Consider the following 57,671-nt stretch of genomic DNA (forward strand, 5'->3'; position numbering starts at 1 on the left):
GCGCAGATCAGCGACGCTGCCCAAATCGTTTGAGACTGTGGGAAGGTCGGTTTCACTGGGTGACTTTTCGCTGATGAGTTCCACTATGTAATGCGTCGTTGAATGATCGTCGAGGCTCCGTACGCGATGAGGAACGAGCGGCCCGGAGGAGCCCACCGTCTTGAATGCGACATACCCCGGCTGAGCAATCTGCTCCAGGGACCAGTCATCGTCTCCAAGTTCCTGGCCCTGGACGTGTCCGGCTTCCGGCCAAAGAATCACGTGGTCATGAAAATGCTGGTGGTAGTCAAACATCCCGTTGGCGGGGATGGTCATGGACCACACACGTACGCGGTCGTTCTCGAAAATAAGCCTGTCACCGGGGGTAGGAGGAAAAGTAGCCTGGGTCATGATTCTCCATGGATTTATCCGCTCCTTGACGACGGATCCCAGACCGATGTGCCTTAGCGTCAAAGATTGGATATAAATGTGTAAAATTGGATCCGATCTGATGTGATGAATATCGCACGTTCAACCGTCGTTCGTCAAGATGATCCCGAAATTCCCCCTGCACAGGGGGCAGCGACGCGCGGACTCATCAGACAGGTACATGTCACCCTATTCACTACTCCCATTGGATGGTCCTCCATGAACTCGTTCTCGATCCCAGCCCCTCCTACGCCCGCCGAAACTGCACCTTCGATGCAACTGTGGGGAATGGTTGCTACACCCTTTCTTCCCGGGGGTGCCGTGGATGAATCGTCCCTTCGCGCACTGGCTCGCACACTGTTGGATCGCGGGTGCACATCGCTGGTTTGCCTCGGTGTAATTGCCGAACCGGCAAGCCTGTCAGCCTCGGAGAAGATCGAGGTTCTTGCGGCCCTCTCCGAGGAAGCCGGTTCCGCGCCTGTAGTGGCCACGGTAATGAGTCTGGACCGGACGGCAGCAGTGCAGGAGGCCCGGGAATTTGCCGATACTCTCGACGGCAGGATTTCTGCGATCATGGTCCCGGTTTCCCATAGCGACGGCCACACCTTTAAAGAGAACCTCCGGGCCGTGCATGATGCAAGCGGCCTGCCCCTCATCATCCAGGACCTGCCAAGGGCGACGGGTGTACGAATTGAGACGGCCGCACTCATCACGGCGGTTGACGGTCTGGAATTTGTGCAGGCCATTAAATGCGAAGCGGAACCGACCTTCGAGCGTATCCGGCACTTGGCGTCAAAGGTCCCTTGTCGCCTTGTCGGCGGGTTCGGCGGGAACAGTCTCGTTGATGATCTACGAGCCGGCGCCACCGGCATGGCGGCGGGCATTACCCGTCCGGAAGTGCTGGCGCAGGCCATCGACCGATGGCAATCAGGCGATGAGCGCGGGGCGTCAAGCCTTATTGCCGGAATATCCGGGCTCATCAAGCTGGAAACGCAGCAGGGGCCGAGCATTGCGATCAGAAAGGAGCACTGGCGCCGGCAGGGAGTGATCGAGCATGCAGTCGTAAGGCCGCCTACCACGCCATGGTCGACGGCCTTCGATGCCCCCAGCCGATTCCATGGATTCAACAATGCATGATTGTACGAAGCTCCAGCTAGACGCGTGCGGCCTGGGCATCTCGCTCAGTCGCTCGCGCTGGCCGTCCCAGCAGGTGCCCCGTGATGGCGACCGCGAGCGTAATCACGGCCGAGAGGCCGACGCCGGCCGACAGATGAAGATTGAGGAGAAGCGCTCCGACTGTCGCTCCCAGGCTGATAAGGACCACAGCGAAAAGACGGCGAGCCCACGGTTGAGACACCCGGGCGCCAAGCCACGAGTCAGCTGAGAGGCCTGTGATAGTAGATGTCACCACGACGGTCGTGACATCTTTGACCGCCAGATGGCGTGCCGCCGCCGCTTGGGCGCCCATCGTTGCTGCAAGTACTCCGGCAACAGCGACATGGTTCAGTTCAAAGCCCGCATTCGACTCCATACCCAGATACACCGCTGCTGCGGCAAGGACGAGGCCGACGACCAGGAGAATAGCTGTGGTCACGGAGCTCCACGACGACTGCAGACCGCGGAGTGCTCTACCGGCAATTGCAGCTCCCGCCATGAAGCCGGCGAGGGCAATGCTGGGCCCCAGGACAGGCAGCCCATCAGCGCCCGCCAATGCCATTCCGAGAATGACGACGTTGCCGGTCATGTTTCCGGTGAAGACTTTGTCCAAACCTAAATAGCCCACGGCGTCGGCCACACCCGTGGAAAACGTAAGGGCGAGCATCAACCACAAGTGGACTATTTCCTTTTTGATCGAGGTACGCGTCACGGCTGAACACCACCGACCATAGGGGAGCAGACTAGGGTTGGGGGTGTTTGAGAAGAAAGGATCATGATTTATTGTATCCACAAAAAGCGTTATTGGATCCAATCTCTCAATCTTTGTTACTAGCTACGAGGCCTCGACATTACGTGGATCTCAACGAGTTCCCGGGCATGTGCACTATGCTCAACAGTCAGCTGACGGGCTACTTCGGCATTCCTCGTCTCGATCGCCTCTGCAATGCGCATATGTTCCTGCGCATTGTCAGCAAGGAGGCGCGGATCTCCGCCCAAGGCTGCCCACGTCAGGTTCCGTGGCATTCGATGGTGGAGGGCGCTGATGCTGGCACTCAGCTGACTGTTTCCCGCGGCTTGGATCACCGTGGCGTGAAATAGTTCATTGGCCTTGTACCAAAGGTCCTTGGCGGCCGTCTTGGATCCGCTGCGGGCCTTGCCTACCGCATCATTGAACCATTTAACAGCCTGATGGAGGTTGTCGATGTCTGCCTGAGTGCTGGAGCGGGCGGCCCTGTACGCGGCATGCCCCTCAAGGACGCCCCTGACTTCGTACGCCTCAGCAATGTCCCGCATCGACGGCATCTGAACCCGCGCCCCACGGTTGGCGATGATTTCCACGACGCCCAATGCCTGGAGGCGGTGGAGCGCCTCTCGGATGGGCATTCGGCTGACCCCGTACTCTTCTGCCAAGCGCTCTTGGCGAATCCAAGACCCGACGCCGAACTCACCGTCGCTGATTCTTTCCTGAAGTGCGTCAACCAGCGACTCCACGGTTTTGGCCCGACCTTCAAGCTGCTGTCGGCGCGAACCGATATCAATAGGTTGTGTCACGAAGGCCTCCACTGTCTCGCTGTTGGGTCGTCAATTGGATCCTATCCGATTGCTCCTGCAGACTCTGCTGCGGCGGGTACAGAATGTCGGGGCCTATCGCCCGGCAGCGTATCCCTGGTTGCCGCGTGGGTTCGCCGCCGCTCCAAGCTCGTCCGTCTCCGGGTCCCGTGTGACCGTGGATAGCCGTCCCAGTGACCACCCGTTCACGACGGTCACATCATGGCCGCGTTCGCGTAGTTCTGCGATCACGTGTTGCGGGAGGCGATCCTCCACGACTACCCCGGCGGCGTTCCAGGTCCGGGGCCAGAATGAGCTTGCCAAAGCACTGGTGTGGAAAGTGGGAGCATCAATTGCCTCCTGCGGGGTGTAGCCGCCGACGAGTGTTCTGAGTAGATACAGCAACTGCCATTGATCCTGCTGGTCGCCTCCCGGGGAACCCAAGGCTGCGACAGTTTGGCCCTCCCGCATAAGGAGGGTAGGGCTTAAGGTGGTGCGTGGCCTGGCCCCGGGCTTCAAGGCCGACGGGGAGCCGGCATCGAGCCATGACATCTGCAGGCGGGTACCGAGGGGGAAACCCAGCTCTGGTATGGCCGGCGATGACTGTAGCCAGCCCCCTGAAGGGGTAGCGCTGATCATGTTTCCGAACTGGTCTGCAACGTCCAGATGACAGGTGTCTCCGCGGGTTTCGCCTGAGATTCGGACCGTTGGTTCCCCGGCACCCAAGACGGAGGGGTGGTCGGCTGCGGTGACAAGCGCCGGCGGGTGGGGGCTCGTACCAGGAAGTGATCCGGGCCTGAACTGTGTGGACGCGGACGCTGCAATCTGTACTGCCCTTTCCCTGCCGTATTCATCAGAGAACAGCGCGGTGAGGTCAACTTCTACTTTGCGGGCGTCACCGTAGTAGGAATCCCGGTCAGCCATGGCCAGCTTCAGGGCTTCGATGATCGTGTGGGCGCCCAGTGCAGTTGAAGGGTCCAAGCGATCATCGTCAAAATGCTTCAGAATCGCCAACGCTTGGAGCAGCACGGGGCCCTGGGACCAGAAACCGGCTTTGACGACGGTGACGCCACGGAACTCCAAGGAGATTGGGGACTCATCAGAGACAACGAAGCGGGAAAAGTCTTCGAGTTCGATCACGCCGCTGTGATCTGAACCGGAAGAGTGCCTGTGAGGCTTTCGCGCAAATTCCACAATGGCCCGTGCAACGAATCCTTCCTTCCATTCCTCCCGCGCCGCGCGGATCCGGGCTTCCCGTGTTTCTGCAGCATGACCCGCTGAAATGAGCTTTCGAAGAACATTTGCATAAGTAGCATTTTGGACTAACTCCCCGGCCTCAGGAATCCTACCTCGCGGGATCCACTGTGCCGCCGAAGTTGGCCAGTGCGCTTGGAAGTGGTCAGCCATTGTTTCAATGACGGCCGCGGCTTGGTGTCCAATCGGGTGTCCGAACACGGCGTAGTGGATTGCATACTCAAGCACATCCGAAAGCTCCCACGTGCCGTGATCCGCCAACAGGGTTAACCACGCCTCCACGGCACCCGGCACGGCTGCGGCCAGCGCACCGGCGCCGGGGACGGACTCAAGCCCCTCGTTGGCAAAGTGGGAAATAGTCGCCCTGGCGGGAGCCGGACCCTGACCCATTAGAACCCGCGGGTTGCGGCCCTTTGGGGCATAAAGGGCAACCATGTCGCCAGCCGGCCCGTTCAAGTGGGGCTCCACGACGTGTAACACAAAGCCTGCTGCGACCGCCGCATCAAAGGCGTTGCCCCCTCGCTCAAGCACGGATTGCGCAGTAGCGGTCGCAAGCCAGTGGGTTGAGGCACTCATGCCAAAGGATCCCTTGAGCGTGGGCCGCGTGGGCGAAACCAGCGGAGGGGTGAATGTCGTGGCGGCAACTGTTTGAGTCATACAAGCAGTGTATTCAATTTTTGCAATTTTGGATCCAATCATCCGGTTAAGTTTCCGAACCCGGCAAGGGCGTCGACCTGCCCCAGCCCGAGCTTTTCGTCAGATGGTCCAAAAGTGGCTGCACGCGGTAGGGGAGTGGCGTGGAAACGGTCAGTGTCGTATTTGTGTGCCGCACGCCGGGGATATCGACCATCTTGGCCGCGGCGGACTGCACTCCCTGCAGGGTGGTGGAAGCCACCCTGACCATAAGGTCTTCCCGCCCGGCTTGCGTGGTGACCTCTAAAACCTCAGGGATTTTGCTCAGGGCATCCACGACGCTGGTCAGTTGGCGCTGGTCCAACTCCAAGCCGATGAACGCCTGGACCGGAATGCCAGCGGCCTCAAGGTTCATCACGGGACTGAACCCCTTCAGAATGCCGGCAGTCTCCAGCCGCTGGAGCCTTCCCAGGACGGTGTTTCGAGAGATACCTAATTGGGCGGCGAGTTCAGCCACCCCCGCCCGTGCGTTGCCATGAAGGCGTTTGAGTAGTTCGGCGTCGAGCTTGTCAATGCTGATCATTTTGTCCAGATGGCTCCATCCTCGGTCCGCATAACTGAACGTTTCGATTAGTTCAGGATAAATGAATTGACCATATCACCCCGTTTAATCCACAGTTGGGGGACACATTGGTATTGGATCCAATGTCTGAACAAAGCAGGAGGCACCAGATGTGTGCGGCATTGTTGGACGGTGCGAGGGTTGCTGAAGGCAGTCACTTCGAGATTATTGACGAGCACACCAGCGGTCACGAACGCGTACGGATGGTTCGTGACAAGGAAACCGGGCTCAAGGCCATTGTTGCGATCCACAATTCGTCCTTGGGGCCGGCCTTGGGAGGGACACGCTTCTTTCCCTACCCAAAAGAAACGGAAGCGCTCACAGACGTCCTTCGGCTGTCAGAGGGCATGACCCTTAAAGCGGCCGCCGCTGGATTGCCGCTGGGTGGCGGCAAAGCCGTCATCATTGGCGACCCGAACACAGACAAGTCCCCCGAGCTCCTGCGAGCATACGGGCAGTTCGTCCACGCATTTGGCGGCGAGTACATCACGGCTGGTGACGTGGGGACGACGGCTGCCGACATGGACGTCATCGGTTCGCAGACGCCGTGGGTCGTTGGCCGCAACGCAGGCGGCTCGGGTGACAGTGGATACTCCACAGCGTTCGGTGTCTTCGTGGCAATGCAGGCAGCTGCAGTCCACGTCTGGGGAAGCCAAGGACTGGCTGGGCGCCGCGTCGGTGTTGAAGGTGCCGGAAAGGTTGGAAGCCAACTTGTTCGGTTGCTTGTCGACTCTGGAGCGGACGTCGTCCTGGCAGACAGTGACCCCATGGCCCTGCAACGTGTGTCCAGGACACACCCCGGGACCGAGGTTACTGACCGGGTTCTGGACCAGGACATCGACGTCTACGCTCCGTGCGCCATGGGTGCGACGCTGAACCCCAAGACCATTCCCGCCGTCCGTGCCCGCATTGTCTGCGGTGCCGCAAACAATCAGCTACTCGACTCAGACTGCGAAGAACAGCTGCAGTCCGCTGGCATTCTGTGGATCCCGGACTACGTCGCAAATGCCGGAGGGCTGATCCAGGTTTCCTCCGAGGTCACCGACCTCGGAGCCGAAGAAGTAACCGACCGAATAGCAAAGATCGGACCAGCTGTTACCGGCATGCTCGAAGCAGCCGGGGACGGATCACGAACCCCGGCCAAGGCAGCCCGGGAGCTCGTCCAGCGCCGACTTTCCGAAGCCAAAGGACACAATTCATGACCAGCCCACCGCTGTCTCTTCTCACTCAAGACGGGACCTACCAATCGCAAACGGCGCTCCCGCTGGACCCGGAGTCGATTGACTGCGCCCAGCTTCTGCGGGACATGATCATGATCCGCAGGGTTGACTCTGAAGCAATCGCGCTTCAACGACAAGGCGAGCTCGGTTTGTGGCCGTCTCTCCTGGGCCAGGAAGCTGCGCAGGTAGGCGCTGCGGCCGCGCTTTTTCCACGGGACGTTGTTTTCCCAACCTATCGCGAACATGGAGTCGCGTGGAGCAGGGGAGTGGATCCCGTGAACTTACTGGGTTTGTTCCGAGGGACGACATTAGGAGGTTGGGATCCTACTGAAAACAATTTCAACCTCTACACCCTGGTGATCGGGGCCCAAACGCTGCACGCCGTGGGATACGCCATGGGCATCGTCCGGGACGGTGATGTCGGCACCGGAGATCCGGAACGGGACAGGGCTGTCCTCGTCTTCCTCGGTGATGGCGCACTGAGCGAGGGAGAAACCAACGAAGCCTTTGTCTGGGCGGCCGCCCAAAACTTGCCGGTTGTATTTTTCTGCCAAAACAATCAATGGGCCATCTCGGCGCCGTATTCGGTCCAAAGCCGCGTCGCTGTGGCTCAGCGCGCCCAAGGATTCGGCTTCAATGGCATCAGGGTAGACGGAAACGATGTCCTTGCATGCCTTTCCGCTACACGTGAGGCCATGGCCGCCGCCAGGGCAGGCAACGGACCTACGCTCGTCGAGGCCTTCACCTACCGCCGCAACCCGCACACCACATCCGACGACGACGGACGCTACCGCTCCGGGGCAGAAAACGATGTCTGGGAATCCCTGGACCCCATCGACCGACTCAAGAACTACTTGGTGGTCTCAGACAAGATCGACCAGGACTTCCTGAGCAAAGTCGGGGCGGAGGAACAGGAGCTCGCTGAGAAGCTCAGGGCAGGGTGCCGCGCCCTTCCCAATCCGGCACCAGATCATCCTTTCCGGAATACCTACGCCGAGATGCCGAAAGAACTTGAGGATCAAATGATCGAACACCTGAATTTTGTGGAGGCCGGGGCATGACCGCCCAGCCAAGCACCATGCCCATCGCCCACGCACTGAATGCAGGCCTCCGCGACGCGATGGAAGCCGACGACAAAGTCATGCTCATGGGTGAAGATATCGGTCAGTTGGGCGGTGTATTCAGGGTGACCGATGGACTACAGAAGGGTTTCGGCAACCTCCGGGTGGTGGACGCGCCCCTTGGCGAGGCCGGAATTGTCGGAAGCGCCATAGGACTTGCCATGGCCGGATACCGACCCGTCTGCGAAATACAGTTCGACGGTTTTGTTTTCCCGGCCATGAACCAGATCACCACCCAGCTCGCCAAATACAGGCATCGCTCCGACGGCAAGATCTCCTTGCCCGTAGTAATCAGGATTCCTGCCGGCGGCGGCATCGGTGCCATCGAGCACCACTCCGAATCTCCCGAAGCCTATTTCGCGCATACCGCTGGACTGAAGGTCGTGACACCCTCGTCACCCCAGGAAGCCTACGACATGATCCGCGCGGCAGTCCGAAGCGACGATCCCGTGATCTTCCTGGAACCCAAACGCAATTACTGGCTCAAAGGCGAGGTTGACCTGAGCCGCGCACCAGGCCCACTTGAGAAGGCCAGCATCGTTCGCCCTGGCGAGGACCTGACACTCGTTACATATGGCGCCCTGGTACCTGTTGCCCGGAAAGTTGCGGACGTCTGCGCCGAGGAAGGCCGGAAGGTTGAAGTCATCGACTTGAGGTCGCTGTCTCCCATTGACGACGAAACCATTCTCCGTTCGGTGGAACGCACTGGCCGGCTCGTGGTGGCCCATGAAGCCTCACGCAGCGTTGGCTTAGGCAGCGAGATCGCCTCACGTGTCCAAGACGCCGTTTTCCATTCCCTCGAAGCTCCAATCATCAGAGTGACCGGCTACGACACCCCCTACCCCGCAAGCCGCCTGGAAGAAGAATGGCTGCCAGGGCTTGACCGGATCCTCGACGCCATTGACCGCAGCTTCACCTACTAGCGGAAGGTAAAAATGACAATCAAGGAATTCGCCCTCCCGGACGTAGGCGAAGGGCTTACCGAGGCCGAGATCGTCAATTGGCTGGTAAAGCGCGGCGATAAAGTAGCCGTCAATCAGGCAATCGTGGAAATCGAAACAGCCAAATCACTTGTGGAACTCCCTTGCCCCTTTGACGGGGAAGTCAGCGAACTCTTGGTTCAGCAAGGTGAGACCGTCGACGTAGGCCGCGCAATTATCAGCATCGCTACCGCTGCAGAGAACATCAAGGCGACAGAAACCTCCGAAGCAGCCACCGACGACGACCCCAAACTTTTGGTCGGCTACGGGGCAAGGGAAGTGGCAAGTCGTCGACGACGGGGTCGAGGCGTTAGACCGACCGCAACCACGCCGGCACCCGCCGTTGGCAGCCCCGCCGGCAACGCTGGGCGCGTAGCTGGTCGCCCCACGGCAACCCCTCCGGTTCGGAAGCTGGCTAAGGACCTTGGCGTCGACCTCAGGATGGTTAGGGCAACCGGACTTGATGGAATCTGTACCCGCGCAGACGTGCTGAAGGCCCATTCAGACAGAGAAAACCTTTCGGCGACGACAGGCGAAACTCCCCGAAGCAACACTGGCGATCTCCGGATACCTGTCCGGGGCGTCCGAAAGCAAACCGCCGCAGCTATGGTGCAGTCAGCATTCACAGCTCCCCACGTCACCGAATTCGTGGCGGTCGACATTACCCGCACCCTGGAGCTGAGGGAGCAGATAGCTCGTCGCCGGGATTTTGCGGACGTGAAGCTGACCCCGCTCACGTTTGTCGCCAAGGCCTTCCTCCACGCCCTGAAGAACACGCCGGAAGCAAACGCTACATGGGATGAGTCCGCGCAAGAAATCGTGCAGTTTGAGAAAGTGAATCTAGGCATTGCTGCAGCAACGCCGCGCGGCTTGATCGTGCCCAACATCAAGGACGCACAGCCCTTGCCGCTTGCCGGGCTTGCAACGGCCATTTCGGATCTGGCTTCAACCGCCAGGCTTGGGAAAACCGAGCCCCAAGCGATGGCCAACGGAACAATCACCATCACGAATATCGGGGTTTTCGGGATCGACACGGGAACCCCGATTCTCAACCCCGGAGAGGCAGCAATTCTTGCTGTCGGAACTGCCCAGCGTACGCCGTGGGTCGTTCACGACAAACAGGGCGAACGAATCGAGCCCCGCACGGTCCTCCAACTGGCGCTCTCCTTTGACCACAGGATCATGGACGGCCAGCAGGGGTCACAGCTCTTGGCCGACACAGCCGCTCTGCTCCGTGAACCTGGCTTTGCATTGATCTAGATCTGTACGGCACCCACCAAAGGACATGGGCCAAATGCAGTACTACATCGTCAATGACTGGAACATCCTCGCTGGGGCCATGGTGGAAATCCGAATGGGCCGGGATTTCCTTCGAGAAGGAGTCGTTGAATCTTACACACCCGACGGCTGCATCGTCTGGCTCGAACAAGGACAGGGATTCGGCCGGCAGCTGGTGGACAAAGGTTCAGGCTTCAACATCTGCATTTCCGAGGACCGGCTCAGGGCTATAGGCCGGATCCCATGACCCCAAGCATCGCAGCACCGCTACCCAATCATCAGAAAGAGAAACCATGACCGCACTCAAGGAGAGGGAACCGTCTGCATTCGCAGCATGCGATGAACCCGTTGCGACGCCGCCTTACGCAGAAGCGGACTTGCTGTTCCTTTCAGACCTCTTGACTGACGACGAATATGGGCAGTACAGGGAGGCACGCGACTTCCTTCAACGTCAGGTGCGGCCGGTCGCCGTCGACTTTTGGAATCGTGCTGAATTTCCATTCGAGCTCATTCCACGCCTGGCCAGGCAACAACTGACAGGCATGAACCGTCGCGGTCCCCTCCTCGCGGGACTGATCCAGATGGAGTTCGCCCGCGCAGACACCTCCGTATCCACGTTCTTCGGCGTTCATGACGAACTCTTCACCACCGCCATCCAGGAACTCGGGTCAGAGGAGCAGCGTCGCACAATCCTGCCGGACCTCCTTTCGCTCCGTAAGATCGGTGCCTTCGCCCTGACAGAACCCCGCCACGGATCCGATATCTCCCGTGAAATGGAAACCACGGCTACATGTTCGGGCGACGAGTGGATCCTCAACGGGCACAAGAGGTGGATCGGAAACGGAACTTTTGCCGACTTCGTCCTGGTTTGGGCCCGGGACACCGCGGACGGACAAATCAAGGGTTTCATCGTCGAGAAAGGAACACCTGGCTTCCGCACCGAAGCCATCAACAACAAGACCTCTGTCCGAATCATTCAAAACGCCAACATCACGCTGGATAACGTACGGATCCCCTTCACCAATTGGTTGCCCGGCACCTCAACGTTCCAGGACGCCAACTCCTTACTGCTTCATTCCAGGGTTTGGGTGAGCTGGCAGGCAGTGGGACAGCAGTTCGCGGCTTTTGATGTGGCAAGGGCTTACGCCATGCAACGGAAGCAGTTCGGCAAGCCAATCGCTTCCTTCCAACTAATCCAAGAGCAGCTCGCCAGAATGGTCAGCAATGCGACGATGTCGTTGTCGTTGATGATTCAGCTCGCCCGCCTCCGTGGAACCGGCCGCCTGACAATGGATCATGCCGCCTTGGCCAAGTCCAGCTGCACCGCCAACATGCGCAAGACCGTCGCGCTTGGGCGCTCGATCGTTGGCGGCAACGGCATAAGCACCGACTTCGAGATGGCGAAAATTTTTGCCGACGCTGAGGCGATCTATTCATACGAAGGTAGCTACGAGATCAATTCCCTACTCGTAGGTCGCGCAGTAACTGGAATCTCCGCTTTCGTCTGAACCTGCCCTCCTGTCCCCAACTCCACCACACATCACATAAGAGGACTCGGATATGGATCTCAAGAACACGTCAGCCATCGTCACAGGCGGCGCCTCAGGGCTGGGCGCGGCCGTAGTCCGTGCATTGGCAGGTCATGGCGCAGAAGTATTCGCCCTTGATCTACCCGGTGCCATTCAGGAAAGTGTCCTGGCACGTGGCGTCCACTACGTCCCGGCGGACGTAACCGACGCCGACGATGTCCGGCAGGCCGTGGCCAGAGCCGCAGCCGGGGCACCGCTCCGGACCGTCATCAACTGCGCCGGGGTCCTTCCCACCATGCGCATTCTAGGCCGCAGGGGAGTGCACGATCCGGCTGTTTTCGCCAAGGTTATCCAAGTCAACCTGATCGGATCGTTCAATATCCTGGCCATGGCTGCAGAGGCCATTTCGCTCACGCAGGCCGATGAACACGGTCAGCGCGGAGTGGTCATCAACACCGCCTCCATAGCGGCCTTCGAAGGACAGATCGGCCAGGTTGCCTATGCTGCCTCCAAAGCCGGCATCGTCGGACTTACCCTTCCAGCCGCACGGGACCTCGGGCAATACGGGATCCGCGTCAATGCAATTGCACCAGGTGTTGTGGAAACACCCATGATGGCCAGGGTCAGCGACGAAGTGCGTCAAGCGTTGGCAGCCAGTGTCACATTCCCCAAGAGGTTGGCATCACCCAATGAGTTCGCCCAACTGGCCTTATCCATCATCGAAAACGACTACATCAACGGGGAAACAATCCGAATGGACGGTGCCCTCCGGATGGCACCTCAGTAGTGGGGCCGGATCACCGCGTAGACAAAGGAAAGCAAGCATGTCCCAGAAATCACGGCCCCCCTACCCTCCAGTCCGTCCCGACGACGTCGTCATAGTTGGCGGGGCCCGTACCCCCCCAAGGGAAACTGAACGGCCAGCTGGCCCATCCCACGGCTGTCGAACTCGGCGCTGCTGCCGTCAGCGGAGCCCTTGAAAAGGCTGGCGTCGACCCAGCGGAAGTTGACGTCGTCATCATCGGGCAGGTGGTGCAGGCCGGAACCGGCCAGAACCCTGCCAAGCAAACATCTATTATGGCCGGCATCTGCCCTGAAGTACCCGCCGTGACAATCAACAAAGTCTGTCTGTCAGGCCTCACAGCGGTGATAGACGCCGCCCGCCTCATCAGGGCAGGCGAAGCTGGGCTGGTAGTTGCCGGTGGTCAGGAATCCATGTCACGAAGCCCCTGTCTGCTGCCAGGGGTCCGTCAAGGATGGCCGTATGGCGGCGGACAGACTACGGATTCTTTGGTTCGCGACGCTCTCAGCGACGCCCAGCAAGAGGTGTCGATGGGAATCCTGGCCGAGCGCGGAAACCAAGTTCACAGGATAGAACGGAGAGCACAGGATGGTATCGCAGTTGCTTCGCATCGCAGAGCCGCCGAGGCCTCCTCGAATGGGATATTCAAGGATGAGATCGTCCCCATCCCTGTGCGGAAGGGACTAGGCAAGCTCATCGTAAACGATGAACAAGTCCGACCCGACGCCAACATTGAGGCACTATCGCAATTGCGCCCGGCGTTTACCGACGGTGGCAGCATCACGGCAGGCGACGCATCACCGTTGTCGGACGGTGCAGCTGCACTCATTCTGACTACACGTGCCAATGCCGAGCGGTTGAAGTGCAAAATTCTTGCCGTTGTAGGACCGTCCGGACAGGTGGCGGGACCGGACAATCTGTTGCACTCCCAACCATCCAACGCGACCAAAGCGGCACTGGCCCGTGCCGGATGGACCACAGAGGACCTCGATTTCGTTGAGATCAACGAGGCATTCGCTGCCGTGGCAGTCCAATCATTGCGGGAACTCGGCATCCCTGCAGACCGCTGCAATCTTCACGACGGTGCCATTGCGTCGGACACCCGGTTGGCGCTTCGGGTGCACGCATAGCCCTGCATGCAGCCATGGAATTGTTCCGTCGCGGCACTGGAAAAGCCGCAGTGTCACTCTGCGGCGGGGGAGGCCAAGGGGACGCGCTGTTGCTCTTCCGCAGCTGATCCCGTGCTGGGAATTCTCTCGCCGGCCGGCCGGGGCACTGGCGGACACGCATGGATGGCTCACCCGTTTGATCTGATATCTGCCTTCCCGGGTCCTACCCGCACGTGGCGCAGCGGCTCACGGCATGCATTTGCCTGCAGGCAGATCACCAATTTACCTGCGCCAGGAAAGACATAGTCAGCGCTCCCGCATTCTGGGCTCGTGAATCGGGCCGCCCCTCTCGCCTCGCCGGACGGCGGGCCGCTTCAACGACAGCGGCCCGCCGTCTGGCGTTTTCTCCGCTGCCGGAGTCCTCGAGTCCAGCAACCACGCGTGGCAACTTGAGGCACGGGCGCCCGGTAGCCGGCAAGAGACAGCAGGAGAAAGTTGAGGAGGTCAGGGGCAAGTCCCGAAGTACGCCAGCGTCCTGGCCGTCGCGGCTAAAGTGGCCTTTGCACTGTCCACCATCTACAGCCCCTCCTGGATCTGAGCTTTCCCATCCAGCTTACGTCGATGGTGGGACTACTAATTACTGCCGGTGTTTGTCTAACCGGCTGTGCGCTCGTCAGGCTGCGCACACGACGTGCTGTCCAAAGCGAAACGCTAAATGGCGTCTGCCTTCTCAACGAAGGCAGACGCCATTTACGGGATTGCTAGGACTTGCTGCCTGCAGGCAGCTTGCCCATGGCAGCCATGGCAATCAAGCCGATGGCTGGAATAAGCGTCAATTGGATGATTCCGGCAGTCTGCCACCCCAAGTTGCTTTGCATGAACGTTACGAAGTAGCCGGAAGCGCTGGCGGGTATATACATTGCTGCGATCATTAGGCCGCTGACTCGGCCGAGGTACTTGGGGTCCACAGATCGCTGCATTAGGGCGCTTGTATTCGTGATGACAACTCCGCTGAAGGCAACGCCAAGCAGTGCTGAGAAAATCATGTGAACAGGCAGCGAGGCAGCGAAGCCAAATATGGCTACGCCCATGACCATGATGGAAAGCAAACCTACGACGTTAAGCAATCGCTGATCAACGCGGTCTGCGATCGCGCCTCCAACGAGAGCTCCGAGGGCGCCGATTCCAAACATGCTCGCTGCCCAGCCAGCTTCTGCAGGCGTGAATCCCAGAGTCTCCCGCAGATAAGTCGGGTACAGACCCAAGTACCCATAGATCGCAAAACCTCCCGCAATGGCCACGAGGACACAACACAGGACGCGCCGGTTGAAGAACCGCAGGCCAGTGGTCATCTCCGACGACGAGCTTGATGACGAATCCCCACGACCAACCTCTGTAAAGGACTTGGGCACAAGTGCCAAAACCAGGAAAAGGATAACGATGCCAATTGCACCGAACAGGATGAGTGGAATGCGCCAGTCGCCAGTTGCCGAAACGATGGCGCCACCAAGCAACGGGCCGGTAAAACCACCCAGACCAAAAGCTGCACTGATAGAGCCAAGCGCGAAACCGCGGTGACGAGTGAAGTATGCCCCTACTGCCGCAAAGAGTGCAGCGACCTGCATTCCTTCGCCTACGCCAGAAAGGATTCGCCATAGTGCCATGTCCAGTGTTCCGGCGGCCACCGACTGCAGGGCACAACTGACCGAAAAGATCAGGAGGCTAATGAGAACTACCTTTTTACGACCGAATCGATCGGCCAGGTAACCAGCCGGAACCCCAGCTAGCCCCATGCCAAGTGTGAAAATGGTCGCGATGATGCCCGCCTCGCCACCGGTGAGCCCATAAGTAGCCTTGATATCCGGCAGAAGGACAGCGAAGACCTGTCTGTCCATGGCATTGATGAAGTACGAGAGATCCAGGACCAGTAGAAAAAAGAGCACCCGCCCGCTTAGCTCGGACAGCTTCGGGCCGCCTCTGTTTTGCTGGATTGTCGAGTCATTCCTGGAAAGCTTGGTGAGGTCTGGGGATGGCATTGGACTCCTACTAGGCCGTTGGTTGGGGAGGCCGCGGCAAGCGGAAGAAAATCTGGCACGCCGCAAGGCCCAAAGGCTGCAAACTGGTCCTGATTAAAGGGATTGGATCTTATCTATGATTAATTGGATCCAGTTTGATGTGATGAGAATCTCATGTAAGGCGTACAGCGTCAAGGGGTTGGGCTTGGTACCGGCTTCATCGGCGACCGCCATCAAGACGGACCGGGTGATCCGGCGTGCGCTGGACGGAGTCCTGTTCATTGACGAGGCCTACGCGCTGGCCCCGGAGGACGGCCGGATGGATTTCGGCCCCGAGGCGATCGAGGTCCTGCTCAAGCGGATGGAGGACCACCGCCACCGCTTGGTGGTGATCGTGGCCGGGTATCCGCGGTTGATGGAGTCCTTCTTGCTCTCCAACCCTGGATTGCGCTCCCGGTTCGCCCGGGAGATTACGTTCCCGGACTACTCCGTGGACGAGCTCGATACGATCTTCCACCAGATGCTTGCCCAGCACGAGTACACGTTGGAGCCGGGTGCGGACCAGATGCTGCGTCGTATCCTTACCGGGCTCCACGCGGGCGAGGACTCCGGCAACGCGCGGTTCGCACGCACGCTGTTCGAGCAGGCGCTCAACCGCCAGGCGCTGCGGCTCTCGCTCGATGAAGAACAAAGTCTCGACGCCCTCGATCGTGAGGCGGTCATGACGCTCACCGCGGACGACATCGCCGAGGCCGCGCTGGCCTTGGGAGAGGAGCCAGAGCCGGAGCCGGAACCGACGCCGGAACGGGAACAGTCACGCTGGTGGCGCTGGCTGGTCTGAGCTCCGATTCCGACAATTCAACGACCAGATTGCGTTCGGCTGCACTTCCGTGTTCTTGCCGCCCCATATCGGAGACCTCCTGCAGGACGTCCCCGAACTGAAGGAGTCCGGATCGGCGACCCGAAGGAAGGTGGCCCGACATTCTTGATGAACGCCTCACCGGAGGCGTCCACTCCCACCGTCATCTCAGCAGGCACCGTGAGGTTCCCAAACGGCATGGAGGAGGGGCCATCGGAATCGAGCCGCCGTCATCGGTCGTCCGGGGGATGGCTCGGTGGTGTCCTGATCCAGCTCCGTTCGATCTCTGAACAAAGATCGTTCTCCGGCGATTTGGGGGAGTATTAGAGGACGACTAGTGGTGGACTCTATGTGGATGGAAGATATCCACCCGTCGGCAGGTACTCAATGTCGGTAGACGCCAGGCAGGGATCTGAACAATGAGAGTGGGACTGCGGCTACAGGGAACCAGCTGCCGGACCGTTGTATTGGACGGGCGGACTGTAGTTTCCGCCGCCCGGGAGGTGCACGCCGACAGCTTGCCCGAAGCACTGGAATCGTCCCTGTCCGCTCTCCGTCGGGAGTTCGCGTCAGGCATCACGGAGATCACTGCCGACGTCGGACGGGTTCTGGCGGAGCGGAAGCTGGCCGGCGTCGTCGCCGTTCGTATTTCGCCCCGTCCTCCCGCGGACCGCTTCCACATGACCGTGCTGCCACCCCTCATTGAGCCGGCGGTGACCCGCACCGTGCACGTCGGCGGGGGTCATGACCTACGGGGACGGCCCTTGGCCCGGTTGGATCTGGAGGCGTTCCTGGCTGATCTCCCGGGCATCCTCTCCAGTGGCGTACGGAACGTGGCGATTACATCCGTCGGTTCGACGGCATCAAAGGCGCATGAAACGCGCATTGCAGATGCCATCCTCAGCAACGACCGGGACATGCGTATCAGTATTTCCAGCGACTTCTATTCGAGCGTCTTCCGGGACCGCGACTACACTGCCATCCTTAACAGTGCCCTGATGGAGACGGGGGAAGAGTTGGCTGCCATGCTTGAGGAGGCGGGCCGGCGCCATTTCCCGGCCGCCCTCCTGTCGTTTGGAAAGAACGACGGCGGTCGCGCGCCTTTGTCACGCTTGGCGTTGGCTCCTGTGCACGGGTTGTACGCGGAGCCCGCGATGGCAATCCTTGGCGCGGCCACGTTGGCGGGAATCCCCGATGGGGAAGTCATTCTCTGCATGGAGGCCGGAGCCACCGTGGGCCACACCCGGGGAGGCTTGCCTGCCGCCAGAAGCCTCATCCGCCAAGGATTTGACGCGAGCATCGCCAGCAATGCGGCCATACTTGAGCCCTACACTGTCCACCATCCCGTTCGTACGGACATCCCCTCCGTGATTGCCGATCTCCGCGAGCATCAGGAGACTGCGCTTCCGTTCGGGCTGGTGCCGACTCTGCCGGCGTCGCAGGACGCGGCGCTGGTAGGGTCTGCCGCGGCGCCGCTGACGGCGTGGATCGACAGGCTCGCGACCGTCAGCGGCCGGGATGACCTGCAACGCGTACAGAACCTCGCCGAAGAGGACGCCTACTCAGCGGCGGTCCAGTTGGGTGCCAGCCCCGGGCAGACCCGCATCATTGAATCGAACGTCTACGCCATGCCCTATGGCAACCCGGGAATCGTTCGAATCCGGGTCCAAGCGGCAGGAGAAACATACGCCCACGAGGAACACATGCTGCCCACAGCTGCCCTTGGAGCAACATCATGAGCACAGTACTCACTACCGAAGACGTCCGGAACCTCCGCACCGGGGCACACTTCCTGACCTGCACCATCGACCCGACGGCCATCTACATATACGCAGAAATGATCCAGCGGGCGATGGAGGGCCGGTCATTGGAACTCATCACCGTTGACGAGCTTGCTCCCGACGACCTGGTGGTGGCGGTCGGAATGGTCACGCAGGGCCTTTTCATCGCCGACATGCCTCCCGTGGGAGATGAGTTCCTTGGCTGCATCCGTGCCATCGAGGCGAATCTTGGGCGCCCGGTGCGGGCAATCTATTCACTTGCCGCCGCCAATGTCAACGGAATCGTCCCCCTCATGGTTGGACTGCAGTCCTCGCTGCCCGTCATCGATTCCGACCCCATGGGCCGCGTTTTCCCCTTGATCAGCCAAACGACGTTGAATATTGGAAACGTGGCGATAGGCCCTATCGCGCTCATGGGGGTGACCGGGGAACGGGCGGTGGTCGAGGTCGAAAGCCCGCAGCGGGCCGAAACGCTTGTTCGTGCCCTGGTGACCGAACTGGGCGGCTGGGCAGCCACCGCCATGTACCCGTGTTCCGCACAACAGCTGAAGGAGCACGGAGTCCACGGGTCCATCAGCCGGATGATCCGGATCGGGCAAATCCTCGACGCGAACACCCCCGTCGAGAGAAAGCTGTTGATGCTCAGCGAACTCCTCGGCACCACGCGCATCGCCCGGGCCCGCGTGAGCCACATCGAAAGCCTCTCGCGGCCAACGGACCTGGGCCTGCCGGCGCAGCCGTCCAGCGTAACGCTCGAGGACGAGACCACGGGGCGCATCGTTCGTCTCGAAATCCAGAATGAGATCCTGCTGGTCCTCGTGGATGGCGAAGTTACAGCAGCTGTCCCGGACATGGTGACCCTGCTCAATTCCGAGCAGGGCACGGTGGTCAACATCGACGACGTCCAGGTGGGCGACGTCATGGACATCATGAAGATTACGGCAGCGACACAGTGGTACACAGAGGCGGGGCTTGATCTCACTGAGCCTAAGGCCTTCGGCATCCCGATGGTGCACCCAAGGCGGCGACATGCGTAGGTCGAAAAATGAAACCCGGCTCGATCTCGCCGGGCTGTTGGCGCACGGCTCACTCCGTGGCACAACGCCTCTGTATCTCACTCCATCGAGCGGGTTGGTGGAGAGCGTGGTTCTGGTCTCCCAGCTTGAGGAAATCCGACAGGTGCGTCCCAACACTGTGGTCGTCCTCTCCCCGGAGATGGGATCAGGTGGCTGGCTGGTTTCCGCGGCACTGCGACACGCTTGGGAGCGGCGGGCCAGCGCCGTCGTCGTGGCCGGCATTACTTATGCAAGCGGAGCGGTCGGACTGGCGGAGCGGTTGGGCACCACGCTCCTGGCCGCTGACGGGGACCCAGCGGCATTGGCGTTGGCTCTGTCGGCCGAGATCGGAGCTGCCCTGTCGGTGGTCGATGCGGAACTGGCCCGGGTAGCCCGGGCGGTCGCAAAGGACACCACCCTCGGTGACGTTCTCAAGACCATTTCCAGGGAACTGGACGGGGTGGGAGTTTTGCTGGGGTACGACGGCGTGGTGCTGGCCTCCGCCGGAATACCTCCACGGGAGACTGACGAAGTCATCACCGTGGAAGTCGGCGAGGCCAATAGTGCCCTCCGCTTCACCCTCACGGCAAGCGTGCCCACATCCGGGGTCCACAACCTGCGGCTGGTGCGCTCAATCCTTGAGGTAGCCACCCCGGCGGTGAAGGCCGCCTGGTTGTTGGAAGACCTCCACAGCTCTGCCCGTGCCATTCCCACGGCGGCGATCGCGGGATTGGATCAGGACCTTGATGCGTCAGGGGCGGAGTTCGAGGAAAAACACCGACATCTGCTGAACCAGCTGGGCTGGCGCGAAGGGGAGCATTATGTGGCTGTGTGGTTCCGAAGCGGGCGGGTGCAAGACCATCGGCCCGAACTGACGGCTGTGCTGCGCCTGCTCTGGCGCAAGGTCACAGCACGCAGTCCCTTGGCCGAGGTTCAAGGCGGTTGGCTGACGCTCGTACCGGCTGGGGACCAGGACGCCTCGACGCAGCTCGAAACCCGAATCAGGACACGTCTGGGACCGGCCCTTGCCGAGCTTGGCTTGGTGGCCGGACTGTCCCGGTGGCAGGAGGATGGCCCTGCGCTGGCGTTGATCGTGCGTGAGGGCCGGCTGGCTGCTGAATCGTCCCGGTCGATGGGACCGGGTACGGTTCTAGGCCTCGCCAAACTCGGGGTGGCGGCGGCCACCAGCTTCGTGGACATGGACGCCGTCGCTCTCGTGGCCGAACTAACACTGCCGCGCCTGATGGCATCTCCTGACCGCGACGTGATTATTACCGCGGTGGCCGTCTTCCTGGATCACCGCAGCTCAGTCAGCCTCGCAGCGAAGTCCCTCAATTTGCACCGGAACACCCTGCAGGCCCGGCTTAATCGGGCACGGGAACTCGGTGTCCGGCTGGATATTCCGTCCGAGTTGCTGTCCGTCCACCTCATTGCCAAAGTGCTGCAGCGCTCCTTGCAAGACTAGGCGGGCACGCGGGCATACCGTTCCGCCAGCAATCCGTGACCGCGGTCCATGCCCGGGAACGGTCCCTGGTCCGTGTCCTTCGAACTGTTCCATGGACAACTGTTTTGTGGAGAACTGTTCCATGGACAACTGTTCTGTGGACACGTATCCAGGGACCGCAGGGCTAACCTATCTCGACAACAATCTTCCCTGACTGTTCGTTCGACTCCATGTAGCGGTACGCGTCGAGCACCTGGTCGAAAGCAAAGACCCTGTCTACCCTGGGCCGCAGCGCGCCGGAGCCAATCCGCTCGAGGATGAAGTCGACGCCTCTCTGCCGCTCATCGGCCCGTCCGACATGGTTGAACATTGAGTAGGGATGGAACACCGATTGAGTCCTGCACATTGCTGCCATGGGGATGACGGGCTGCTGATCGCTCAGCGTTCCGTACCCGAAAATCACTGCATTGGGTGCCAGGTGATGGACGTAGGTGCCGAGGGACTCTCCTCCTACAGGATCGAAAGCGACCCGCACGCCTTTGCCGTCGGTGGCGCGGTCAATGACCTCGCCGAGATCGTCGACTCCCACAAGGGCAACTTCGTTTGCGCCTGCTTCGAGGAGGAGCGACCGCTTCTTCTCCGTCCGTGTCGTCGCGATCACCCTCGCCCCCAGTGCGCGCGCGACCTCGATGGCGCCAAGCCCGGCCGAACTGGCGGCGGCCGTGACGAGCACGGTGTCATCGGATCCGAGATTGGCTACTTCTGCGAAGGCGAAATAGGACGTCAGATATTGCATCCAAACAGAGCAGGCCTCGGCATCCGAAAGCTCGGGTGGAGCAAGGGTTAGGTAGTCTCCCGGAAGGACGGCGGTCGTTCCCTGCACGCCGTCGGTCGTGGTGTAGAAGGGAATACTCGTCACGCGGTCGCCGATGTTGAAGGCCGTGATGTTCCTGCCGATCTCGGTCACCGTTCCCACTGCCTCGGAACCGATGCGCGAGGGGAACGCCGGGATGGTGTAGTGCTCCCCGTGGATGAACATCAGATCTGCCCGGTTGAGTGCAAATGCTGCGACGTCGATGCGGACATCGTTGTCGGCGACCGGACGTGGCGAAGCATCTTCGACGCTCAGCACTTCAGGGCCTCCCAGTTCGTGGAAGACAACCGCGGATTCCGGCCTGCTCATGGCCGGACCATCGAGAGTTCAGTCAACGCAGGGGCCGAAGTCATTGACACCATGTGCTTTGGCTTGAGGGCCGGGAAAAACTGCGCACGTTCTTGGGCGGTCGGCCCGTCGTAGCCCAGGCGCTTGCTGTGCGTCCAACCGAAACGGCGGGCCGAGTCCACAAGCAGCTCAGCGTGTTTGAGCGGGGCCACAGTCGCGTCGATCACAGGTACGCCAATTTCCTCTTGAACCGTTTGGAAGAATCCGAATTCGGCCGTGCACCCGAGGATGACGACGTCTGCGCCGTCTTCCTCCACGGCCTTGCGGGCTTCGGTCATGATCCGCTTCTCCGTGAGAGCCGGGTCCGCCTGGAAGTCGTCGACGCCCATCTCGAGCACGCGCCACGAGGCAAGACGGTCTGACGCGCCGCAACGGTGGACGTTCTCGGCCATCTCGGGAATCCACTTTTTCCGTCCAACGAGTATGGAGAATCGCTCGCCCAGGCTGCCGGCGAGGCTCAGCGCCGAATGCGCAGGGCCCACAACCACCATGCGATCGGTGATTTCGCGTGCGGCCCGCAGCGCCGGGTCGTAGAAACAACCGATGACGGCGGCGTCGTAGCCTTCTTCTTCCGCCCAGCGCACCGTGCGCAGCAGTTGCGGGAGCATGAGTGCCTCGAAGGCGTTGTACTCAACGTGGGAGGGGCCCACGCCATCAAGTGAGACGACATCAACTTCGGTGCCTGGACGGACGATCTGGCGGAAGGAGTCCGCCATTGCGCGGTTGTAAAGATCGGTGAACAGCGGGTTGATCCACAGGATCCGGGCATTTTCCGGGAGAACGTCGAGACTTTCGCTTGGGCTGATCATTCCAATTCACTTCCTTCGGTTTCGGGCAAGAAGAGGCCGAGGACGACCGTGGCAAACAAGAACATGTTGATAAAGAGGATTGTCGAAGTAGTTTCGGTGGCTGAGGCCAGGAGGAGCCCGACAAGACTCGGTGCGACCGTATTTGCGACGCGCTGACCGAAAAGCCCGGACCCGTAACCTGAGCCACGAAGCACTGAGGGGTAGAGCTCACCCATCCACGTGTCCCAGACACCCCAGGCTCCCAGGGCGAAGAAAGCCAGGGAGAACATGCCTACATACATCTCGGTCTCTGTGGAGGCTGTCCCGAAGAAGAATCCGCCGGCTGCTGCGGCGAGGACGTAGATCGTGAAGATCCACTTGCGCCCGAAACGTCCAGTGAGGTAGGAGGCCGACATATAGCCGGGGATCATGAGCACCGCGCTCAGGGCGATGAAGCCAAAGCTTGATGAGGCGCTCAGTCCTCGCACTTCAAGCAACGTGGGCATCCACGATTGAAGTCCCCAGTAGCCCCAGGAGAAGGTGAAGTTGATGAGGACCTGAATAACCGTGATCCGGCCCATCCTCCCCTTGAAGAGGTTCCAGAAGGACAGCTTTTTGCCGTCCGAGACCGTCAATATGGTGCTCCGGGAGATGCCGCGTGCACCCAGACGCTCGAGTACAGCGTGTGCCTCTTCATTCCGGCCCCGCCTCGCGAGCCAGTAGGGGGATTCCGGTACGACCTTGTATAGAACGATGCCCCATAGGCTGGCAAGCGCGCTGACAGCAATAACCCAGCGCCAGCCGTGCCCTCCGATCAGGGCAGCGGTGCCGAGGGCGGCAAGGATGCCAATCGGCCACCCTGCAGCCAGATATACAGTGGCCTTTCCGCGGACCTTCACGGGGAGCAGTTCTTCAAAATAGGGGAAAGTCACCGTGAAGACGCCGGAGAACAAAAGCCCGGAGAGGAAGCGAGCCGCCGAGAGGACCTCAAAGTTCGGCGCGAAGCAGCTCAGGAGCGTAAAGACGCCATAACCGAAGAAGCTCCACGCACAGGTGGCCTTCCTGCCGATCCGGTCAGAGATGGGTCCCCAAACGAGTGACCCGGGAATCATGCCAAGGAAGAGCGCCGAAATAGCGATTCCTACCTGCGTCATACCGACCTGCAGGCTCGTAGCCAGATCACTGGCAACGTACGTGAGCATGAGCATTTCCCAGGCTTCGATTGCGAAAGCAACGAAGAGGACCGCACAGATCTTGACGTGGATGAACCCGAAAGGCATGTCGCGGAACGCGTGCCCCACGGCCATGGAGAGAGGTGGACTCGCCGTCCCGGGCACTGGCCCTGAAACGAGTGGGTCGATATTGGACATGTCGTGACCTCCGATATTGCGAATGGGATAAGAAGGACAAACAGCGTTTCTGTGCACGGAGAACAGTTCGGATCCCAAGGAATGCACGGTGCACCTCGGAGCAGCTCATCCAAGCCTCCACTCGGAGCAGCCTGTCCAAGCCTCCCGCCGAGTGATTGCCCTCACACTACAAACCGAGAACTCACAGATGGTGTTCAGCTTGCACTTTTCTGGCATGGAGGTTTGGGCGCCAAGCACTACCGCCCAAAACGTGCACCCGTTCGGGCGTGGCGTAACTGCCACCGCTTTTGTGCAGTCTGCCCGTCCAGCTAGAGCACAAGGGTGCAATATGCCCATCCCCATGGTTGGCCCCGTATGTAGCGTGTTGCCACACACAAAGTGCCATTCCCAGAACCATGAGGAGATAAACATGCCGAACTACAGGGTGTCGATGGATATCGGCGGAACCTTTACCGACATTGTGGCGTACGACCAGGACGCCGGAACCTACGCGGCAACGAAAGCGTCAACCACGCCCGGGAACCTCAGTGCCGGCGTCATCGCAGGCCTCGAATCGATAGTCGATGATCTCTCGGACATCGATTTCCTGGTCCACGGCACCACACAGGGCCTGAACGCATTCCTCGAACGCCGTGGTGTTCCCGTGCTGCTGCTGGCCACCGCCGGCATCGAGGACACTTATCACATCGCCCGCGGACCGCGTCTTGAGCTCTACAACGCTCAGTACCGCAAGCCCGCCCCGCTGGTCGAGCGCAAGGATGTCATCGGCGTCGAAGGCAGGCTGGACAGCCAAGGCGGGGAACTTGTGCCCTTGGACGAACTGGCAGTCCGCCAAGCAGCGCGCCGGGCAAAAGAGGAAGGCTATGGCGCCGTCGCCGTTGCGTTCCTGTTCAGCTACAAGAACCCCTCGCACGAACTCAGGGCCCGCGAAATCCTCATAGAGGAACTAGGGGAAGACTTCACCGTCTCCCTATCGCACGAAGCAGCCAAGGAATGGCGCGAATACGAGCGCACGTCCTCTGCCGTCGTCGAGGCCTACACGGGTCCGGTCGTACGCAACTACCTTTTGGACTTGGAAGACAAACTCGCTGACCGGGGAGTGGAAGCCCCACTGCACATCATGCAGTCCTCCGGCGGTGTACTCACCGCCGAATCCGCTCGTAAGCGGCCGCTGCAGACGCTGCTTTCCGGCCCGGTCGGCGGTGCCATGGGCGACGTCGAACTGGCAGGTGTCTCGGGAAACCGCAACCTCATCGGTGTGGACATGGGCGGAACATCCTTTGACGTTTCCTTGGTGGTTGACGGCAAGCCGGACGTCTCCACGGAGGCCCACCTTGAAGGTCTGCCGATGCTCATGAGCGTTGTCAACATCCACACCGTCGGCGCTGGCGGCGGCTCCGTCGCCTGGCTCGAAGCCGGCGGCCTGCGGGTCGGACCGCGTTCCGCAGGAGCCAACCCCGGACCGGCTTGCTACGGCCGCGGCGGGACGGAACCCACCGTCACTGATGCCAACCTGGTCCTCGGCCGTGTCGACCCCGACTGGTTCGCCGGCGGACAGGTCGCCTTGGACCGCGAAGCCGCGATAACAGCCCTGAAAACTGTCGGTGACCAGCTCGGCCTGGACCCCATTGCCATGGCGGAAGGCATCTGCGACGTAGCCAACTCGCAGATGGCCCAGGCGATCCGGACCATCACGATCTCCCGCGGCATCGAGCCCCGGGACTTCTCCCTCGTGGCCTTCGGCGGAGCCGGACCCATGCACGCAGTCTTCCTCGCCAAGGAACTCGGCATCCCGGAAACAGTCGTTCCTCGATTCCCCGGCGCTTTCTCCGCCTGGGGCATGCTGCAAACCAACATCCGCAAGGACTTTTCCGAACCCTACTTCTACCTCGACGAAGACATTGACGTGGCCGACATGGCCGGCATCCTGCGCTCCATGGAAGTCGAAGGCTTGTCGTCACTGGTCTCGGAAGGGGTCCCGGAGGAAAGCCGCGCAACGAAGGCGTCCGTGGACGTCCGCTATCAGTCACAGGAGTTCTCGCTGAACGTTCCGCTGACGTCCGCTGACGAGCCCGAATCTCCCGACTTCGTCGCCAACCTCGCCCGCCGATTCTCCGCGATGTACCACGAGCGCTACGGCCACTCCAACCTTGGTGCGCCGATCGAAATCGTTACGCTGCGCACGCAGGCTGTCGGTGACCTGGGACGGCTGGAAGCTCCGAGCTACGTCACTGCACAGGGGCCGGAGTTCAAGCACGAAATCCGTCAGGTGGTCTTTGACCACGTTGAGCACAGCACCACCGTGGTCCGCCGGGACGACCTCGGAGCAGGCCACACTTTCGAAGGTCCCGCCATCATTGTTGAGCAGACCGCCACCACCGTGGTTCCACCCGGGTTCAACGTCAAGGTCGACGAGTTCGGCTCCCTGGTCATCCGCACTGAAAACGTCGAAGAAAACTGAGGTACCAAAAATGACAATTGCAGCAGTCACAACCCTGGATCCGGTCACCGTGGAAATCATCCGCAATGCGCTCACCAGCGCGGCGGATGACATGAACGCCACCCTGATCCGCTCCGCCTACTCACCCATCCTCTACGAGGGCGGGGACTGCGTCGTGGCCCTACTGGACACCGAACACCGAGTGCTGGGACAGTCCGCAGGCCTGCCGCTGTTCCTGGGCAACCTCGAAACGTGTTCGATCGCCGTGGAGGAAATGTACGGCCGCGCGGTCTGGCAGGAAGGGGACATCTGGATCCTCAACGATTCATACCTGGGTGGCACCCACCTGAACGATGTGACCATTTTTGCTCCGATCTTCGACGACGGCGCCGTGGTCGGATTCGCGGCCACCCGTGCGCACTGGATGGACATGGGATCCAAGGATGTTGGTGGCTCGATGGATTCGACCGACATCTTCCAGGAAGGCTTCAGGATGGGGCCGGTCAAGCTGGTCGAAGCCGGTATAGAGACTTCTGTCGTTGACCTGATCCGGACCAATGTGCGCTTCCCATACCAGACCATTGGTGACATGCACGCGATGATCGCAGCCCTCCGGATGGGGACCACCCGCATGAAGGAGCTCGTGGGCAGGTACGGGATGGAGCAGTTGGATGCCGCCCGGGATGAGATCTTCCGCCAAACGGAGGAAATCGAGCGTGCGACCGTCCGCAACATCCCGGACGGCGTCTACGAAGCCGAGGGTTTCCTGGACAACGACGGCATCGATCTGGACACTCCCATTCCAATCAAGCTGCGGATCACGGTAGCGGACGATACCGTTGACTTTGACGTCACCGGATCGGCGGACCAGACCCTGGGTCCGGTCAACTGTGGTGCTGCCCAGGCCGTCTCGGCATTGCGCGTCGGCTACAAGCTCCTCGTCAGCCCGGAGTCCAACTCCAACGGTGGTTCCTTCCGGCCGATGACCACCCGGGTGCGGTCCGGCTCGGTTCTGGGCGCCGTGACGCCGGCCCCGTGCCAGTGGTACTTCTCCCACCTTGGGCTGCTGATTGACCTCGTCTCCAAGGCAATGGCCCCGGCCATGCCCGAACGGGTCGCCAGCGCCAGCCACGGTGACTCCATGATTATCACCGCCGCCGGTTTCGACACCCGCTTCGGCCGGAACTTCGTCACGATGGAAGCCACCCTGGGCGGCTGGGGTGCCTGGCAGGGCACGGACGGTGAATCAGCCATGATCAACAACGTCAACGGCTCACTCAAGGACCTGCCGATCGAGATGTTGGAGACCCGTTACCCATTCCGGATCAACGAGTACTCCATCCGCCCCAACTCCGGCGGACCCGGACAGTACCGCGGCGGCAACGGCGTAGTGCGCGAATACGAATTCCTGGCCGACTGCGTGGTCGGGCTCTGGTTCGAACGGTCAAAGACCCCCGCTTGGGGACTCTTCGGCGGATCGGACGCTCAAGGCCCGGAAGTTGTGATCAATCCCGGACGCGCTGATGAGGTCCGCACTCTGAAGGCGAACGCCCGCAAGGTCAAAGCCGGCGACGTCGTCCGCCTCGCTGTGGGCGGGGGCGGCGGCTTCGGAGACGTCTCCAAGCGCTCCCGCGAGGACATCACCTACGACATCGTCAATGGATTCATCACCGAGGACTTCGCCAAGACGCACTACGGCTACTAAGCCCCGCCAGCGGATGGGTTCCCATCCAGAAGGGAGGACTCCATGAGTTCCCAATATCAATCCTTCGACGACGTTTGCGAAGACGCCCGGAAAGCAGTCGGCGTCACACTCTTTACCGTCTCAGTCATCGCCGACGACGGCGCCAGTATGGCCCGCGTCTACACCACCCATCCCGATGTCTATCCGGTAGGCGGGAAGAAGACCCTCGCCGGGGACACGAACCGGGTGTGGCTTGAACAGGTCCTCGAGGGACAGCAGCCGTTCCTGGGGGCGGACAAGGAAGCGGTCCGCGCATTCTTCTTTGATTCGGAAACGATCGAGTCATTGGGCTGCGGGGCTATCGTGAACGTTCCGGTCGTGAGCAGCGGCCGGACTATCGGATCGATGAACTTCCTCGCCCCTGAGGGCAGCTATGACCAGGACTCAGTAGAGGCAGCCGTGGACGTCGCCCGCCGTTCCGTCCATCTGCTTGAAGAAGCCCTTACCACCGCCAACTAGTTCCTTCGCGGGCGGGTACCAATTGGGGGCCCGCCCGCGCTGGACCACAGGAAGGAACTACACGTGACCACTCCGGGAATCCTGACAATCCGGAATGCCCTGATCTTCGACGGGGAATCACCCGAGCTGATTGAGGGCTCCATCAGCATCCGGGACGGCCGGATCACAGGGGCTGGGCAAGAGGTGGAAGAGGCCGGCGTCGTCCTTGACGCCGGCGGCCGCACCGTGATTCCAGGACTTATCGATGCACATTTCCATGCTTACGCGCTCAGCCTGACGTCTGCCACGAACGAGACGGGGCCACTTAGCTATTCCGCACTTACTGGGGCAAGGCGCCTCGCTGCTGCATTGCTCCGTGGATTCACAGCGGTGCGTGACGTGGCCGGCGGTGACGTTGGCCTTGCCAACGCCATCGAGGAGGGACTGTACCCTGGTCCACGCTACTTCTTCACGGGACCGGCGCTAAGCCAAACAGGAGGCCACGGCGATATCCGGGCCGCGAACGACGGAGGATGCTTCCATGGCGGCCACATGTGCGAAGTGGTGGACGGCGCCGATGACCTGCTGCGGGCCGTGCGCCACCGATTCCGAACCGGCGCCACCGCGATAAAGCTCATGACCTCCGGAGGGGTTGTTTCACCGGTCGATCCGATTCGGGTTCCGCAGTACAGTGCGGAGGAAATCCGCGTGGTAACGGACGAGGCTTCCCGGCGGGGCAGCTATGCCACGGCCCACGCATATTCGCCCGAGGCTATTCGCCATTCAGTACTTAACGGGGTCCGCTGCATCGAACACGGCAATCTGCTGGATGCGGAAACCGCCCAGCTCATGGCTGACAACGACGTTTATCTCATCCCCACCTTGGTGACCTACGAGGCCATGGAACGACGCGGAGAGGAAGTCGGCCTCACCAAAACGGGAGCGGCCAAGAACCGGGAAGTGCTGGAGGCCGGGAGGAACGCGCTGGCACTGGCCCGCGACGCTGGGGTCCGGATCGGATTCGGAACAGACCTCATGGGTGAACTGGAGGACGAGCAACTGGCCGGACTCCGCCTGCAGTGTGAAGTGCTTGGCGTGTACGGCGCCCTCCAGTCGGCAACATCCACCAACGCCACCCTGCTTCGGCGCGCTGACCTGGGAAGCATCACCGAAGGGGCCTGTGCGGACTTGGTGGTGCTGGACGGGAATCCCTTCCGTGACCCCTCGGTCCTCTGGGACGAAAGTAGGGCTCGCACGGTCATCAAGGACGGGCAGATCGTCTCTCCCGGTGCCCTTCGGGGCGCGGCGGACTTCGCGTTGGAGGTACCGGTCGGCTGAAGGTGGGCATGGCTGCCGCAGCTGCCGGGCGACTTCTTCGTTATCGCAGGAAGTCCATGGATGCTTCTTCGTTCTGGCGTGGCTGAATGCACAGCGTCCTAGTTGCGCAGCCACTCCAGCTCGACGTGAACGGGACACTCGCCGATGTTGAGCTGTAGGCCCGTCAGCGGCTTGCCATCAATGCGGATCGACGCGGGACGGGGGAGCCGCACCCGCGTCCCAACCGACGGTGCCAGCCAGTCGGCTCCAGGAAGTCGGCGCACTGTGAAGGAGGCACCTCGCGTGTCCCAGTCGAGATGATCGACGGCGAGCCCTCCGCGTGCGCGAAGTCCCGTCACGGACCCACGCGGCCATGCTGTTGGTACCGCCGGCAGCACCGACAGCGAGTCGGTGGTGGACCCGAGCAACATCGAGGCAACGAGTGCTGGAAGACCCCCGCTTGCGTCCAGGTTGAAAATCCTGCCCGCATCGTGCGTTGTTGTCAGCGTCGGGCTCCAGTGATCAATCGCGAGCCAGTTAACGCAGGTCTCGGCCGCCGCTGCATTTCCGAGCGCTGCAGCGGCCATGCCCACCTGGACCAGGCCGAATGCCATCTCCATGCGTCCAGGGGGCGCGGTGGGCGCCTCAGCCCGCCACGCTATCTTGTTCCTCACGGTTTCAGAGGCGGCTGCGCGCAATCGCGTCGCCTCCTCGCCGTCGCCCTCAAAGGCGGGATCGATCTCGTACCACAGCGGGTAAAGCTGGGACGCGTGGCGGTGTGCGATGTTCTCGTTCCACTGTGGGTCGAGCCATTCGGCGAGTGTGCCATCGACTGCGACGCGATAGGCCGGCAGATGGTGCAGGACACGTGACCATCGTTCATCCAGGGAGTCGTCGCTGCGGGCGCGGCCAAGCAGCGCGGTTGCCCGGGCAGCATCGCGGAGAACCGCGACGTCGATCGTCGCGTCGGTCGCGAGGGGGACTCGCGCCGTTCCCGGTGTGTTCTCGGGCGAATAAGAAGGGATAATCCTGCGGACGCCGTCGACTTCAGGAAATGCGGTTTCAGCAAAACGGAGGACCCCCTCGGCCAGTTCCCACACTCTGTCATCCACGATTGATCGATCGCCGGTAGTGGCCACCGCATCGGCTACGATTCGCAGAACCCAGCCGCCGCAGCCGGTCCAGAACAGGTGGGGGTATTGCTCGGCGAAATGGTCTGCGCGGCCGTGTGTCGACATCCGCGAGGGCAACAACATTCCCTCGGCACCGAAGACCAGTCGTGCGTTATCGCGGTAGTCATCGAGGTGCGGCAGTACGAGGTTGAGGAGCGACAGGGCAAGCTCCGGGGTGCCCGTTGGAGTCATACCGGCCATGGCGCCGTTCTGTACGTTCCCGTTCAAGGTGTAGTCGGCTGACCAAGCAGGGCGCCAGGTTCCCTGCCAGACACCCTGGAGTGTCGGTGGCAGCTCGCCCGTGGAGGCGATGATGTTCGCCCGTCCGCTCAAATACGCTGCCTCGACCACCCGGCGTCGCGCACTTTGGTCACCGGCACGGGCATTTGCCCAAAGTTCCTCGGTTCGTGTCTCGGACGAGCCGCTACGCAGATCGAGGATTGACGCGCCGGTCAGCGGGTAACGCGCTTCCCGCTGCTCGTTGCGGACTTCGTCCCACGACGTCGGCCTGCCGCCAGCCGCTTCAGCGTTTCGGGCGTTGCACGGCAGCTTGATGTCGACGCGGATCAGCCGCGGGACCGCGGGACCCGTCGGTGCGGCTGAGCGTGTGAGATCTCCATCGACCTGCCACGTCGTCCCCGTCACTGCAGTCACGGCAGCGCGGATGGCAGTCGGCCCGTCGCCTGCATCAGCCACGAGTAAGCCGCGGACCCCACCTTCCAAAGTCGCGTTGACCGCGGCGGAAGCGTCGGGAACCCCGGTGTCAAAGGACGTTGGCGCGCCGGCACCCAGACTTAGCTCGAGAATGCTGGTGCTTTCGCAGTCCGCCTCGAGCGCAAGCAGGACAGACTCGCTGCCGTACGGGGCGATGAGCCGGAGCGCGTGCCGTCCAAGTTCGAGATCGGTCCACTCAATGGCGACCTCGCCAAGAAGCGGATGGATGGTCCGCTGCGACTCAGAGACGCCGCCGGGGGTACGTATGGTCAGCGTCGCGCAGAGACCGAGGGGGTCGGTCCAGATCAGGCCATCGCCGTACCCGCCTGCGCGGACGCCGTCGCTGAGCGCGGTGCGTGCGACGTCCGCATTACCCGAGAGGAGGGCGTCCCGCAGCCGCCCCCGCACAGGAGCGAGGTCGGGTGCGTCAGGTCGGGGATTCACAGGGAGGAAGTAGTTCTCGTGCGCGAAGGAAATGGTGATGGCGTCGGCCGGACCGTACGCGACGGCACCGACCCGACCACTGCCGACGATAAGCCCTTCCTCCCAAGTGTGGGCGTCCGTCGCCGTCACAAAGACGGGACGCTGTTTTTCGAGGGCGGCGGGGGGAAGGCCAGTCATTATGCCGACTCTCTCCGGACGAGGGAAGTGGTTAGAATTGGCCGCCGGTCGACGTCGCCCCCACGCAGGACCGCGAGTATGGTCTCTGCGGCCACGCGGCCCATATCCTCCAACGGCTGTCGAACCGTCGTAAGTGTTGGATCCATGGTGGTCGCGATGGAGACGTCGTCGAAGCCGATCACTGCGACGTCGGACGGGACCTGCCGACCCGCTGCCTGGAGGACTCGAATCGCCCCGCTCGCCATCAGGTCGGAGGACGCGAAAACGCCGTCGAGGTCTGGGTATCGCTTGAGAAGCCGTGCCATCGCGGCTGAGCCGCTCACAAGGGTGAACTCGCCATGCACGATCGGGCTGTTGTCGATGCCGAGCTCCGCCAGCTCGTCGCGCCAACCCCTGATACGCTCGCGGGCTGGTTCCATATCGTTCGGGCCCGCAATGATGCCCAGCCGTCGCCGTCCAGCGTCCGCGAGCGCCCGGGCGGCGAGCCTTCCGCCCCCGTAGTTGTCAGAGTCGATGACGATCGCGTCGGGAGCAAGTGGGACGCGGGGTTGGCCAACCCACGCGATCGGAACGGGGGAGTCGATGAGCGGCTGCGCCAGATGCGTGATCTCGTGCTGAAGGATGACGATCGCACCGTCTATCGCCCCTGAGCGCAGAAACCGTGGGATACGGTCGCCGTCGTCGTGGTCGGCCGGGACCAGGATGGGTTGAACCTCGCCGGCGTAGAGGCCCTTCGCAGCGCCCTTGAGTACCGAGGTGAAGAAGGTTCCTGTCAGGCTGTCCAGCTCGTTGAAGGCGACGATGAGCGCGATCGCCCCCGCGCGCCCGCCGCGCAGCATGCGTGCTGCGCTGTTGGCCTCATAGCCCAACTCCTTGGCCGCGTGCTCAACAGCCGCAGCCATCGTGGCGTCGACGTTCGTTTCACCCGCGAGTACCCGCGCGGCCGTGGCTCGGGACACGCCTGCGATTTTGGCAACATCCACCAGGGTGGGTCTTGGCATTGTGCATCCTTCTGAAGGTTATCGACGATGGGCCTTGGTTCATTGAAGCGCATCCCACTGGCGAAACTTGGTTATCCATCAGTATAGAGATCGATACCTCGGGATTTAGCTGTTCTCCCTGATTGCTATTGCGTGGCGCTAAACCGCCAGCTACCGTTGGGCCAGAGATCGTTCTCTGACGCCAGACCGAACGCTCTGAGATCACTTCCAAGGCCCCAACGAAGAGGAATTGTCGTGAAAAGAAGCTCGACGGCGATAGCCGCCACTGCAGCAGCACTTGCCCTCGCTCTCACCGGATGCTCCTCCGGTGGCGGCGGAAAATCAGCCGACCCGAATGCGGAGGTCTCCTTCTGGTCCTTCACCGGAATCAACGCGAAGGACAGCGTCAACGAGTACGCCAAGAAGGTGCCCGGCGCGAAGGTCAAGCTGACTGAGGTCGGCAGCACCACCGAGACCGCAACTGCTCTCACCGCCGCGCTGGCCGGAGGCAAGGTCCCGGACCTCGTCATGATCCAGAATGACGACTTGCCCAAGTTCGTAGAGAACAGCTCCAACTTCCTGGACCTGCGCAGCCTGGGCGGCGACAACATCGCGCACGGATACCTCGGCTGGGCCGCCGGTGCTGCGACCGCGCCGGACGGCTCTGTCATCGGCATTCCGACGGATGTCGGAGGACTGGGATTCGCCTACCGTGCGGATCTCTTCGAGCAGGCCGGTCTGCCGACAAAGCCCGAAGAGGTCGCTGCCATGTGGAAGGACTGGCCCTCGTTCATCGAAATGGGACGGAAGTACACGGCCGCCACCGGCAAGCCCTTCGTGGACAACATTGAGACCAGCGTCTTCTTCTCGACCGTTAACCAGGTCAGCGAGAAGTACTATTCGGACGAGGGCAAGCTCGTCTACGACACGAACCCGCAGGTGAAAGACGCATTCGACGTCGCCGTTAAAACCCATGACGCCGGCATCAGCGCAGGTATTGCGGCATGGTCCTCGGGCTGGGCTCCAGGCCGCGCGAACGGTGCCTTTGCCGTCACCATCGCTCCCTCATGGATACTCAAGGGCATCAAGACGGACGCACCCGACACCGCAGGCAAGTGGCGCATCGCCAGCGTGCCCGGCGTCGGCGGTAACTGGGGTGGCAGCGTTATTGCCATCCCGGCCCGGGCGGAGCACCCCGAGGCCGCCTGGCAGTACATCAAGACGATGATGTCGGCTGAGGGTCAAACGGACCACTTCACACAGTCGGGCACCTTCCCGGCGGCGACCTTCGCGGTGGAAAGCCAGTCAGTCCTTGAGTACACCGACCCGTTCTTCGGAGACTCAAAGATCGGCAAGGTTATGGCCACCTCCGTTCAGCAGTTCCCGTCGTTCTACAACGGCCCCGACACGACCCCCATCAACGGTGCGCTCCTGAACACCCTTGTCCAGCTGGAAGCCGGCGGCGTCACCTCCGATAAAGCCTGGGCGACCGCCCTCCAGACGGCCAAACAGGCCATCGGCGGCTGATCGTCCTACCCACCCGAGTGGCCCGGCGTGAACAGGGCCGGGCCACTCTTCGACGGAGGTACACCTATGTCATCGGCGACAGCCACTCTCTCCCGCAAACAGCGCAAAGGCCCGCTTCAGAAAGCCACGCGGATCCGTAACCCGCTCTCCGAGAGGATTGCTCCCTACGCGTACGTTGCGCCCTTCTTCCTGATATTCATTGTCTTCGGACTTTTCCCCCTCGTCTTCACCTTCTACGTCTCGCTCTTTGACTGGAATCCCATTGGAAAGCAGACCTTCGTTGGCCTGAGGAACTTCGAGCAGCTCTTCGCGGACGGCAGGTTCTGGAATGCGCTCCTGAACACGTTCGGGATCTTCCTGATCTCGACGATCCCACAGCTGCTTCTGGCGCTTTTTCTCGCGCACCTGCTCAACCATGCGCGTCTGCGCTGGGCGAACTTCTTTCGAATGGCACTGCTGGTTCCTTACATCACGTCCGTCGCAGCGACCGCGATCGTCTTCGCTCAGATCTTCGACAAGAACTTTGGCCTCATCAACTGGGTCTTGGGGCTGTTCGGGCTCCCGTCGGTGAACTTCCTTGCGACAAATTACGGCTCCTGGATACTGATCTCGGCGATGGTCATGTGGCGTTGGTTTGGATACAACACACTGCTCTACCTGGCTGGATTGCAGTCGATGCCCCGGGAGATGTTCGAGGCCGCCTCCGTGGACGGCGCTTCGAGCTGGCAGCAATTCCGGCATCTGACGATCCCGTCTCTGCGCCCCATCATCGTGTTCAGTGTCATCATGTCAACCATTGGCGGGCTGCAGATCTTCACGGAGCCGCTTCTCGTATCGCCCGAATCCGGCCTCACCTGCGGGGCGGGGCGACAGTGCCAGACTCTGTCCCTCTTTCTCTACGAGCAGGGCTTCGGCCTCTTCAAGTTTGGTTATGGTTCCGCAATCGGCGTCGTGCTGTTTGTGATCGTCGTTCTCGTATCGCTCCTTAACTTCTTCCTGTCCACACGTACGAGAAAGGCCAGCTGATGTCCGATGTAATCGATGAGGTTATCCCGCAGCAGCTGCCCGCACCTGGAGTGAAGCCGGTCCGTCAGCCCAGGCGACGCGGCAAGCGCGGAGTTAGTCGGCGCGTGTACGTGTTCCTCGCGCTCGCCGTCATCGTGTCGGTGTTCCCGCTGTACTACATGTTCGTCATCGCATCTGCGGGAGCCACGGCTGTGACCTCAATCCCGCCGCGAATGTATCCGGGCACGCAGTTCTTCGACGTCGCCGCGAAGGTGTTCGATACCGTCCCGTTCTTCGCTTCGCTGATCAACAGCGTATTCGTCTCGCTCACGATCGCGGTGGTTTCCGCGATTATGTGCGCGATGGCGGGCTTCGCGTTCGCCAAGCTTCAGTTCCCCGGCCGGAATGTGTTGTTCCTCATCGTCCTGCTGACGATGACTGTTCCTGCGCAGCTCAGCGTGATTCCGCAGTATCTGATCATTTCCGGACTTGACTGGGTGGACACGCTGCAAGCAATCATCGTGCCTGGGCTGGCCAGTGCGTTCGGTATCTTCTGGATGCGTCAACATATGGCCACTACCGTGAGCGACGAGCTTATCCAGTCTGCCCGCATTGACGGTGCTAATTCGTGGCAGATGTTCTGGGCGATCGCATTTCCGGTGGTGCGTCCGGCCGCGTTCGTACTCGGACTAATTACCTTCACCAGCGTGTGGAACGACTTCATGTGGCCGTTCATTGTCCTGAAATCCCCGGAGCTGTTCACCGTGCAGATCGCACTGAAACAACTCCAGGCCAACCGCACGATTGATGTTGCCTTGGCCATGGGCGGCTCGTTCCTGGCTACGTTGCCCCTGCTGATCGTGTTCTTTTTTGTCGGCCGGCGCATGGTGTCCGGGATCATGGATGGGGCGTTCAAGGGCTGATGCTGCACCACACCTCCAACACAACTGCATTGCCCCAGAGCGCTCTCACGGATACCCCAGGTCAGCAGGACGGGCGGGATCGCTCTCAACCTGCCTGGGAACGCGCCTGCCAGGACGGCCGCCGATGCGGTTGCCTTCGGGGTGATCCGAGTTCTTAAGGACGCCGGCTAATCGTCCGGGAATCAACCCGCTGAATCACACCTGGAGTTTTGGAGAATCTTGACCATGGCATCTTCGCCCCGGCTCGTCGTCAATCTGGACATCGCGGGTCCCACTATCAGCCGTCACGTCTACGGCCATTTCGCTGAACATTTGGGCCGTTGCATCTACGGTGGTTTTTGGGTGGGGGAGAACAGTGAAATTCCCAACACCCGTGGCATCCGGAATGACGTGGTGGAAGCCTTGCGCGAGTTACGCATCCCGAATCTTCGCTGGCCCGGCGGTTGCTTCGCCGATGAATACCACTGGCGTCACGGCGTCGGCCCTCGTGAACAGCGCCCCGTGATGGTCAATTCCCATTGGGGCGATGTCGTAGAAGACAATTCGTTCGGGACCCATGAGTTCATGGATCTCTGCGAGTTGCTCGGCGCGGACGCCTACGTCAACGGCAATGTGGGTTCCGGCACGGTCCAGGAAATGAGCGAATGGATCGAATACCTCACCCGCGCCGACGATTCACCTATGGCCGCACTGAGGCGACAGAACGGACGGGACCAGCCCTGGAAAGTCCCCTTTTTCGGTATCGGCAACGAACCTTGGGGCTGCGGTGGCAACTTCCGGGCTGAGGCCTACGCAGACCTGGCCCGGCAGTACAGCACCTATGTCCGTTCCCACAACGGCAACGATGTCTACCGGATAGCAGCCGGCGCCCACGACGATGACGTGGAATGGACCAAAGCCCTGATGGAAGCGCTTCATGACAAGGGCGTCCCGGGCCGCAAGAGCTCCCCATACCAAGGCATTTCGCTCCACTACTACACGATGTCCGGCCACTGGGACAGCAAAGGCTCCGCCACGGAATTCAGTGAGGAACAGTACTGGAAGACGGTCAAGGCCGCCTGTCACATTGAAACGCTGCTGACCGCGCACTCCACCATGATGGATGTCTACGATCCGCACAAGGCGGTGGGCTTGGTCCTGGACGAGTGGGGCACCTGGTGGGATGTAGAGCCCGGCACCAACCCCGGCTTCCTGTATCAACAGAACACCATCCGCGACGCCCTTGTGGCAGCAATCCACTTTGACTCCTTTCACCGGCATGCAGACCGCCTGGTCATGGCGAACATCGCCCAAACCGTCAATGTCCTGCAAGCCATGCTGCTCACGGATCCAGAGAGCGGAGCGCTCGTAAAGACGCCCACGTTCCACGTCTTCGCCATGAACGCAGGGCATCAGGACGCCACCGTGCTGCACACGCACCTTGACTCTGACGGCTCGCACAAGCTGGAGGGGGAGCAGGTCCCCACGTTCACTGCCTCCGCCAGCACCAAGGAAGGCCAAGTGCTCATCTCCATGGCCAACCTGGAACTCGAGGACGAAAGCGAGGTGGTGCTGGACCTGCGCGGTGGTGTTCTGGAGCATGTGGAAGCACTGGTGCTTTCCGGCGACAAAGTTTCAGCGTTCAACGCGCCCGCACACCCCGACGCCGTCACGCCGCATACCCTCGAGGTTGAAGAATGCGAGGGCCAGCTGGTACTCCGGCTTCCAGCCCACTCTTTCGCGACCGTTCGGGGAACACTCTCTGGCCAGGCCCCTGTGGTCCCTGCTGCAGCGGCGGTGACCTCCAGCCCCGCCAAGGGCAGCAAGCCCTGCTTGAACTGCTGAGCCTTGGCAATGCAGCTGCCCCGCCACGGCTCGATTGGGCTGCTGCCGTTCAATTTTTATTTCCACGGAAGGAGATGACCATGATTTTTGACTACCGGCCTCTCAGCCAGATCCGGCTCCGCGAGAGCCGCTTCGCCGAAGCCCAGCGTGTGAACCGTGAAGCGCTACTGCGTCTGGATACGGATCGTCTTCTGGCGCCATTCCGGCTCGAAGCGGGCCTTCCCGCTATGGCGGAGCTCTACGGTGGCTGGGAATCGTCGGGTCTCAACGGCCACACGGCAGGGCACGTTCTGTCAGCTCTTGCCCATGCTGTGGCCGGGGACGGTGACCCAGGCCTGGGGAAGATGCTTGGCAGCTTGCTGTCCGGGCTCCGGGAAGTGCAGCAGGCCTCCGGGACAGGGTACTTGGGTGGCGTCCCTCAGGGGCGGCAGCTGTGGGACGAGCTCGCTCAGGGAGACATCAGAGCCTCTCCCTTTGAGCTCAATGGGCGCTGGGTTCCCCTGTATAACCTGCACAAGACGCTGGCGGGCTTGGTGGATGTCGCATGGCATGTTCCCTCCGCGGAAGTGGACCAGATCCTGGATGACCTGGCCAATTGGTGGCTGGAAAGCACGGACCGACTGGACCAGGAAGCGCTCGAGCTCATGATGCAGACCGAGTTCGGCGGACTTACCGAAGCGTTCGCCCGCCTGGCACTTCTCCGGCAGGATGGGCGCTACCTTCAGCTGGCCATGAGGTTCATTCGTGAAGAGTTGATAACCCGGGTGCTGGCTCTGCCGGGTGAAAGGACGCAGGACTCACTTGCGGGCCTTCACGCCAACACGCAGATCCCCGTTGTGGTGGGCTATGTCGCAATTGCCAGGGCTGCCCGCGAACTGGGGTTGGAAGATGCAGCGACAGCGCGCATAGGGCAAGCCGCCCGGGAATTTTTCGACGACGTTGTTGGCTGGCGCAGCAGCGCCATCGGCGGCAACAGTGTTCGGGAGCATTTCCACCGCAGGGACGACTTCTCCCCGATGTTCCTCGGCCGGGAGGGCCCGGAGAGCTGCAACAGCTACAACATGGTCAAACTGGCAGCCGAGCTCTATCTCCTGGATAGCGAGAACCGCTACCTGGACTACATAGAGGTCACTCAATGTAGCCATGTGCTATCCACGCAGCACCCTGGGCACGGTGGCTTGGTCTACTTCACTTCCCACCGTCCCGGCCACTACCGGGTGTACTCGCCGGAACAGGACGGCTTTTGGTGCTGCATGGGCTCTGGATACGAGGCTCATGCAAAGCATGGATCGCATGTGTACGTCGCCGATGGCGACGAACTCCGTATTACCTGGCTTTTGGCGACGGAACTCAACTGGATGGAGCAAGGCGTCCAAGTCACTATTGACTCGGCCTTACCCTCGGGGAACACCGCCACCGTCCGGGTGAGCGTGGAGGACCCCAAGGAATTCACCCTCGCTATCCGCGTACCGCAATGGGCGCGAGGTGCCAAGGCCGCGCTGGGCGACGGCCGGACGATCGACGAGGACGGTGGTTGGTGGCGATTGCGCCGCGTATGGGAGGGGACGGAGGAGATCCTGCTGAGTCTGGACCGTGAACTCCAGGTGGTCCGGGCGGCGGATGATTCCCCGTGGGCCTGGATCAGATACGGACCCACGGTCCTGGCCGAAGAGATTCCCGACAATGGACTGCACTACCGGGCAACGGGGACCAGGACGGCCCACATCGCTTCAGGGCCGCTCCGCGCGCTGGCGGAGACCCCCGTACTGCTTGCCAGTGGGCTGGAAACCCATTACGAAGGGGGCGACGAGCTCTCGGTTCTCGCTTCGGATGGGCAGAGGCTGAGGTTAAGGCCTCTGCACAGAATCCACGACGCCCGGTACAGGCTCTCTTGGCCTATGGCCCAGGACGAAATGCAGGTCAGCGAAATCCAACGGACGTTGGCGGAGCAGGACAGGGCGTCTACCGCCTTGGAAGCACGGGTAGTGGACGGGATCACCTTCGGGGAGCAGCAGCCTGAACTCGATCATGAAGTTAACGCCCAGCATGCCGAGCGTGGAATGACACCCGACGGGAAACACTGGCTGCGCCCCAAAGAGCCGCTCACACTCGTGCTGCGAGACTGGACGATGATCGGCACGAGCCTACGCATTGAAAGCGTGCCGGGAGCGGACCAGGAGTCGTTCCTTCTCTCTTGGGCAGGCAACGGGACGGCAATGACAGTCACGCAAGGGCCGGACGGTGCCCATGAGATTCAGTTCACCAGCAACGGCAGGTCAGAGGCCTGCCTGGTCATTGCGCCTCGGCCGGGCCACACGATGCCAAGGCTAAGACGCCTGCTGCTCTTGACCGATGCCGCTGATTCGCTTGCCTGAAACGTTGGGGTCCTCACTGCAGACCTTGCAGGGAGGATCCCAATGGCTGTTCTAACTGCCTCGATGCCTGTTGCAAGCCAGCCCAGGGCGACTGCCTTGACGCGAACGCCGTCGAACCTAAGACCGCAGCGCGCTGGAAAAGGTGGTGTTGCATCGCCCGGAATTCATCCTGACCAGGTGGTTGTGTACCGGTTGTCCAGAGTTGGCTAAGCACGTCATCCACCCCGGGATAGTCCCTGGGTGGATGACGTGGAAGCAGTCTGATGTTCTGTTATTTAAGCCAGGACGTCACCGTTTGCTGGTTCGCGTCCACCCACTTTTTGGCGGCGGCTTCGGGCGTCATGCCGCCCTGGATATCCGTGGCGACTGAATTCTGGTCATCGTTGGTCCATTTGAAGCCCTTGGCCAGTTTGGCTGCCGGTGAGCCGCTGTCCGCAAACTTCTTGGAAATGATCTTGTTGAGGGTATACGTCGGGTAATCGCAGGCCACCTTTTCGGCGTCAGCATCGCAGCCCTCGGTCCAGGCCGGCAGGGAAACCTTCTTTAGTGGAACCTGGGACAGGAACCACTGTGGCTCATAGAAGTAGCCCAGCAGCGGGGTCTTGTTTTGCTCCGCCGTCCGGAACGACTGGATAAGGGCAGCCTCCGAGCCGGAGAACACCACTTTGTAATCCAGGTTCAGATTCTTCACCAGGGCTTCGTCGTTCGTGACGAAAGCGGGGTCGCCGTCCAGGACCTGGCCCTTTCCGCCGGACTCGGAGGTGATGAACATCGAGGCGTACTTGTTCAGGTTCTTGCCGTCCGTGATGTCCGGGTACTTCTCTGCCATCCATGGTGGTACGTACCAGCCGATGTGTCCTTCGTTGCCGGTGGGGCCGGCGTCTACTGCCACCTTCTGATCCGCAATGTACTGCTTGGTGAGGTCAGCATGACCCCAGTTTTCCATGATGACGTCCACTTCGCCGGAGGCGAAACCCTGCCACGAAATTTGTTCGTTCAGGTCCTTCTGCACCACAGTGCAACCAAGCTGGTTTTTCGCGACGTAGCTGTACACGGCGGCATTGGCCGTATAGCCGACCCAGGCGTTCATCGCGACACTGACAGCTCCGCAGGGCGCATCCCCGGCACCTGCGGGGGCGGCGGCCACCTGGTTCACGGAAGCACCCCCGCAGCCTGTCAGCAGCAAGGCAGCGGCGGCGACTCCTGCCATCAGGGGGATAGTTCGCTTCAACAGCGGTGGGACTTTTTTCATTTGTTGGGTCTCCTTGTTGGGGGTGGGAGTATGGCGGGCTGGATTGTTCGTTGGAGGGACTAGGTTGAGGGGATCTTGGCCGAGGCAAATTTCCGTATCGGGGCTGCCGCTGCAGCCTGGGTCATCCTGTCGAGCAGGATGCCGAGGAACACAATGGCAAGGCCAGCGGCCAGGCCCTTGCCGAACAGCGAACTTTGGACAAAGCCGGCGACGACGTCGTACCCGAGTCCGCCTGCACCGACCAGGGCACCCACGACCACCATGGCAAGGACGTAGATCAGCCCTTGGTTGGCGGCGAGTGCCAGGGATTTCCTGGCCATCGGCAACTGGACCTTGGTAATGACCTGCCATGGCGTTGACCCGCTGGAAACGGCAGCTTCAAGGACAGTGGGGGAGATCGCTGCGATTCCGTCGGCGGTGATCTTGATGGCGACAGGAGCTGCATAGATGATGCCTGCGATGATCGCCGTGAAACGGGTAGCGCCGAATAGTCCCAGGAACGGAACAAGGTAGACGAACGCGGGCATCGTCTGGCCGGCGTCGAGTATCGGCCGCAGGACTTGGTCTACCCTCTGGGAACGGCCCATCGCGACGCCGAAGACCACACCAAGGACCATGACCAGCACGGTGGCCACCAGCGTTCCTGCGAGGGTGACCATGGAATCGCTCCAGAGGCCGAGGTAGATGATGACACCGAGGCAGGCGGTGGTAAGGGCGGCGAGCTTCCAGCCGCCCAATGCGTAGGCCGCCAGGGCAATGACGCCCACGAGGATGTAGAACGGCGTGTCCGTGAGCAGGGACTGGAACGGGTTAAGGATTCCCGTGGTGACCGATTCGCGCAGGGACACTGTGAACAGGGACAGGTTGCTCTGCATCCACTGGCTTGCCGAGGTTACGGCCTGGACGATCGCCGGGCCGATGTTGAAGTCTTTCGGGAAAGCCGCGGCCCACAATGAGCTCCTGGACAGCTGGACCATGACCAGGGCCAGGCCCAGCGTGACACCCAGGAGTATGTATCGGTTCCTGCGGGAGATCCGGCCCTTTCGGGCAGCGCCTGGTTCTGCGCGGCGGCTGGCTGCAGTGGTTACCCGGTCCAGCACGATGGCGAGCAGGACGATGGAGAGGCCGGCATTTACTGCAGTGCCGACGTCGAGCGATTGCAATGCCCGGACAACAACCTGGCCAAGCCCCGGAGCGGCGATAAGTGCCGCAATAGTGACCATGGACAGGGCGGCCATCGTGCTTTGGTTGATTCCCATGACGACCGTCCGCCTGGCCATGGGAAGCTGCAGGGTAAACAGCCGCTGCAGGCCCGTTGTACCCAGCGAGTCCGAGGCTTCCCGGGTGTTCTCGGGGATGCTCCGGATACCGTGAGCGGTGAGGCGGATGACCGGAGGCGCTGCGTAGATGACGGTAGCAATGACGGCCGAGGCCGGGCCGATGAGGAAGATGAGCGCCAAGGGGGCCAGGTAAACGAACGTTGGCAAAGTCTGCATGAAGTCCAGTACCGGCGTGATCACTGTGGCGACTCGGGTGGAGACGCCGGCGAGGATACCGAGCGGGATCCCAACCAGGAGTGTCAGCAGCACGGCGGTGAGGACCAGGGCGAACGTGTAGGTGGCCTCAACGAACAGACCCTGGAAGCCGAAGAAGGTAAAGACGGCTACCGTCAGGAGGGCCACGCGGGCGTTCCCGACAGCGAATGCAATCCAGCCAAGCAGTCCTACGGTTCCAAACCAGCCAATTTCGGGCAGCCGCAGACCGGTGGAACTAGCGGCAAAGAGCGTGATGAAGAGGTTGGCGACGTTGTCCACCACTGCCCGCAGGGGTGTGAAGATGTAGAGGAAGATCGGGTTGTCCGCCCGGTTGGCCGCGACCCAGGCGTTGAACTGGTTCAGCGAGCGGTGCAGATCCGTCAGCTCGGAGGCAGGCAAAGTCAGAGTCGACGTCCCGTGCAGGATCAGAAACCCCAGGACCCAAATGACGCCCGCGCCCACCAGCAAAATGGTGCGGCGACTGGGCAGGCGGCGCGGTTCCTTAACAGGAGAGGATGTTGGCTGGACCTTTTCCTGATCCCGGACAAGCGTAGACATCAGGCCGCTGCTTCCACTGGCTGCAGGACAGAGAGGATGCTGTCACGGTCGATCTGCCCGATGATCCTGCCTGCTTCATCCGCCACCAGGACAGGGCAGGAGGAATGCATCACCGCTGTTATGGCGTCCCGGATGATCATTCCGGAACTGAGGACCGGAGCGTCCAGGGGTGTTCCATCCGTCACGGGACGCATAATCCACTTCAAGGTCAGGACGTCCGCGCGGGGAACTTCGGACACAAAATCCTGAATGTACTTATCTGCCGGGGATCCCACCAACTCATCCCCGGTGCCGCACTGGACCATCTCGCCATTGCGCATGATCAGGATGCGGTCCCCGAGCTTGAGTGCCTCGGAAAGGTCATGGGTGACGAACACCATGGTCTTACCCATTTCCTTGTGGAGCCGGATGACCTCGGCCTGCATGTCACGCCTGATGAGGGGATCCAATGCAGAGAAGGGCTCGTCAAAAAGGATGGTGTCCGGATCGCCCGCCAAAGCCCGGCCAAGGCCAACGCGCTGCTGCATCCCGCCGGACAGTTGGTCCGGATAGTGCTGTTCGTACCCCTTCAGGCCGACCAGTTCAATGATTTCCCGAGCCCGGCCGTAGCGTTCGTTCTTAGCCGCCCCGCGGATCTGCAGCCCGTAGGAGACGTTGTCCAAAACCGTCCGGTGTGGCAGCAGTCCGAAGTGTTGGAACACCATGGACATTTTCCGCCGGCGCAGTTCCCGCAACTCCCCAACACCTGCCTGCAGGACATCCTTGCCGTCCACCATGACCTGCCCTGAAGTGGGTTCGATAAGCCGGGTGAGGCAGCGGACAAGGGTCGATTTGCCGGATCCCGAAAGGCCCATAACTACGAAGACCTCACCCTTTGCGACGTCGAAACTTAGGTTGCGGACGGCCGCTACGCAGCCTGAGGCTGCCAACAGTTCAGCGGAGCTAAGGGACGAAAGCTGAGGATCGCCAGGGATCTTTTCGCCAGCGGCGCCAAAAACCTTCCAGAGGTTCCGTACTGAGATGTCGGGGCTGTTCATTGCTGTACTCCTGCTTATGGCGGCTCGAACCAATGGCCGGGCTTTGAGTGGACGTCATGCTGCTTGCTTTTTCGCCGAAGTCACCCACTGAGCTTGGGGAAAGCCGGGGTTACGTCGGTGGAGGCAGCGCTCTCAACGTCATGCTCCAGACGCCCGCGGGCAAATCCTTGCGCGATGTCGCTAGGGCACTGCAAATCTTCTTCGCTGCAACGGGCTCGATCTGCATGTGGCTGGTTGTGTATGCATCAACATCACCCGTAATACGCAACAGTGATGTATCTCACTCAACCTGTCAAGGTTTGGAAATAAATAAAAACGATGGCCAACAGCTTCCATGAGCCTGGCCGACAGAAGGCCCCGGGGTGCCCGGTGCGGGGGAGAGTGCTGGGTGTTTGAACTGCGGCTGCCAGCGACCAAGGTTCCACCCGAACGTCCAGCCACCATGAGCGACGCTTGCGCGGTCCAAATGATTGGCCGGCTGGGTGCTTGGACAAGGGGAAAAGTCACCTTGAGGGAAGCTGCTTTGTGACGATACCTTCGAGCCGTATTACGGCAACGACGTAGCGACCAGTGGCCCTTCGACGACGGCAGCGAGGCCCCCGGGAACGGCGCGTCCGTGGCCTTCACGATAGCGGCCGCGACTGGGCTCCTTCGTCAGGCGTCGTCGGCCAGGTCCTGGACGTCGAAGGTCTCGCGCGCCTGTTCGATGTGGGGCATTTGCGCTGCGGCCCATTCCAGGAGCACGTCGATGGGGTGGCGAAGTGTCTTGCCTAATGGTGTGATGCGGTACTCGATCGCCACGGGGCGCGAGCTGAGCAGCTCGCGTTCGATGATGCCGTTGCGTTCGAGGCGACGCAGCGTCGCCGTCAGGGACTTTTGCGATACGGATGGGATCGCGCGCCGCAGTTCGCTGAACCGGCATGGCCGCTCGCAGAGTTCGTTGAGCACGCTCAATGACCACTTGTCCAGAACTTGATCGAGCAATTCCCGGTGCGGGGTGCTGATCTCCAGAGGGTCAGCATGGCTGGTGGTATCCGGCATGAAACCTGGTCTCGTTGAAGTGTCCTGCATGTACCAGGTATCAAAGATATACCAAGTCTATTTCTTTTGTAAGGAGTCTCATGTCTCTTCAGCGCTTCAGCCCGGAAGGCTTGATGCAGCCCGCCCCGTACCACCACGTCGCTGTCGGCACCGGTACCCGTCACGTTCACGTCGCCGGCCAGATCTCGCGCCTGGCCGATGCAACGCCTGTCGCCCCGGGGGACCTGGCCGGCCAGGTCGCCCAGGCTCTGCGCAATACCGCGATCGGGCTCGCCGGAGCTCAGGCGACCTTCGACGACGTCGTGCGTTTGACGTTCTACGTCACTGCCTGGGCTCCGGAGAAGATCACCGCTTTCATGGAAGGTATCGAAAGTGTCGCCGCGGAGATCGGACTGCCCACGCCGATGCCGCCGACGTCGCTGATCGGCGTCGAGTCTCTGTTCGAGCCCGACGTGCTCGTCGAGATCGAAGCAACCGCGGTACTGGATTAGCAAGCCGGCCGCCGTCCTTGTGTTGCGAGCCGGACCGACGGGTCCCCGGACTGCACTGTTGGCAGCCAGGGGACCCACAGGTGTTACTTCTTTCCAGGAAGGAACATCGACTGTTCCATCGGCGTCACGGTGAGCGACTTCAGCTGGGCGGTGCCGCCTTCTGCGAACAGGGACATCTTGTCGGCTCCTGCGTTCGGGAACACTTGGTCGGTGATGGTCTGCAGGCCGTTACCGGTGAACACCTCTATTGATGAGCGGTCCACGTAGATCCGCAGGGTGACATTGCCCTTATTGTCCAGGGTGACAGGGGCGTCATCCACGGAAGAGAATGCCGAGTGGAAAGCGGTGTTTCCGGACTTTGTTCGGTCAACGAAGATCTTTCCGGTCATGGCGTCGTAGCCGATGATGGTGGAGGAGTTGCCGTCGCCCAGTACGGTGATGCCGGACTTCTTCGCGGTGCCGGGGGCGAAGGTGATGTCCACACGCTGGACCTGGCCCGAAGTCGTCGCCGGCAGCGATGTTGTTCCGGCCGCGACAGCGCCGCCCTTCTTATCGGCGTAGCTGGGCTTTTGCGCGAGGTCGTCCACTTGCTTGACGGCGCTCTGGGTAAGGCGTGGTCCGTCGGGTGTCTGCGTCAGCTGCACCTCGCGGGGCAGTGACATGGCGCTGCGCCACGGGTTGGTAGGGATGTCGTTGGCATAGTCCCAGTTATTCATCCAGCCCAACATGACCCGCTTGTTGTCGGGCATGTTCGCGAAGGAGACGGCCGCGTAGTAGTCGCGTCCGTAGTCAAGCCAGTCATAGGACTCCAGGCGGGACGTCGCTGCTGTGGAGCTTGCGGTGAACTCGTCCGCGAGTATGTGCCCCCAGCCGAACCTGTTGTTATCGACAACCTTGATTTGTGCCTGCTGGCCAACGAATTCCTTGACATTCCATGAGGCCCAATCCAGGGTTTCACTGTCGTTGCCGGTGGCCGTACGGACCACCTGTCCGTTGACTACCAAGTTCACCGTTTCTTCATCGGACCTGGGGACGGCGGCGGTGTCGGTGAGCATGACGTGGTCAAGGGTCAGGTGACCCCACCCGCCGGTAGCTTGGTCAACCACCCGCAGCTGTGCATTCTGGCCCGCGAATTCCGAAACGTCCCAGCCTTTCCAGTTCAGCACTCCGGCGTTATCGCCCGCCAGGGAGCGGACCACGTTGCCGTTGATGAGCAGCTGGACGGCCAGGGTCTGACCAGACTCCGCTGCGCGGTGGCCGCCCCCAACGAGCATGCTCATGAAGTTCTTCGTGATCGGGAACTCGGGGGAAGTCAGGGTACCCTGACGGTCATCACCGGGTACGGTGCCGGTTTCGAACGTGTTGATTCGCTTGGCGCCAAGGTAAAAGTCCCCACCGCTGGTGGCCGGCTGGAAGTTGGGGGTCAGGTCTCCTGTCCCGGTCCAGCCGGCATCGGCCAGCGTTGTGCCATCCGGCACCTCGAAGCCGTCAAACTTGAGTTCTCCTGGGGGCGGCGTGTTGTCCAGCTTGTCGGAGACGCGAGGGTGCTTGCCGCCGCCGATGAGGAAATTCAGGTAGTCGTCGGTCACTGTAAAGGTTGGTGACTGCATGAACCCCAGCGGCCAGTCGCCGTCGTTAAATGAGTTGATCAGTCCTGTGCCGCCAAATTGGGTCACCGGATTTTGGCCGGGCAGGGAACCGGCGGCGGGAGCGTCGCCGAAAGGGCCGTTCTTCCAGTTGCCCGGTTCGTTGTTGACGGTCCAGCCGTTGTAGGTGCCGTCGTTGAAGCCGGCCAGGACAGTGCCGGCCGGTGCCGCCGTGGCTGGTTTCGTGGTTTCGGAGGTGAACGTGGTGCCATCGAAGTTGCCCACGAAGTACTGTCCAGCCGAGCCTCCGGCGACACCGCCGGGGTTGATGTTGACGACCATGACCCACTTGATGTTGTTCTTATCCCCATCCACCGCGAGCGGGAACAAATCAGGGCATTCCCACTGGCCGCCGCTGGCGTTGGCCGGTCCGAATTCGCTCAAGGCAGTCCAGTCCTTGAGATTGCCGGATTTGTAGAGGAGAACCTTGTGATCTTGCGATTCGACTGCGGTCATGACCCAATACCCGCCGCCGGATGGGCTGTCGTACCAGAAGACCTTCGGGTCGCGGAAGTTTGCTGAATTGCGGTTCAGCACAGGATTACCGGAGTACTTGGTCCAGGTCTGGCCATCATCCAGGCTGTACGCCAGGGACTGGGCCTGCAGGCCTCGGTGTGGGGAGGCATCCTTGTAGGCGCTGGTGTAGATGGCCACCAGCGGGGGGTTTTCCTTCGTCCCGAAGCCGGTTGTGTTGTCCTTGTCAACGACAATGCTGCCGGAGAACACATCTTCCTGTGCGTCGGTTGAGAGGGCGAGGGGCTGCTCCTGCCAGTGAACCAGGTCCTTGGACGTCGCATGGCCCCAGGACATGTTTCCCCACGTGTTGCCGGAGGGGTTGTGCTGGTAGAAGAGGTGGTAGACACCTTTATGGAAAATCATCCCGTTGGGATCGTTCATCCAATTCTTCGCCGGTGTGTAGTGGTAAGCAGGCCGAAATTGCTCACTTCCCACTTCTGGTCCCGCGGATGCTGGTGTCACACCAGCCATGACGCCCGTAAGCGTCAGTCCCGCCAACGTCAACGCAGACGTTGCCACCCGCATCCTGTTGATCTTGATTTTTCTCATCATTCTTTTCGGTCGCCCTCCATTGCGGCGTGCCTATCCCCACCTAGACAACGTTGTCAGTGCTCTCAGAAGCTACGACAAGTCCATCGGACAAGTCAACGGTTTTTTAGGGGCATGTGGGGCGATTCCTCGTTTTCAGAGCGTTGGGACATCGTTGTCATCGCGGGTTGCCAGAACACAGGCGGGAGGGTAACCTAAGTCACATGTTCGGCAGCTAACGCGCGTTACCAGTTATTAGCTGCCCCAGGCGGCGCAGCGAGACAAGGAGGGTCTGCGCATAGGGTCCGCAGGACCTCACAGGACGGTGTCGAAAATATGCCAGTCCCACACGGCAACCCGGGAACCGGCCCAGCCGCCCTTACCGTCGCCCTTGCAGAGGAGGCCATGGCGCTCCACGGTCTTTGGTGCGGAATGCGTACGGGTACATCGTCTACAGCATCGGGTGGGGCGCAATGTCATGTCGGCAGATCATGCAATGAGGTGCTGCGTGTCCCACAGACCTATGACGACGCCCGTCATAGGTCTGCAGCAGACCAGGATTTCAGAGATCGTCTTCGGGCCGGGCGGTGAGAATTCGATTGGCGCTTTGCTGCAGGATGCCGAGAGACTCCTGGATCAGGGGCGACGTGATGCTGCCACGCCGCACCGCGGCGACAATGCGGCGCGCGGGCTTACCCCTGCCGGTGATACGGAGGCGAACTACGTTTTCTGCACTACGCAGCGGCGCCAGTCGCGGCAGTAGGCCCACGCCAAGCCCTGCGCCCACGAAGGCGATCTGGGTTTCCCACTCAACGGCTTCATGGGCAATTCGTGGTGTTACCCCGGCTGCGGTGAACGCCGCGGTGAAGAGGGAATGGTAGGTGGAGCCGGCGGCCTCGGTGATCCAAGGTTCTGACGCCAGCTCTTGGAGAGTCACTGTTTCCCGCGATGCCAACGGATGGTCAGAGGGAATGATCACGTCCAGGGGGTCATCGAGCAGGACGGTCTGTTCGAAGCGCGGATCGTCCTCAGCGTACGTATCGGACTGCATGGCAACAATCACCGCGAGGTCGATTCGCTCGGCAACCAACAAGTCGAAGCAGCGGGCCGGATTGGCCTCGAGTACCTGCACTTCCAGCTGTGGACGGGTTGAGCGAAGAGTCGCGGCGAGCGGCGCGAGCAACTGGGCGGCCGCCGTCGAGAATCCTCCGAGGCCAAAATGGGACTGCACCTGGTCCCCGGCCTCCATGGCTGCGGCGCGCAGGCTCTCCCAGTCGGCAATGAGGGTGTCCGAACCGGCCACGAGAAAGCGGCCGGTGGCGGTCAGACGCACCCCCCGGCCGTCCTTCGTCAGCAGCTGCATTCCAAGCACGCGCTGGAGCTCGCGCAACTGCGCGGAGACGGCGGAGGGAGAATAGCCTGTGAGCTCCGCGGTGGCGCCAATGGTGCCGCAGCGGGCAAACACTCGAAGTGTGATGAGTCTCGCATCGATCATGCACCTATTGTGCATGGTTATCTTCTAAATGTTGCGCTTTTGTTGCAGCTCATTCGTCCCTAATCTCATGACTACAAGGATTTTGAATACAACATCGGTTGCACCCAAGCACCCTTGGTCGCCATGAATCGCACGCTAACCCAGGCCTCCCGGGAGGAAACACATGTCTGCTCCAGTCTTGCCCCTCAATTCACGCGGAAAACTCGCTTCATCATTGCCTGCAGAGCAGCTGGCAGAGATCAGCGAGTTGTTCGAGTTCCGGCGCAAGGGATATTCCCTCGATGCGCCTTTCTACACGGATGCCACGATCTTCAAGATCGACATGGAAGCCATTTTTGGCCAGCACTGGATCTTTGCCGCCAGCATCGCGGAACTTCCGGAGCCGGGCGACTACGTCACCGTCGACTATGGTCCCTACTCCCTGATCGTGCTGCGCAATGACGACGGCGGCGTGAACGTACTGCACAACGTCTGCCGCCACCGCGGCGCCCGCGTCTTGACCGAGCCCGCCGGGTCAACAGGCAACCTGGTCTGCGGCTACCACTCCTGGACATACTCCCCGGAGGGCAACCTGATCCATGCCTCGGCGCCGGGGGAGACGAAGTTCGACAAGGGGTGCTTCGGCCTCAAGCGCGCCCACAGCCGGGTGGTTGCCGGACTCATCTTCGTCTGCATTGCGGACGAACCGCCCACCGACTTTGACGAGACCTCCAAGATCTTCGAGCCTTACCTCGCACCCCACGATCTGTCCAAGACGAAAGTCGCTTACCAGCAGAACATCGTTGAAGAGGGCAACTGGAAGCTCGTCATGGAGAACAACCGTGAGTGCTACCACTGCGACGGCCACCCGGAGCTCGCTTGTTCCCTCTTCCCCACCTGGGGCCTGACGGAGGGCCTGATCCCGGCCCACCTTGAAGAGGTGTGGGACCGCAACAAGGAAGCACAGGCATCGCTCGAGGAGCGTTGCCGCCGCTATGGCCTTCCCTACGAGGTGGTGGAAGAGCTCGACACGCGAATTGCTGGAATCCGAATCTCACGGGAATCGTTGGACGGCGACGGCGAATCGTTCTCGCCCGATGGGCACAGGCTCTCCAAGAAGCTGCTCGGCGATTTGCCGGACTTCCGGCTTGGCCGCTGCTCGATGCACCTTCAGCCCAACAGCTGGTTCCACTTCCAGAGCGACCACGTCATCACGTTCGGGGTCTTCCCCATCAACGAGCACCAGTCCCTGGTCCGCACCACCTGGCTGGTAGCCGACGACGCCGTGGAAGGTGTCGACTACGACCTGGAGAAGCTCACCTACACCTGGAAGCAGACCAATCTGCAGGACAAGGCGTTCGTGGAGCTGTGCCAGACGGGCGCCGGCAGCCCCGCCTACGAGCCCGGCCCGTACATGAAGAGCGAATACCAAGTGGAGGCATTCATCAACTGGTACGTGCAGCGTGTCCAGGAGCACCTGGCATGATTGAACTCCTCACTGAGACGGCAGTCCAGGAACCGCAGCGCATTCGCGGTCTTGAGATGCCCTGGAACAGGGTGATGGGAAGCACCGAGGGTCCCGCCAGCGCAGCCCGCGCGTTGGGCCCTTGGCATCCGCAGGAGTTCATGGCCGAATGTGTTGAGGTGGTTCCCGAGGTGGGCGGCATGATGACCTTCGTGTTCCGCCGCTGTGACGGTGCGCCACTGGCGTTCCGTGCGGGGCAGTACGTGAACGTCGCCTTTCCCGTGAACGGCGAGGACCAGGATCCGGTGGACCGCAGCTACTCACTGTCCAGTTCGCCCACTCAGCCGTGGACCTTTAACATCACAGTCAAACGCGACGCCACTGGCCTTGTCTCTCCTTGGGTGCACGAGAACATCAAAGCCGGCACCGTCCTGGACATGCTCGGCCCGGTTGGGGCATTTCACCTGCCCGATGCCGACCGCCGGGCACGCTACCTCTTGTTGGCTGCCGGCGCAGGGATCACCCCCATCATGTCCATGGTGCGGACCATCCACTCCCTGCCCGGGCACGCGGACGTCATCGTGCTCTATCACGGCGCGGAGGCTGGAGGCTTTGCTTTCCACAAGGAGTTGGCCTACATCGCCTCCGTGGACTCGCGGGTCAAGGTCTTCTACTCCCTTGGCGACCGCAGCAAACCGGAGGGGTGGGAAGGACTCACCGGAAGGCTGACGGCGGCCATGCTTGACGAAGTGGCCCCCGACGCCAACGGCCGCCAGGTCTATGCCTGCGGTCCTGAGGGTTACCTGAACACCGCAACGGAGCTCCTGGGGAAGGTCGGCGTCGACGACACGTCCATCTACATGGAATTCTTTTCGGGAGACCGCCAGACCATCCTTGAGTATCAGGCGGAGCTCGCGCTGGCGGCGGACATTGCCGAGGAAATTGCGGAGGAAATCGCCGATTCCGCGGAGGACTACTACGAAAGCCAGCCCACAGCGTTCGGGCTCTACGAGCCAGGCTACGATGCCGAGGGAACCCTGAAGGCCGGGGGACTGCCGCTGGAAACCATCGATCCCGATGCGCCCAATGTGGAAGCCCTCGACGGCGGTTCGGACGCGGTGCCGCAGGCCGCGTCCCCGGATGCTTCAAGCTTCGACACAGTCGGAACGGGAAGCCTCACCCTGTCCTTCATGCGCACCGGAATCAATGTGCGCATCGACCCCACCGAACACATCCTGGGGGCGGCCCAGCGGGCGGGCGTCAGGATCGGGGCGAACTGCAAGGAAGGCATGTGCGGCTCGTGCAAGGTCGTCAAGCTTTCCGGTGAGGTGGAAATGAACCACCAGGGTGGGATCCGGGCTCGGGAAATCGATGCTGGCAAGTTCCTGCCCTGCTGCTCCACAGCGCGGACCGACATGGTGATCGATGCCTAGCTTCTTCCAGTCGCGGCGATAGGATTCTCCACCTTTTCCAAGAGTCCTGCGTTTGAAGGCTGTAATTCCGATCGCGTCTCACTTCGGGAACCGTGTTGTCCACGGTCAGGGGCCTATATGGCCCCTGACCGTGGACAAAACCACTGAAGATGCTAACGCTCTGGGATCAAAACGGGGGGAATTGTCACCGTGAGATCGGGGATTTCAGCCGACCAGGCTTCCACCTCGACGAGCGCGTGTTGCGCGGTCGTGGCCTGTGACAGGCTTGAGGACGGCCTGTCTGCTGTGAGGACATTGGGATTCCCATGCCTGCAAAATGATGGGTCATTCGGTGCCGGGTCATACCAAGCTCCCGCTGAAAGCTGAACAACGCCGCGCCGTAGAGAAGGACTGATAGCCAAACCGGCCAGACAACTTCCCCGGTCATTCCGCACGAGAACAACCTGTCCGTTTTCAAGGCCGCGAGCTGCCGCGTCATCCGGGTTCATTCGTAGGGGTTCTCGCCCCTGGATCTTGGATTTCTGGCTTGTGGCCCCTACATCGAGTTGACTGTGGAGTTTTGTCTTCGGCTGGTTGGCAATGAGGTGCAGTGGATAGTCGCCTGAGGAGCCAAGCCATTCGTCAGGTTCGATCCACACGGGGTGGCCCGGGCAATCGGCATAGCCAAAACCGGCAATTGTCGAGGAGAATATTTCGATCTTTCCACTCGGTGTTCCGAGCGGGTACTTCTCGGGATCCTGACGGTAGTCCGAGAGCAAAATTTGGCCAGGTTCAATGACGGGGATCTCGATCTTTTCTGATTCCCAGAATGTGTCGAAATCAACCACGTTGACGCCTCGTTCGCCAAGCTCGCTAGTCCATTGTCCGTAAAGGTGGCGGAGCCAGGCCATCGTGTCACGTTTCTCCGTGAACGCGTCAGCTGTTCCAAGTTTGGCTGCTATTGCGGCGAAAATATCATAATCATCCCGGGCACTGCCGGCAGGTTCAGTCAGTGCATGCATCGGGAAAAACGTGGGGTCACTTCGGCCCGCTCCGTAGTCGTTTCGCTCTATTGACATGGTTGCCGGGAGCACGATGTCAGCATGGCGTGCTGTGCTGGTCCAGAACTGTTCATTCACGATGACAGTAGCTGGTTGGGCCCATGCCTTCCGGAATCGTGCCAAGTCCTGATGGTGATGGAATGGGTTACCGCCGGCCCAGTAAATCAACTCGATCTCTGGCAGGGTGATTCGCTTGCCGTTGAAATCTATCTGGCTTCCCGGATTGAGCAACATGTCGGCTATCCGGGCCACAGGAACATATGAAGTCTCGGGATTGCGGCCTTGGGGAAATGAAGGCGCACCGGCGACACGCAGGGGTAGTCCCACATCTGCGGAGGACCCGTAACCGTGCTGGAATCCTCCACCAGGCAACCCTATCTGTCCCAGCATCGCGGCGAGGGTCACCCCAAGCCATATTGGCTGCTCACCGTGCTGTTGCCGCTGCATGGACCAGCTCAAATTGATCATGGTCCGTGATTCAGCCATGTCACGTGCGAGTTCGGTAATTCGAATCGCCGGAATCCGCGTCAGCTTTTCAGCCCAGCTTGGATTTTTTGGAACACCGTCGACATCCCCACGAAGGTACGGCAGGAATTCATGAAGACCGACACAATACTGGGCTAGGAACTTCTCGTCGGCGAGTTTCTCATCGTCCAGCACATACGCAAGGGCCAGCATTAGGGCGGCGTCGCTTCCCGGCAGCGGCGCGATCCACTCGGCACCGGCTTCCTTGTAGGTGTCGTCGCCTATCGGCGTCACGTCAATGAAGCGGCACCCGCGAGCTACTGCTTTCCGGATTGCGGCCCTTGCGACATGGCGCCCGACTCCTCCAGGAGCAATTGCGCTGTTCTTCTCGGAAACTCCCCCGAAGGCAATGAAGAGTTCTGTGTTCTCACTCACCACTTCCCATGAGGTTGCCCCAGCCATGACCTGATAGGGCGAGGCAGCGATGATGTGCGGCAGAAGCACACCCGAGGCGCCGTAGCTGTAGTCCGTTACGCCAGAAACATAGCCTCCCAACGAGTTCAAGAATCGGTGGATCTGACTTTGGGCGTGATGAAATCTGCCGGCGCTGGCCCAGCCATATGAACATCCGTACACAGCGGAAGGGCCTTTTTCGGAGTAGACACGCCCCAGCTCTGCACTGGCCAACTCAATTGCACGATCCCAGGAAACTTCAACAAAGGGTTCATTTCCCCGGCCAGACCCGCTTCCGGGCCCACGTTCCAGCCAGCCAGCACGAATGGCAGGGCGCAGGATACGAGTGGGGTGGTGTTGTGCGGACGCCATGTTGTCCAAGAGGTCACGGGGGTCGGGGTCTTGGGACCAAGGTCTGACAGACAGCAGAGCTTTACCGTCACTTTCGGCTTCGAAGGCTCCCCAGTGTGACAAATGCGTGCGCATGCGGCAATTTCCCTTGGATGCTGTTCTGATGACCGTTGGCCACTGTTGTCGTCAGCATGTCCGTTTACCGGACCGCTGGTCAAGCGTTCAACTCGATTGGACCAACATGACGGTTCTTCCAGGTCTCACGCAGAACCTGCCTCAGGGTCAGATGAGGGAACGGAAAATATCCCAACCGGTTCCAATGGTTTCGTCGGTAGGAACAAACCCGCTGTACTTGAGCAGGTCTCCGTCCGGGTTGATGGCAATGGTGTCGTTTCGGGTCACCGTGTGCCCCCAATGGATTGCCTCGCCCAGGTTGTGGGTGTAGCTGCCGACACCGATGATCTCGGACATCACGTCCCAGTCAGGGCCCCAGGTACCGGCCCCTTCCCAGCCTCCTTCGCCATTGGAACGGTATTCGTGCATGTAGCCGGTGTAATCACGTCCGAGGATGTCGACATCACCGTCACCGCTTAAATCTCCCGGGGCAACGATCTTGTCAAAGACCTGCCACCCGGTGCCCACAACGCGTGGTTGCTTCCAACCGCCGTCGCCATCGCCGGGGTACAGGCGGAGGTCACCTTCGGCGTCGCGGGCGAGCACATCGTTGATCGCGTCCCCGTCGAAATCGCCGGGGCCGACGATCGCGTCGAAACTGTTCCAGCCCGTGCCCACAACAGATCTGTCCAACCAGCCTCCGCGGCCATCGCCCGGGTAGAGATAGAGGTCTCCCTGCGCGTCTCGGGCGAGGATGTCGTTACTACCGTCGCCGTCGAAATCGCCGGGTGAGAATACGATGTTGAAGACGTCCCATCCAATGCCAACAAGTCTGGGTTCATCCCACTGCGCTGACTCGTAGCTTGGGCATGTTCCTGCATCGCAGGCTCCCAAACCATACGTATAAGTGCGTGGATAGAGGACCAGGTCCCCGTCGTCAGTACGGCCCAGCAGCTCGAAGTTGCCCCGCCCGGTCCAACCCGTGGCTCGGTTGGA

The 57,671-nt window shown here is 61.2% G+C and carries 43 protein-coding genes and 1 pseudogene (2 of these 44 cut by a window edge); 25 read left to right on the forward strand and 19 right to left on the reverse strand.

The annotated features are described in order from the left end of the window. Positions 1-390 carry the 5' portion of a hypothetical protein gene (locus ABIE18_RS10755; RefSeq protein ID WP_499722715.1) on the reverse strand. The gene continues 12 nt to the left of window position 1, outside the view, so 390 of the gene's 402 nt are visible here — the first part of the coding sequence; the start codon lies at positions 388-390; its stop codon lies beyond the left edge, outside the window. A gap of 306 nt (positions 391-696) precedes the next feature. Here ABIE18_RS10755 and ABIE18_RS10760 point away from each other — a divergent pair, with 306 nt between their 5' ends. Next, a complete protein-coding gene (locus ABIE18_RS10760; protein ID WP_499722716.1) occupies positions 697-1,545 on the forward strand; it encodes a dihydrodipicolinate synthase family protein in 849 nt (282 codons plus the stop codon). Between the two features lie 16 nt (positions 1,546-1,561). Here ABIE18_RS10760 and ABIE18_RS10765 read toward each other — a convergent pair whose 3' ends face one another. The 4 genes from ABIE18_RS10765 to ABIE18_RS10780 all read right to left on the reverse strand — a co-directional run bounded on the left by ABIE18_RS10765 (position 1,562) and on the right by ABIE18_RS10780 (position 5,584). Further along, positions 1,562-2,275 (reverse strand): DUF1275 family protein, encoded by a 714-nt coding sequence (locus ABIE18_RS10765; protein WP_499722717.1) that lies wholly within the window; start codon positions 2,273-2,275, stop codon positions 1,562-1,564. Positions 2,276-2,394: 119 nt separating this feature from the next. Continuing rightward, entirely contained in the window at positions 2,395-3,117 is a 723-nt protein-coding gene (locus tag ABIE18_RS10770; protein ID WP_499722718.1) for a GntR family transcriptional regulator, read from the reverse strand. 93 nt (positions 3,118-3,210) lie between these two features. Further along, positions 3,211-5,025 (reverse strand): gamma-glutamyltransferase family protein, encoded by a 1,815-nt coding sequence (locus ABIE18_RS10775; protein WP_499722720.1) that lies wholly within the window; start codon positions 5,023-5,025, stop codon positions 3,211-3,213. Between the two features lie 46 nt (positions 5,026-5,071). Continuing rightward, positions 5,072-5,584, reverse strand: a complete 513-nt coding sequence (locus ABIE18_RS10780) for an Lrp/AsnC family transcriptional regulator (RefSeq protein WP_499722721.1) — start codon at positions 5,582-5,584, stop codon at positions 5,072-5,074. 149 nt (positions 5,585-5,733) lie between these two features. Here ABIE18_RS10780 and ABIE18_RS10785 point away from each other — a divergent pair, with 149 nt between their 5' ends. The 8 genes and pseudogenes from ABIE18_RS10785 (at position 5,734) to ABIE18_RS10820 (ending at position 13,790) form a co-directional block, all read left to right on the forward strand. Further along, on the forward strand, positions 5,734-6,825 hold the full coding sequence (locus ABIE18_RS10785) for a Glu/Leu/Phe/Val family dehydrogenase (protein WP_499722722.1): 1,092 nt from the start codon (positions 5,734-5,736) through the stop codon (positions 6,823-6,825). Next, entirely contained in the window at positions 6,822-7,904 is a 1,083-nt protein-coding gene (locus tag ABIE18_RS10790) for a thiamine pyrophosphate-dependent enzyme (RefSeq protein WP_499722723.1), read from the forward strand. The genes ABIE18_RS10785 and ABIE18_RS10790 overlap by 4 nt, the downstream gene beginning before the upstream one ends. Continuing rightward, a complete protein-coding gene (locus ABIE18_RS10795; protein WP_499722724.1) occupies positions 7,901-8,887 on the forward strand; it encodes an alpha-ketoacid dehydrogenase subunit beta in 987 nt (328 codons plus the stop codon). Before ABIE18_RS10790 ends, ABIE18_RS10795 begins: the two co-directional genes overlap by 4 nt. Positions 8,888-8,899: 12 nt before the next feature. Beyond that, a complete protein-coding gene (locus ABIE18_RS10800; protein ID WP_499722725.1) occupies positions 8,900-10,204 on the forward strand; it encodes a dihydrolipoamide acetyltransferase family protein in 1,305 nt (434 codons plus the stop codon). 34 nt (positions 10,205-10,238) lie between these two features. Beyond that, on the forward strand, positions 10,239-10,469 hold the full coding sequence (locus ABIE18_RS10805; RefSeq protein WP_499722726.1) for a hypothetical protein: 231 nt from the start codon (positions 10,239-10,241) through the stop codon (positions 10,467-10,469). Between the two features lie 46 nt (positions 10,470-10,515). Next, a complete protein-coding gene (locus ABIE18_RS10810) occupies positions 10,516-11,730 on the forward strand; it encodes an acyl-CoA dehydrogenase family protein (protein ID WP_499722727.1) in 1,215 nt (404 codons plus the stop codon). 52 nt (positions 11,731-11,782) lie between these two features. Further along, on the forward strand, positions 11,783-12,538 hold the full coding sequence (locus ABIE18_RS10815; RefSeq protein WP_499722728.1) for an SDR family NAD(P)-dependent oxidoreductase: 756 nt from the start codon (positions 11,783-11,785) through the stop codon (positions 12,536-12,538). 37 nt (positions 12,539-12,575) lie between these two features. Beyond that, a pseudogene (locus tag ABIE18_RS10820) lies at positions 12,576-13,790 on the forward strand (acetyl-CoA C-acetyltransferase). Positions 13,791-14,423: 633 nt separating this feature from the next. Here ABIE18_RS10820 and ABIE18_RS10825 read toward each other — a convergent pair. Beyond that, on the reverse strand, positions 14,424-15,698 hold the full coding sequence (locus ABIE18_RS10825) for an MFS transporter (RefSeq protein WP_499722729.1): 1,275 nt from the start codon (positions 15,696-15,698) through the stop codon (positions 14,424-14,426). A 142-nt stretch (positions 15,699-15,840) separates the two neighbouring features. On the opposite strand from ABIE18_RS10825, the gene ABIE18_RS10830 reads away from it, so the two are divergent. The 4 genes from ABIE18_RS10830 to ABIE18_RS10845 all read left to right on the forward strand — a co-directional run bounded on the left by ABIE18_RS10830 (position 15,841) and on the right by ABIE18_RS10845 (position 20,837). Further along, a complete protein-coding gene (locus tag ABIE18_RS10830; RefSeq protein WP_499722731.1) occupies positions 15,841-16,518 on the forward strand; it encodes an AAA family ATPase in 678 nt (225 codons plus the stop codon). 536 nt (positions 16,519-17,054) lie between these two features. Next, complete coding sequence (locus ABIE18_RS10835) at positions 17,055-18,275, forward strand: hydantoinase/oxoprolinase N-terminal domain-containing protein (RefSeq protein ID WP_499722733.1); 1,221 nt, start codon at positions 17,055-17,057, stop codon at positions 18,273-18,275. After that, entirely contained in the window at positions 18,272-19,354 is a 1,083-nt protein-coding gene (locus ABIE18_RS10840) for a DUF917 domain-containing protein (protein ID WP_499722735.1), read from the forward strand. The genes ABIE18_RS10835 and ABIE18_RS10840 overlap by 4 nt, the downstream gene beginning before the upstream one ends. After that, positions 19,347-20,837, forward strand: a complete 1,491-nt coding sequence (locus ABIE18_RS10845; protein WP_499722736.1) for a helix-turn-helix domain-containing protein — start codon at positions 19,347-19,349, stop codon at positions 20,835-20,837. Before ABIE18_RS10840 ends, ABIE18_RS10845 begins: the two co-directional genes overlap by 8 nt. Before the next feature lie 163 nt (positions 20,838-21,000). Here the strand turns inward: ABIE18_RS10845 and ABIE18_RS10850 are convergent, their stop codons facing one another. From ABIE18_RS10850 to ABIE18_RS10860, 3 genes are read right to left on the reverse strand one after another with little or no spacing between them, the layout of a single operon-like run. Continuing rightward, complete coding sequence (locus ABIE18_RS10850) at positions 21,001-21,999, reverse strand: zinc-dependent alcohol dehydrogenase family protein (protein ID WP_499722737.1); 999 nt, start codon at positions 21,997-21,999, stop codon at positions 21,001-21,003. After that, a complete protein-coding gene (locus ABIE18_RS10855; protein ID WP_499722738.1) occupies positions 21,996-22,847 on the reverse strand; it encodes an aspartate/glutamate racemase family protein in 852 nt (283 codons plus the stop codon). The genes ABIE18_RS10850 and ABIE18_RS10855 overlap by 4 nt, the downstream gene beginning before the upstream one ends. Next, entirely contained in the window at positions 22,844-24,196 is a 1,353-nt protein-coding gene (locus tag ABIE18_RS10860; RefSeq protein WP_499722739.1) for an MFS transporter, read from the reverse strand. Before ABIE18_RS10860 ends, ABIE18_RS10855 begins: the two co-directional genes overlap by 4 nt. Positions 24,197-24,605: 409 nt before the next feature. On the opposite strand from ABIE18_RS10860, the gene ABIE18_RS10865 reads away from it, so the two are divergent. From ABIE18_RS10865 to ABIE18_RS10880, 4 genes are all read left to right on the forward strand, one after another. Beyond that, positions 24,606-26,657 (forward strand): hydantoinase/oxoprolinase family protein, encoded by a 2,052-nt coding sequence (locus ABIE18_RS10865; protein WP_499722741.1) that lies wholly within the window; start codon positions 24,606-24,608, stop codon positions 26,655-26,657. 10 nt (positions 26,658-26,667) lie between these two features. Further along, positions 26,668-28,341, forward strand: coding sequence for a hydantoinase B/oxoprolinase family protein (locus tag ABIE18_RS10870; protein WP_499722742.1), 1,674 nt, complete (start codon positions 26,668-26,670; stop codon positions 28,339-28,341). 42 nt (positions 28,342-28,383) lie between these two features. Beyond that, the gene (locus ABIE18_RS10875; RefSeq protein ID WP_499722743.1) at positions 28,384-28,839 is read left to right on the forward strand and encodes a GAF domain-containing protein; all 456 of its coding nucleotides are present in this window, start codon (positions 28,384-28,386) and stop codon (positions 28,837-28,839) included. A gap of 63 nt (positions 28,840-28,902) precedes the next feature. After that, positions 28,903-30,156, forward strand: coding sequence for a metal-dependent hydrolase family protein (locus ABIE18_RS10880; protein ID WP_499722744.1), 1,254 nt, complete (start codon positions 28,903-28,905; stop codon positions 30,154-30,156). A 98-nt stretch (positions 30,157-30,254) separates the two neighbouring features. Here ABIE18_RS10880 and ABIE18_RS10885 read toward each other — a convergent pair whose 3' ends face one another. Both ABIE18_RS10885 and ABIE18_RS10890 read right to left on the reverse strand, forming a co-directional pair. Continuing rightward, a complete protein-coding gene (locus ABIE18_RS10885) occupies positions 30,255-32,642 on the reverse strand; it encodes a glycosyl hydrolase family 95 catalytic domain-containing protein (RefSeq protein WP_499722746.1) in 2,388 nt (795 codons plus the stop codon). After that, complete coding sequence (locus ABIE18_RS10890) at positions 32,642-33,643, reverse strand: LacI family DNA-binding transcriptional regulator (RefSeq protein ID WP_499722748.1); 1,002 nt, start codon at positions 33,641-33,643, stop codon at positions 32,642-32,644. The genes ABIE18_RS10885 and ABIE18_RS10890 overlap by 1 nt, the downstream gene beginning before the upstream one ends. A 234-nt stretch (positions 33,644-33,877) precedes the next feature. Between ABIE18_RS10890 and ABIE18_RS10895 the strand changes: the two genes are divergently transcribed. The 5 genes from ABIE18_RS10895 to ABIE18_RS10915 all read left to right on the forward strand — a co-directional run bounded on the left by ABIE18_RS10895 (position 33,878) and on the right by ABIE18_RS10915 (position 41,276). After that, on the forward strand, positions 33,878-35,149 hold the full coding sequence (locus ABIE18_RS10895) for an ABC transporter substrate-binding protein (protein ID WP_499722749.1): 1,272 nt from the start codon (positions 33,878-33,880) through the stop codon (positions 35,147-35,149). 66 nt (positions 35,150-35,215) lie between these two features. Then, positions 35,216-36,175 carry a carbohydrate ABC transporter permease gene (locus tag ABIE18_RS10900; RefSeq protein WP_499722750.1) on the forward strand — a complete coding sequence of 320 codons (960 nt, stop codon included), beginning with the start codon at positions 35,216-35,218 and terminating at the stop codon, positions 36,173-36,175. Continuing rightward, positions 36,175-37,077 (forward strand): carbohydrate ABC transporter permease, encoded by a 903-nt coding sequence (locus ABIE18_RS10905; RefSeq protein WP_499722752.1) that lies wholly within the window; start codon positions 36,175-36,177, stop codon positions 37,075-37,077. Before ABIE18_RS10900 ends, ABIE18_RS10905 begins: the two co-directional genes overlap by 1 nt. Before the next feature lie 225 nt (positions 37,078-37,302). Then, positions 37,303-38,901, forward strand: coding sequence for an alpha-N-arabinofuranosidase (locus tag ABIE18_RS10910; protein WP_499722753.1), 1,599 nt, complete (start codon positions 37,303-37,305; stop codon positions 38,899-38,901). 80 nt (positions 38,902-38,981) lie between these two features. Then, positions 38,982-41,276 (forward strand): beta-L-arabinofuranosidase domain-containing protein, encoded by a 2,295-nt coding sequence (locus tag ABIE18_RS10915; RefSeq protein ID WP_499722754.1) that lies wholly within the window; start codon positions 38,982-38,984, stop codon positions 41,274-41,276. A gap of 271 nt (positions 41,277-41,547) precedes the next feature. On the opposite strand, the gene ABIE18_RS10920 is transcribed toward ABIE18_RS10915, so the two are convergent. The 4 genes from ABIE18_RS10920 to ABIE18_RS10935 all read right to left on the reverse strand — a co-directional run bounded on the left by ABIE18_RS10920 (position 41,548) and on the right by ABIE18_RS10935 (position 46,729). Beyond that, a complete protein-coding gene (locus tag ABIE18_RS10920) occupies positions 41,548-42,528 on the reverse strand; it encodes an ABC transporter substrate-binding protein (protein WP_499722756.1) in 981 nt (326 codons plus the stop codon). A 59-nt stretch (positions 42,529-42,587) separates the two neighbouring features. Further along, the gene (locus ABIE18_RS10925) at positions 42,588-44,621 is read right to left on the reverse strand and encodes an ABC transporter permease (protein WP_499722758.1); all 2,034 of its coding nucleotides are present in this window, start codon (positions 44,619-44,621) and stop codon (positions 42,588-42,590) included. Further along, positions 44,621-45,658, reverse strand: coding sequence for a quaternary amine ABC transporter ATP-binding protein (locus tag ABIE18_RS10930; RefSeq protein WP_499722760.1), 1,038 nt, complete (start codon positions 45,656-45,658; stop codon positions 44,621-44,623). Before ABIE18_RS10930 ends, ABIE18_RS10925 begins: the two co-directional genes overlap by 1 nt. 654 nt (positions 45,659-46,312) lie before the next feature. After that, on the reverse strand, positions 46,313-46,729 hold the full coding sequence (locus ABIE18_RS10935; protein ID WP_499722762.1) for a winged helix-turn-helix transcriptional regulator: 417 nt from the start codon (positions 46,727-46,729) through the stop codon (positions 46,313-46,315). Positions 46,730-46,779: 50 nt separating this feature from the next. Between ABIE18_RS10935 and ABIE18_RS10940 the strand changes: the two genes are divergently transcribed. Further along, the gene (locus ABIE18_RS10940) at positions 46,780-47,190 is read left to right on the forward strand and encodes a RidA family protein (protein ID WP_499722764.1); all 411 of its coding nucleotides are present in this window, start codon (positions 46,780-46,782) and stop codon (positions 47,188-47,190) included. 83 nt (positions 47,191-47,273) lie between these two features. Here ABIE18_RS10940 and ABIE18_RS10945 read toward each other — a convergent pair whose 3' ends face one another. Both ABIE18_RS10945 and ABIE18_RS10950 read right to left on the reverse strand, forming a co-directional pair. Then, positions 47,274-49,877 (reverse strand): GH32 C-terminal domain-containing protein, encoded by a 2,604-nt coding sequence (locus tag ABIE18_RS10945; protein WP_499723067.1) that lies wholly within the window; start codon positions 49,875-49,877, stop codon positions 47,274-47,276. 565 nt (positions 49,878-50,442) lie between these two features. After that, the gene (locus tag ABIE18_RS10950) at positions 50,443-51,375 is read right to left on the reverse strand and encodes a LysR family transcriptional regulator (RefSeq protein ID WP_499722766.1); all 933 of its coding nucleotides are present in this window, start codon (positions 51,373-51,375) and stop codon (positions 50,443-50,445) included. Positions 51,376-51,538: 163 nt separating this feature from the next. Between ABIE18_RS10950 and ABIE18_RS10955 the strand changes: the two genes are divergently transcribed. Continuing rightward, positions 51,539-52,840 carry an aromatic ring-hydroxylating oxygenase subunit alpha gene (locus ABIE18_RS10955; protein WP_442015597.1) on the forward strand — a complete coding sequence of 434 codons (1,302 nt, stop codon included), beginning with the start codon at positions 51,539-51,541 and terminating at the stop codon, positions 52,838-52,840. Then, positions 52,837-54,252 carry a ferredoxin reductase gene (locus tag ABIE18_RS10960; protein WP_499722768.1) on the forward strand — a complete coding sequence of 472 codons (1,416 nt, stop codon included), beginning with the start codon at positions 52,837-52,839 and terminating at the stop codon, positions 54,250-54,252. Before ABIE18_RS10955 ends, ABIE18_RS10960 begins: the two co-directional genes overlap by 4 nt. Before the next feature lie 152 nt (positions 54,253-54,404). Here ABIE18_RS10960 and ABIE18_RS10965 read toward each other — a convergent pair whose 3' ends face one another. Further along, positions 54,405-56,696 (reverse strand): molybdopterin-dependent oxidoreductase, encoded by a 2,292-nt coding sequence (locus ABIE18_RS10965; RefSeq protein WP_499722770.1) that lies wholly within the window; start codon positions 56,694-56,696, stop codon positions 54,405-54,407. A 147-nt stretch (positions 56,697-56,843) separates the two neighbouring features. Next, a protein-coding gene (locus ABIE18_RS10970) for an FG-GAP repeat domain-containing protein (RefSeq protein WP_499722772.1) crosses the window boundary here: on the reverse strand, positions 56,844-57,671 show its 3' portion. The gene runs 474 nt beyond the window's last position; the window shows 828 of its 1,302 coding nt (coding positions 475-1,302); its start codon lies off the right edge, out of view; its stop codon occupies positions 56,844-56,846.

The sequence above is a fragment of the Arthrobacter sp. 2762 genome, from assembly GCF_040548745.1.
GTDB lineage: Bacteria > Actinomycetota > Actinomycetes > Actinomycetales > Micrococcaceae > Arthrobacter.

Excerpts from the sequence above, each read along its gene's own strand:
- ABIE18_RS10965 (WP_499722770.1), bottom strand. The coding sequence starts at position 56,696 with ATGCGCACGCATTTGTCACACTGGGGAGCCTTCGAAGCCGAAAGTGAC.
- ABIE18_RS10945 (WP_499723067.1), bottom strand. The coding sequence starts at position 49,877 with ATGCGGGTGGCAACGTCTGCGTTGACGTTGGCGGGACTGACGCTTACG.
- ABIE18_RS10780 (WP_499722721.1), bottom strand. The coding sequence starts at position 5,584 with ATGATCAGCATTGACAAGCTCGACGCCGAACTACTCAAACGCCTTCAT.
- ABIE18_RS10795 (WP_499722724.1), top strand. The coding sequence starts at position 7,901 with ATGACCGCCCAGCCAAGCACCATGCCCATCGCCCACGCACTGAATGCA.
- ABIE18_RS10875 (WP_499722743.1), top strand. The coding sequence starts at position 28,384 with ATGAGTTCCCAATATCAATCCTTCGACGACGTTTGCGAAGACGCCCGG.
- ABIE18_RS10930 (WP_499722760.1), bottom strand. The coding sequence starts at position 45,658 with ATGAACAGCCCCGACATCTCAGTACGGAACCTCTGGAAGGTTTTTGGC.
- ABIE18_RS10865 (WP_499722741.1), top strand. The coding sequence starts at position 24,606 with ATGCCGAACTACAGGGTGTCGATGGATATCGGCGGAACCTTTACCGAC.
- ABIE18_RS10810 (WP_499722727.1), top strand. The coding sequence starts at position 10,516 with ATGACCGCACTCAAGGAGAGGGAACCGTCTGCATTCGCAGCATGCGAT.
- ABIE18_RS10850 (WP_499722737.1), bottom strand. The coding sequence starts at position 21,999 with ATGAGCAGGCCGGAATCCGCGGTTGTCTTCCACGAACTGGGAGGCCCT.
- ABIE18_RS10790 (WP_499722723.1), top strand. The coding sequence starts at position 6,822 with ATGACCAGCCCACCGCTGTCTCTTCTCACTCAAGACGGGACCTACCAA.
- ABIE18_RS10845 (WP_499722736.1), top strand. The coding sequence starts at position 19,347 with ATGCGTAGGTCGAAAAATGAAACCCGGCTCGATCTCGCCGGGCTGTTG.
- ABIE18_RS10955 (WP_442015597.1), top strand. The coding sequence starts at position 51,539 with ATGTCTGCTCCAGTCTTGCCCCTCAATTCACGCGGAAAACTCGCTTCA.
- ABIE18_RS10775 (WP_499722720.1), bottom strand. The coding sequence starts at position 5,025 with ATGACTCAAACAGTTGCCGCCACGACATTCACCCCTCCGCTGGTTTCG.
- ABIE18_RS10910 (WP_499722753.1), top strand. The coding sequence starts at position 37,303 with ATGGCATCTTCGCCCCGGCTCGTCGTCAATCTGGACATCGCGGGTCCC.
- ABIE18_RS10935 (WP_499722762.1), bottom strand. The coding sequence starts at position 46,729 with ATGCAGGACACTTCAACGAGACCAGGTTTCATGCCGGATACCACCAGC.
- ABIE18_RS10800 (WP_499722725.1), top strand. The coding sequence starts at position 8,900 with ATGACAATCAAGGAATTCGCCCTCCCGGACGTAGGCGAAGGGCTTACC.
- ABIE18_RS10890 (WP_499722748.1), bottom strand. The coding sequence starts at position 33,643 with ATGCCAAGACCCACCCTGGTGGATGTTGCCAAAATCGCAGGCGTGTCC.
- ABIE18_RS10830 (WP_499722731.1), top strand. The coding sequence starts at position 15,841 with ATGAGAATCTCATGTAAGGCGTACAGCGTCAAGGGGTTGGGCTTGGTA.
- ABIE18_RS10785 (WP_499722722.1), top strand. The coding sequence starts at position 5,734 with ATGTGTGCGGCATTGTTGGACGGTGCGAGGGTTGCTGAAGGCAGTCAC.
- ABIE18_RS10760 (WP_499722716.1), top strand. The coding sequence starts at position 697 with ATGGTTGCTACACCCTTTCTTCCCGGGGGTGCCGTGGATGAATCGTCC.
- ABIE18_RS10920 (WP_499722756.1), bottom strand. The coding sequence starts at position 42,528 with ATGAAAAAAGTCCCACCGCTGTTGAAGCGAACTATCCCCCTGATGGCA.
- ABIE18_RS10855 (WP_499722738.1), bottom strand. The coding sequence starts at position 22,847 with ATGATCAGCCCAAGCGAAAGTCTCGACGTTCTCCCGGAAAATGCCCGG.
- ABIE18_RS10840 (WP_499722735.1), top strand. The coding sequence starts at position 18,272 with ATGAGCACAGTACTCACTACCGAAGACGTCCGGAACCTCCGCACCGGG.
- ABIE18_RS10815 (WP_499722728.1), top strand. The coding sequence starts at position 11,783 with ATGGATCTCAAGAACACGTCAGCCATCGTCACAGGCGGCGCCTCAGGG.
- ABIE18_RS10915 (WP_499722754.1), top strand. The coding sequence starts at position 38,982 with ATGATTTTTGACTACCGGCCTCTCAGCCAGATCCGGCTCCGCGAGAGC.
- ABIE18_RS10960 (WP_499722768.1), top strand. The coding sequence starts at position 52,837 with ATGATTGAACTCCTCACTGAGACGGCAGTCCAGGAACCGCAGCGCATT.
- ABIE18_RS10940 (WP_499722764.1), top strand. The coding sequence starts at position 46,780 with ATGTCTCTTCAGCGCTTCAGCCCGGAAGGCTTGATGCAGCCCGCCCCG.
- ABIE18_RS10860 (WP_499722739.1), bottom strand. The coding sequence starts at position 24,196 with ATGTCCAATATCGACCCACTCGTTTCAGGGCCAGTGCCCGGGACGGCG.
- ABIE18_RS10825 (WP_499722729.1), bottom strand. The coding sequence starts at position 15,698 with ATGCCATCCCCAGACCTCACCAAGCTTTCCAGGAATGACTCGACAATC.
- ABIE18_RS10805 (WP_499722726.1), top strand. The coding sequence starts at position 10,239 with ATGCAGTACTACATCGTCAATGACTGGAACATCCTCGCTGGGGCCATG.
- ABIE18_RS10905 (WP_499722752.1), top strand. The coding sequence starts at position 36,175 with ATGTCCGATGTAATCGATGAGGTTATCCCGCAGCAGCTGCCCGCACCT.
- ABIE18_RS10870 (WP_499722742.1), top strand. The coding sequence starts at position 26,668 with ATGACAATTGCAGCAGTCACAACCCTGGATCCGGTCACCGTGGAAATC.
- ABIE18_RS10925 (WP_499722758.1), bottom strand. The coding sequence starts at position 44,621 with ATGTCTACGCTTGTCCGGGATCAGGAAAAGGTCCAGCCAACATCCTCT.
- ABIE18_RS10950 (WP_499722766.1), bottom strand. The coding sequence starts at position 51,375 with ATGATCGATGCGAGACTCATCACACTTCGAGTGTTTGCCCGCTGCGGC.
- ABIE18_RS10885 (WP_499722746.1), bottom strand. The coding sequence starts at position 32,642 with ATGACTGGCCTTCCCCCCGCCGCCCTCGAAAAACAGCGTCCCGTCTTT.
- ABIE18_RS10900 (WP_499722750.1), top strand. The coding sequence starts at position 35,216 with ATGTCATCGGCGACAGCCACTCTCTCCCGCAAACAGCGCAAAGGCCCG.